A 57,671-nucleotide genomic window follows, 5' to 3' on the forward strand; every position below is an offset into this window, starting at 1 on the left:
GTCACTCATCACAACACGGACCTTTGGCGAGGAACCGCCCCGGTTGACGGTGCACAATGGGGCATCTGGCCAACTGGCGGCGCGTGGCTGTGCCAACATCTTTGGGAACACTACCGTTACACGGGCGACATCGAGTTTCTAAAACGCTCGTATCCGATCATCAAAGGGGCGACCGAGTTCTTCTTAGACACCCTCGTTGAAAACGAAGACGGCTATCTAATCACGTCGCCATCGATCTCGCCCGAGCACAGTCACGGTGGCGGAACGAAAGATGGACTCAGCGTCGGACGCAGTGGCACGTCACTTTGTGCGGGACCGACCATGGACCTTCAAGTCCTGAGTGATCTGTTCGCGAATTGCATCGATGCGTCGGAAATATTGAAGACCGACGACGCGTTCCGCACGCGAGTGTCCGGCATGCGTTCGCGCCTGCAGCCGATGCAAATCGGACGCACCGGACAACTGCAAGAATGGCTCGAAGACTGGGACAATCCTAACGACCAACACAGCCACGTTTCGCACATGTATGGACTGTTTCCGAGCAGTCAGATCAATTCGCGAGACACGCCAGATTTATTTCGCGCGGCCCATACTTCACTGATCCAACGCGGCGATAGCGGCGGATGGCCGGGTGGATGGCGTGTATGCCTGTGGGCTCGCTTGGGTGACGGTGATCATGCCCACGACGTTCTCCGCGGTCACGTTCTACCACGCTTCACCACCAACCTGCTCAACCAGGGAAGCGTCTATCAGATCGACGCCAATTTTGGGGCCGCAGCCGGTATCGCTGAAATGCTGTTGCAAAGCCACCTGAGCACGGACGATGGAAGTCAACTGCTGCATCTCCTGCCCGCCCTTCCTCCGGCTTGGCCCAACGGATCAATTCAGGGTCTACGCGCACGCGGCGGATTTGAAGTCGACATCGCCTGGGCAGACGGAAAACTGACAAACGCTTCTATCCGTTCGCTCAACGGGACACCGCTGGCAGTACGTTACGGCGACACCACCCAAACATCGCACCCCGCCAAAGGCAATCGCTTCTTATGGAACAACAATTAGCATCGAAGCATCAGTTAAGAGCGTGCCGACAACCGCTGAAAAAAAGGATCACCCATCGATAAGAACTTGATGCTCGTACCTCTGCAACTTTTCGTCGGCGGCGACCGACGAGGAGACATCACCAAACCGATTCGCTTGCGGAAGACTCCTTTTCCATTCTCAATCGTCCGAACGGAAAAAACCAATTGCGACGTCATCCGTGGCCACGTCCGCGACCACCTCATCAAAAGCACGCAAGTGAATGTGCGTCCGATTGGCGTTTCACTGGCAGCACGTTGGCCGTTTTAACTACAGGAGCGAGGCTCGCATGACACGGGCGAAATCCCAAACTCCTGTGGCGTAACGTTTGAGTTCGAGTTGCCTTCACGGCTTTCTCGATCCTTAAGCCCCGTTTCGCTTTCGCTTGCCGACTGTCTTGCCAGCGGCCCACATCGCATCGGCATCTAACAACTTATTGACGATCTGCTCGGGGGGAGTGTCCCTTTCGCATTTTGACCGAAAGCCCTTTCCCTAATCTTGACTGATGAGCTTTCATAACTCATGGATCTGGATCGGGGGAGAATCCCAGGCTGTGTCTCCGCCATTTTTCACACCAATCGCTTAATTACGTTTTAGATGTCAGAGCTGCCTGAACGGATTCTCTGGCCCTCGATCCGCAGGTGCCTGCACCTTGTCAATACCGACTGCACTGACCAACTAATCGTCTAGGCACAGTCCGATGTTGTTTGAATTGAATTGCATGCAAACCGGAGCTGCGCGATCTCGACATTTTTATGCGTGGAATTGGATTGATCTCAAACGTCAGGCGGAGGACCATACATCCGTAGCCTTTAACGGAACAAAGTGGGCCATCGTTCACTCAGCCAACACGCCGACAAGTTTTTGGGAAGCTCAAAAAATCGCATGCCCCAGCGAGAGTTCAGCCCCTCAAAGCTGACGCATCGGGTCTCCTGATCGTGTCACTTTCAAAGAACGTGGCGTTGTCCAACTACCTGCCCTTCCACCTGATGAGTTGTTTCATGAATCAACAACCCGATTTCAAAAGCACAACCGCAGTGAGTGCTCTCCGACAAGGGAGGCGCGACTTCGCATCTTTCGTCGCCCTGTTGTTGCCTGCAATCCTCACCTGCTTTGCTTGCACCGGCAAGGCATCCGCAAATGAGTCGGCCGAGATTCGGATCGACTGCGACCAATCAACCGTGAGCTTGAGTCCGCATCTGTATGGATTGTTTTTCGAGGACATCAACTATGCAGCCGATGGCGGGCTGTATGCGGAACTGATCCAGAATCGCTCCTTCGAATACTTTTCTCTGGAAGAAACTCACCGGGGCACTGGTTTCCATCCGTTGTACGCGTGGAACAGTGTTTCGCGATCGGGTGGTCGTGCCAAAATGTCCGTCATCAACACCAATCCGCTCAATGAGAACAACCGCCACTACCTGCAATTGCAAGTTGATCAAAGCGATATTGTCGGCGTTCGCAACAGCGGATTTGACGGCATCCATCTTGACGAAGGTGCACGCTACAACGTCTCGGTCTACGCTCGGCTGAACGATTGGACGGGCGACTCCAAGCTGACCATTCAATTCGAAACAGGCAACGAGTTCGATTGTGGTCGTGTCGTGCTAGATGGTGCCGATGGAACCTGGAAGAAATTCGAGGGAGTGATCATCGCAACCAAAACAACGGACAATGCTTCCTTGACCGTGACGACCGAAGGCAAAGGCACGTTGGACCTGGACATGGTTTCGCTATTTCCGCAGGACACGTTCAACGGACGTCGCAATGGACTGCGAAAAGACTTGGTGCAAGCGTTAGCAGACCTGAATCCCAAGTTCTTGCGATTTCCGGGCGGATGCATCGTGCATGGCAGCGGATTAGACAATATCTATCGCTGGAAGGACAGCGTTGGTGACGTTGCAGAGCGAAAACCGAATTGGAATCTGTGGGGGTACCACCAAACTTATGGCCTCGGCTATTTCGAGTACTTTCAACTTTGCGAAGACCTCAACATGGCAGCGCTGCCGGTTGTTCCCATCGGGGTCGGGTGTGGTTTTCGGTGTACCGAGTTTGTCCCGATCGACGAACTGGGACCGCACATTCAAGACGCGATCGATTTGATCGAATTTGCCAATGGCCCGGTAAGCAGCACATGGGGCAAGGTGCGTGCATCAATGGGCCACCCGGAACCGTTCAACCTAAAACACATCTGCTTGGGCAACGAGGAACACGACACTCCGGACATGCGGCAACGTTTCCCACTGTTCTCAAAGGCGATACGTGAAGCCTATCCGGACATCAAGATAATCGGCACTTCGGGGCTTGGCCCGGAAATTCCGATCTATGACCTGATGACGCGAGACAAGGTCTACAGTTCGGACGAGCATTACTACATGCCACCAAATTGGTTCATTGCGAACGAAGATCGGTTTGACGATTTCGATCGCAACAAGCCGCTAATTTTCGTAGGCGAGTATGCAGCCCACGATACCGATCGCAGGAACACGCTCTATTCCGCATTGTCGGAGGCGGTGTTTCTCAATGGCATCGAACGCAACGCAGATCTCGTAGACATGACCTGTTATGCACCGCTGTTCGGTCACAAGAATCATTCTCAGTGGAACCCGGACCTCATCTATTTCGACAAACGCAATGTCATTCGCACAACAAATTACTTCGTGCAAAAACTCTACGGACAAAACAAAGGTGACGTTTATCTGCGCAGTCACGTGGACGTAAAAGAATCGACTCATGCACCAACGGTTTCCGGTCACGTTGGTATCGGCTCCTGGAACACGACAATTGAAGTCGACAAGTTCACGGTGAATGGTCGTGAATCCGATATGGCGAATTGGAAGGTGACCGGCGGCGAGTATTCGACACAAGACGGGCACTACATCCAGTCAGACGGTCAGGCCACTCCGGCAATGAGCATCAACAATGAATCGTTGTCAGCGGAAAACGTGACGATTGAAGTTCGCGCTCGCAAAACAGGCGGGTCAGAAGGCTTCCTGATTCGATTTGGTGCGGACGAAAATGGCGACGGTGGGTATTGGTGGAATGTGGCGGGTTGGAACAACACACGTCACGGCTTAGAGAACTTTTCGGAAGGAAATGGGACGATGCCCAGCGTCGAGGGCTCGATCGTGAATGACCGGTGGTACGACATGAAGGTCGAACTGACCCCCGGAAAGATTCGCTGCTATCTCGATGGAGACTTGATTCACGAGTACGAAATCAAGCAAGCTGGCGTTAGCATTTCCTCCAGCTACGATCATCGGGCGGGAGAAGTGATTCTAAAAATTGTCAATCCGAATGCGGTTCCGGTCGACGCACGCATCAAGCTTGCCGGTGCCCGCAAGGTTGCTTCCGAAGCAAAACTCATCTCGCTATCGGGTGCCAAGGATGCCACGAACACGTTTGATCAGCCGACGAATGTTGTCCCCTTGGAAAGCACGATCCCCGCTGGTCCCGAAATGACGCACAAAGTCCCGGCGTTCGCTGTCGAGATCATCCGCGTACCGGCAACGCTTTAATTGAAATGGTATTGCGTTCACAGGTCCGACAGCGGCCGGCTAAAGTCGGTACTCCAACATGCGTCGTTTCGCCGCTGTCAGGCAGCATTGCCAAACCTCTCTAGTGGATGACGCGAGGAGTCACTCGCCTCTTTTTGAGGATGGTGATTCGTTGCCTCGTCCACCACCCAAAATCAAAAATTGATGGACTGCCCGAAACTCCTATGACAACTATTCACCTTCTCGTCATTGCTCGCTCATTGCTGCTTTCCAGTCTGTGTGCGTTGCCAGCCATGGCTCAAACAACGCCCAGTCATTGGCAATTTGCTCCGACACCGCCGATGGGTTGGAACAGTTGGGACACCTTTGGCACTTCGATTACCGAAGCGCAAGCGAAGGCGCAGGTCGATGCGATGGCGGAGTATTTGCTGCCATCGGGATACGATGTCTTCACCGTGGACATTCAGTGGTATCAACCAACTGCCAATAGCCACCACTACGATGTGAACGCGATTTACAACCTCAGCATGGATGAATATGGGCGTTTAACTCCCGCAGTGAATCGATTTCCGTCTGCAACCGGTGACTTGGGATTCAAGCTTCTGGCGGACTATGTGCATTCTAAAGGACTGCGATTTGGCATCCACATTATGCGAGGGATACCCAAGCAAGCGGTCAAGCAGAACACGCCGGTGCTGGGCACGGACCTGCGAGCCAAGGACATTGCTCTCACCAGCTCCACCTGCCCGTGGAACCCGGATATGTATGGCGTGGACGCCACTAAACCCGAAGGCCAAGCCTACTACGATTCGATCGTCAGCATGTATGCCTCTTGGGGTGTGGACTACATCAAGTGCGATGACATCTCGCGACCTTATGACAATGTTCAAAAAGCCGAGATCGAGGCGCTGCGCAAAGCCATCGACAAAACCGACCGTCCGATCGTACTGAGTCTTTCCCCTGGCGCGACTCCGCTGTCGTCTGGCGAGCATGTGATGAACCATGCCAATTTATGGCGAATCACTGATGACTTTTGGGATCGCTGGGGATTGCTGCGCGAAATGTTTGAACGCGTGCATGCGTGGCAACCGTATCGCCACCCCGGTGCATGGCCGGATGCGGATATGATTCCGATCGGAATAGTGGATTTCGGTCGCCCGACCAAATTCACGCCTGACGAGCAAGTCACGTTGATGAGTTTGTGGAGCATCGCCCGCTCGCCACTGATTTTTGGAGGCGATATGACCAAGCTTGATGACTTCACTCTCGGCCTTTTGACGAATCGTGAAGTGATCTCGGTGAATCAAGCTAGCACCAACAACCGGCAAGTATCTCGCAAAAACAACCTGATTGTCTGGGCAGCTGATGTGCTCAATAGCGGCGATCAATATGTGGCTTTGTTCAACGCCCAAAGCTCCGGTGACAACACTGACTTTGCGTTTGCGGACTACGCAAGCCCGGTCATTGCTGGCGAAGGCAACTCACAGGAGATCAGTGTTTCCGTCAAGGGCGGAAAGAGGTTGGTGCTGTTCGTCAAAAATGGAGGCAACGGCTTTGAGCATGACCATGCCGTTTGGGTCAATCCGGTATTGCGTGGGCCGCAAGGCGAACGCAGTCTAACAAGCCTCAAATGGACGCATGCTGACTCCGGTTGGGGTTCGCCTCGCGTGAATCGAACGTGCGAAGATCAACCGCTGTTAGTGAACGGTGAATCGGTGACCGGCATCGGCACTCATGCGGATTCGACCATCATCTATGAGTTACCCGAAGGCTATGAAACTTTCACGACGAAGGGTGTAGTGTCCCGCAATGGCTCGGTGGTGTTCGGCGTATTGGTCGACCGTGGCGAACAAGAGATCACGGATCAAAGTGACGTGTCGGTAAATCTCGCAGACCTTGGGATCAGCGGCAACGTGACGGTCCACGACCTTTGGTCGGGCAAGAACTTGGGAATGTTTAAAGACCGTTTCAGTCGTGAATTGCCGTTACATGGTGCGGGGCTGTATCGCCTTACACCGCAAAGCAGTCAGGGCACCGCAAGATAGCAAGAGTGCAGAGTAGTTGAGTCACTTGTCGTCCCCGTACAAGAAGGACAGATCATGAACAAATATCAGTTGATCCGTTTAGTCTGTGTGTGTGCCTGCGTTCTAGCGAATGTCGCCGCGTCCGCGCAGCCCGCGAAGAATCCAATCATCTGGGCCGATGTACCAGACGTAGCGGTAATCCGCGTCGACGATTGCTACTATATGAGTAGCACGACGATGCACATGAGTCCTGGACTGCCGATCATGAAGTCCCAGGATCTCGTAAGCTGGCAACTCGTCGGATATGCCTACGACACGCTTGCGGAAAACGATGCCCTGACGTTGAAAAACGGTCAAGACGCATACGGAGCAGGTTCATGGGCGAGCAGTCTGAACTATCACAACGGAAAGTTCTATGCATCCACGTTCTCCGCGACGACTGGCAAAACGCACGTCTTCGTGACGGAAGACATCGAAAACGGCCCCTGGCGGGAACACTCTTTCTCGCCGGCATTACATGACCACTCGCTGTTCTTCGACGACGACGGACGCGTCTACATGGTTTACGGTGGTGGTGATCTAAAGCTTGTCGAGTTGACAGCGGATGCTTCGGCAATCAAGCCCGGCGGCGTGGACCAAATCATCATTCCCAACGCCAGTCATGTGGCTGGCCCGAATGTCGGATTGGCGGCCGAGGGTTCGCAACTGAGGAAGATCAATGGAAAGTACTATGTCATGAATATCACCTGGCCTCGCGATGGGATGCGTACGCAAATCATTCACCGGGCCGATCAGATCACGGGCCCTTACGAAGGCCGAGTGATCCTGCAAGACCGCGGGGTTGCTCAAGGTGGGTTGATCGATTCGCCGCAAGGTGACTGGTACGCGATGATGTTTCAGGACCACGGCGCGGTTGGTCGGACCCCGTATCTCGTGCCAATGAAATGGCGAGACGGTTGGCCCGTCCTGGGCGATGAAGGCAAACTCCCAGACCACCTGCCAATCCCCATCAACAGCGACAGTGTCTCAGCGATCGTGGCGTCCGATGAATTTGAAAGAAAGCCGGACGAACCCGAACTTCCTCTTCAGTGGCAGTGGAACCATAACCCGGACCATGAACATTGGTCGGTAACCGACCGTCCAGGTTGGCTGCGTTTAACCACGGGCCAGACCACGACGGACCTTCTGCATGCGCGTAACACACTCACGCAACGAACCTTCGGCCCCGTAAGTACTGCGACAACGACCATTGATGTAGCCAACATGCAAGACGGTGACGTCACCGGACTGGCCGTGCTGCAACGAAAGTACGGCTTTGTCGGCGTCAAAGCCGAAGGACAAAGCAAGAAATCAATCGTGATGGTCAGTACGGAGAGCGACTCGCCGGTGGAACACGAATGCATCCCTCTGACTCAAGAAACCGTGTTCTTTAAGGTGCACTGTGATTTCAGAGACGGCGAGGATAAAGCGTACTTTTTCTTCAGTCTCGATGCGAAACAGTGGACCAAAATCGGCGATCCAGTCCAAATGGTTTATACGCTGCCACACTTCATGGGCTACCGCTTCGCACTGTTCAACTTCGCCACCAAAAACACTGGTGGATCGGTCGACTTCAATCGCTTTCGGGTGAGCGGTCGACAATCAACGCAGCACCATTCGTCACTGAAAAAGGCGGTGGGAGGAAGATTCAAAATCGGCGTCGGCACCGATTTCGATGTCTTGCGCCGCTCAGATGACCTTGCTTTGATCAAGCGAAATTTCCAAATACTGACGCCCGAGAACAGCATGAAACCGAATGTCGTCCAAGCTTCAGAGGGCGAGTTCGACTTTGCCAATGCTGACGCGCTGATGGACATCGCCGAAGCCAATGAGCTTGAAGTCGCTGGGCACTGCTTGGTCTGGTCGCGACCGGGGACGACCCCGGCGTGGTTCTTTCGAGATGGGAATCAAGAGGCATCAAAGGATCTTGTACTGAGCCGGCTCAAGACGCACATTGCCAACGTGGTTGGACGCTACCGAGGCCGGATCGACATGTGGGATGTCGTCAACGAAGCACTCGCGGATTCGGACGACGAATACCTGCGAGACATCGAGTGGTCGCGTATTACGGGCGAGGAATTCATCGTGAAAGCCTTCCAATACGCGCGCGAGGCTGACCCTGACGCATTGCTGGTTTACAACGATTACAACTGCACCCAACCCGGCAAATTGAAGAAACTGGTTCGTCTCGTTAAGTCTGTCAAAGCCCAAGGCGGCCCCATCGACGCGATTGGCCTGCAAGCTCACTACGAGTACGGAAAGATCCCCTACGAGGGAATCGAGGCGGCACTCATCGCGATGCGCCAAATCGGCGTCAAGGTCATCTTTTCGGAGCTTGACATGGACGTGGTTACTCGAGCCCGATGGTATGCCGATGACGGAGTGCACCGAGCGGAATTGGCGGCATCGAATCCCTATCCCCACCATAGCCCGCCGGATGTACTAGAAAGGCAGGCTGAACAATACGCCAAGCTGTTCGACGTAATCGAACACTATTCGGATGTGGTCGTGCGGGTCACTTTTTGGAATCTCCACGATGGCCAGAGTTGGCTGAACGAATGGCCCTGGCAACGTACGAATCACCCGCTTCTGTTCGACCGCGATCTCAATCCCAAACCCGCCTACCACGCGGTCATCGAGACATTAATCCGGTCCGATTCCTCTCCATCACATCCGTCGCCGTGAAGGCAAAGTGAAGAGTGGATTTCTGGTGAAATCAACTTCGAAAAACGATTTCCGTGAAACGAAAACGAGAGACATGCATGATGGCGAAATGGATAATGGGATTGATGATCGCGAGTTTGGCTTCGCTGGCGCATGCGCAGGATACTCGCCAGCATTTTGCGGTTGCCCCGACACAACCCGCGGAACTGTTTCCGCTCTCCGCGGTTCGCTTGCTCAGTGAAAGCCAACTCAGTGCTGCGGTGAACGCGAATCGAGAGTATTTGCTCGCCCTTGAACCCGATCGATTGCTGGCTCCGTTTCTTCGCGAGGCAGGCCTCGAGCCGAAAGCGGAATCCTATGGCAATTGGGAGAGTAGCGGGCTTGATGGGCACACGGGCGGTCACTACTTATCCGCCCTGTCATTGATGGTGGCTGCCGGTGCCGACACCAGCGATGGGGAGCTAAACCGTCGTTTGGACTACATGCTCGATGAATTGGAACGTTGCCAGAACGCCGATGGCGGCGGCTATATCGGTGGGGTGCCGGGAAGTCGAGAATTGTGGACGAAGGTGGCAGCGGGTGATACAGGTGCGGTCTGGAACAAATGGGTCCCCTGGTACAACGTTCACAAATCGTTTGCTGGTCTACGTGACGCTTATCTTGTTGCGAACAAGGAAAAAGGACGCAAGTTGCTGGTGCGTCTCGGTGACTGGTGTGTCCGCGTCACCGCCGATCTGTCTGACGACCAGATGCAAAGCATGCTCAACAACGAGTACGGCGGAATGAATGAAGTGATGGCTGATATCTATTCCATCACCGGTGATAAAAAATACTTGAAGACTGCCGCACGATTCAACCATCGGGCGGTCTTCGATCCGCTGATAGCTCACCAAGACCGGCTGACCGGTCTGCATGCGAATACGCAAATCCCTAAAATCATCGGCATGGAACGCATCGCCGCGCTGATCGGCGATCCGCGGGAACATGACGGAGCCCGCTTCTTCTGGGACACGGTATCAAAGAACCGATGTGTGGCGTTCGGTGGCAACAGCGTACGAGAACATTTTCACCCGTCCGACAATTTCATCGAATTGCTGAAGGACCGGGAAGGTCCGGAGACCTGCAACACATACAACATGCTGCGTCTGACGGAGCAGCTATTCACGGCCGACCCGAAGGCTGTCTATGCCGACTTCTACGAGCGAGCGTTCTTCAACCACATCATCTCGGCGATCAATCTTGATAAGCCGGGCTACGTTTACTTCACGCCGATCCGTCCTCAACATTACCGCGTTTATTCGCAGCCCGAGAACTGTTTCTGGTGTTGTGTCGGCACTGGAATGGAAAACCCCGGTCGCTACGGGCAGTTCATCTACGCAAAAGCGAACGACGGCGTTTATGTGAATCTGTTCATTGCTTCCGAACTGCAAGTGAATGACCGTTTCGCAATTCGTCAACAGACAGCGTTTCCGTACGAATCGGTGACACGGCTAGAAATGAAGCTGAAACAACCTCAGGAGCTGACGCTCTATCTTCGACATCCCGAGTGGGTCAAGACGCGACAACTGACCGTCAAAGTCAACGGCCAACCTGTCGCCGTGGAATCGACGCCTTCGTCGTATGCCGCAGTGCGTCGCTTGTGGAAACAGGGAGATGTCGTGGAGGTCGAATTGCCGATGCACACCCGCGTCGAGCGTCTCCCGGACGGATCCGATTGGGTAGCGTTGTTGCATGGCCCGATTGTGTTGGCGAGCCCGACCGGAACAAAGGACTTGCCCGGTTCGTTTGCCGATGGAGCTCGGATGGGCCATGTGGCAAACGGGCCGATGGTTCCGCTCGATGAAGTACCAGTATTCTTCGCGACGGACCAAGAACTTCCCCGTCACGTTGTGCGGGATCCTTCGGGCAAACCGCTGCATTTTCGTGTTAAAGACGTCGTGTCTCCGGACTCGCCGGGCGGGATCTCGCTGAAGCCGTTTCTCAGTCTGCATGAGCAGCGATACCAGATGTATTTTGAACTCACGTCGCCCGAAAAAATGTCAGCATTGAAGGAGCAACGTGCAGAAGAAGATCGAACGCGTGCGACTCGCGAAGCCGCCACAATCGATCAAATCACAATTGGTGAACAGCAACCGGAAGTGGAGCATGATTTCAAAGGTGAGGACACCGAAACCGGAATGCACGAAGGCCGTAAATGGCGGCATGGATCCATAATACAGTACACGTTGAACACTCGCGGTGAAAAAGCAGCGGAACTGGAGGTAACCTACTGGGGCGGTGATAGCGGTCGGGCATTTGACATCTTTGCCGGTGGAACCAAGATTGCGTCGCAAGAATTAACCGGCGACCAACCTGGAAAGTTCATTTCGATAAGGTATCCAATTCCGGCAATGGCGTTTGCGGATGCAAAAGACCATACGCTGACCGTGAAGTTCATCGCTACCAAGTGGCTTGCAGGTGGCCTGTACGATGTCCGTCTGATGAAACCAACTCGATAACCGATCAGTCCCATAGCACCGGCCCCAAACGCCGCAGGATCTCCGAAGAAAAGATCAACCAGATTCGCAACCTCCTCACCAAAGACAACGTCAGCATGCGAGCGATCGCCCATCAGATCGGTGTGACCCACTGGACGGTTCGCCACGAGGCTAAGGAGCTGTTCGGAAATAACTTCGGGATTTCATGCTGGTAGCAATAGTTGAATTGACCGAGAGTTTCATCACGCTCTGTCGGTTCGTTTTGACGAAATTCGGCTGCTGTTTTGATGCCGGTTTGATAAGTTTTGCGAGCTAATTCGCAAATGACTCGGAGTCCGGTTCGCGTGCTGACTTTGGAGAACAGCAACTGCATCCAGGAAAGTGACTCGACCAAGCGACCGCTGATCGCCTGTGTCAGATGACAGAACAGGCGGTGATCAATCGGATTGTATTTGCTGCAGTACGGCGGGAGGTGAGCGACTCGGATTGGAATGCCCAGCAGCTGGGCCACTCGATGAAGTCGTTCTCGATACAGTGGAACTCGGTATCCGTTGCTGCCACCACAATCAGCCAGTGCTAAAATCCCCCCGCCCCCAGAGTAGCGTGACTGTCCCATTCGATACCAGTAACGACGAACTGCGTCCGCAGCCAACTCGCCCGTATCTGCTCCAGTAGGTACGTCGTTCAGGACTAGCTCAAGGCTTGGTCTTTCGTGGCATCTGGGGATCCTTGAGTTCCTTTCAGTTTAAGGACTCACGTGGCCCCCGAAACCCAGGCCACCTCACTGTCCCCAGCAAGCCTCGCAATTGAGTTGCTAGGTCTCCGGCGGTGGTTTGTCGATCGGGATAGTCCTTGGACAGCGTTTGCACGCAAATGCTGTCCAAATCCATCGGCAGATTCGGCACCAGTTGCCGCGGTGGCTGTGGATCGTCCTCACGGATCTGACGTTTCAGTTCGGCAGCGTCGTCGCAGTGAAAAGGCAATCGACCTGTCAGCATTCGATACAGGACGACGCCAAGCGAATAGATATCCGTTCTTCCGTCGAGCCGATGCCCTTCGCCGATAACTTGCTCGGGCGACATGTAGGCCAGCGTTCCGGCAAAGTCCCCTTTCAAATTTTCAGCCCCCGAGGTTTCGTCGACCGCCAGATCAAAGTCGACCAATACCGGTCGATCGGGCTCTACCAAGATGATATTGGCTGGCTTGATATCCCGGCGGATCACACGATGAGCATGGGCGTGTGACAGTGCCTCCGCGACGGCGATTACGATCCTGACCGATTGAATCCAATCGAACGACGGTGACTGCAACGCGGTCTCGAGATTGGGACCGGTTGTGTATTCAGATACCAAGTAATGAAGATCGCCGTCGCTGCCTACCTCAAGCATGGAAACAATTCCAGGATGATTAAGTTGAATCAACGAACGTCCCTCGGCAAGCACTCTTCGGTCGTTGGCGTGGTGGGCGATCTTGATCGCAACGGGATCGCTTGATTCGGTATTTCTTGCCAGATAGACGCGACCGAACGCACCGTGGCCGAGTTCTCGAATCACCTCATAGGGACCAATTCGCTTCATCGTGCATTCTGCGGGTTCAAAGACATCTTGAGTGTGCGCAACAGGTTGAGATGGCTTGGGAACTACCCCGCCAAAGACGTAACCAGCTGGCTTGGCAATTCTCCAGACGTAGCGAACAAGCACTACGCCATGACGATGCAGACGAGCTTCGACCGAGCTGTCATCGAAGGCGTCAAGATGCCGAGTGCGGCGACGGCGACCGTAGCAGAACCGAAATCAGCCTCCCATCACGTTATGGATGACGAAGAAAAGGCAGCTGAGCTGGAACCACAAAAAACACCACAAAATCCACCACCGACGGTGCAGGACAATGGCAGACATTCCGGGCCAAAGAAAAAAGCCGATTCAGAAAAACCCGTAAATAACTGGGTTTGTCTTGCATCGGCTTTGAATGTCTTACCTCTAGATGCCCCCACTAGGACTCGAACCTAGGACCCAATGATTAAGAGTCATTTGCTCTACCAACTGAGCTATAGGGGCGGTTGTGGTGGAAGCCACATTGGTGTTTTCGCGCAGTTGAGAAAGATACCCGTGGGCCGCTCTCTCGTCGCGAATCACCAATTTTGCAATCTCCCCATCGATTGGTCAATCGGTGGGGGATCACAAGAGTCGGCGGTCGGATCCGAACCTTTTAATCGGGGAGTTGTGATCTGCTCCCTGCAGGCTGAAACCACGACGCGTCCTCTTTTGAGCCGGGAATTGTAGCGTTTTCGAAAAACAGTGAAAGCCCCGATTCGCCTAATTTGGACACTGGATCCCACCTCGCCGCTCGTGATTTGCATGACGGTTGATTCTAAAAAACGCCGTATCTCGGCATTCAGGATCCATTCAGGTCAGCAACGAAAGAAGCGATGGCACTTTCGGATGAAAAACGCAAACGAACTTTGGAGTGGGAGCGCGAACCCGGAAAAACCGTGGGGAGACAGTTGCTGACCGGCGAAAAGCGTAAGAACCTCACCGTGATCGAGGATAGAACCATCGAAACGGGCAATCGGAGCACAACCATGCCGATCAATGAAACCCGTTGAAGTCGCCTCGAAAATTTAGCCCCCTACGACGGTCCCGATCGCTGCATGGGGTCCACCAAAAATGAGCCGATGAGAACAACAACGATCAACCGATCGCCCCTCTAACCAATTGGGCAAACAGCCAATTTTGTAACCGTACGCGACTCTCCGATTTCCGCCGGATATATGTCGTCAGCGATGTCGCCGTTTTCTCCCACTCGCTGAATGGATACTCTGCTATGAAACCGCACTCAGCCCACACGCGAAAACCGAAATCGTCTACGCGAGAGCCAACTCGGCTACAGCATTTCCAGCGATGATGTGCCCGTTCACCGTAGCTGGACTCAACCGAACTCAGCCTCCAACACTCAGCGACGTTTCTTGACAACGCTCGTAGGTTCAAACGCGGAGGCAAAGACCTTCAGAATTTGGTCAACCCAGAAATCCAAACCGAATACGTACGCAGAGCGACAACGTGCAACCGGAGAGATCGGCGCACACCATTCGTCAATGATGACCATCTCTAATTCAATTCTTGACGGAACGTATTGGGAGGAATTCCCGTCAGCCGTTTGAAGAAGACCGTCATGTATTCGGTATGTTCAAATCCGGTCAGGCTGGCTATTTCCGCAAGTGGCAATTCGGTGGTGCGGAGTAGCGTTTTGATTCGCCGCAATTGGGTAACGCGGATTTCCTGCTGGGGACTATGACCAACGACCTGCCGAAACCTCCGTTCCAATGTGCTTCGTGAGACGCCAAGCCGTTTGACTAAGTCTTGTACCGAAATTCCCAGACAAGCTAAATCTCGGATCAGAACAATCGCTTCGACAACCAGGTCATCATCAATCCCAAGCGCATCAGTCGACGCCCGCACGACAACTTCGATGGGTTCGATTAGCCGGAGTTGTTCCGAACAGGTTTGTCCTGACATGAGACGATCCAACAACTCCGCAGATTCAAACCCGATACGCTGTGGATTGGGCCGAACACTGGAAAGTGGTGGATCACTGAAACTGCACAACAGCTGATTATTGTCGACTCCGATCACAGCCACTTGCTCCGGGACATAGATCTCCGATGCCAGGCATGCATTCAAAATCTGCTGTCCACGCACATCGTTGCACGCCATCAGTCCAAGTGGTTTGGGAAGAGACTGTAACCAGTCGGTTAACTGCCTCTGGTCAACGTCCCAAATCGGCGCGGACTTGCCACGCCACACCGACCGGTAGACCGCTGCATCAAAACCAAGGTCCAACAAATGATTCCGAAATCCTTCGCAGCGTTGATCCGACCAAGTCTCGTGGTGGAATCCACAGAACGCAAAATTGCGAAATCCGCGTTCGTATAAATGTGCGGCTGCAAGGCGTCCAATGGCTCGCATATCAGATTGGATGCGTGGCAGTCCCAAATCATCGTAGAGGTCATTTAGATCGACCGTGGGAATCTGTTTCGCCAAAATCTGAGCCGCCAACTCCGGAGTCGTTGTCCGGCAGATAACCCCATCCCAATCTCGATCGAGCAGCCACTTCGGTGGCGCCGCACCGAGTTCTCGCTCATCAGTGAAGGTCGACCAGCGGGCTCGGGTGCTCTGGTATCGAGCAATGCCCTCCAAAATCTCGCGGCCGTAGGTTGTCGCGGTCTCCACCAACAGGGCCACTCGAAGCTTCCGTTTCACCATGGGAACCCCCTGTGGCATCTGACGCAAAAACTCTCCTGCCGGCACGCTACAGACAGCTGACGGAGCAAGGGCATTTCCGGATGCGGCCTTAAAGCTCCTGCAATAGCTTGCTCTTGGTGCCTGGGCAGGTCAATCTCCAACTTTCCCGTGTGACAAAAAAACTCATGCGAGACACAACGTTCTCATGGTCATGGAGTGACATCCAATCCAGAATCTCTAGCCTCAAGTTCGCACATCCCCCTGCAACTCCCGAAGAACGAAGATGCTACTCCCACACCGACCTTTGATTGGATATTTAGTCGCGGCGATTTTGATTACGACGTGCGCCGAAGGATTCTCACAAGATGTCGTGCTGCACGTGGATGCCCAGCAACGGTTGAAATCGGTGTCACCCTGGTTAACAGGGGCATGCATCGAAGATGTCAATCACGAGATCTACGGGGGGATCTACAGCCAAATGATTTTTGGCGAAAGCTTTCAAGAACCGGGCGACGTGAGTCCGCTACAGGGCTTCAGCGGTTACGGAGGTCAATGGCAGTTGACGACCGGAGGCGTGTTGGTCGGTTCACCAGGAGATGGCCCCAAGTTGATTTGCGATGGGCCATCCATTCATCGGGGCGAAGTCAGTGTCGAAGTCAGATTTGCCGACGACAGGGAAGGCAACGGTGGTCTGCTTGTCGCTACCAATCACGCGAAGGTAGGAGCAGACAATTTTGCCGGCTATGAAATCTCGCTCGACAGCAGGAATGACCGCTTAGTCGTCGGCCGACACGACCGAAACTTCGAACTGCTTGCGCACCAACCGGTCTCGGTTCCGACAAATCAATGGTGTCGCCTGCGTGTGCAACTCAAGGAAGATCACTTTGTAGTCTTTGTCAACGGCGAACGCATCGCAGAAGTCCACGATCCGAATCCGCTGCCCACCGGAAACGTTGGACTGCGGCAATGGCATAAGGCGACAGAGTACCGCGATCTCAAAATCATCAACGGCGAAAAAGAACAAACGGTCGAATTTACGAGAAGAGATACAAGCCTCGAAGTCAGCGGAATGTGGGATGCACTCAGTGCACCCACGGCGGTTGGGAATTTCGATCTCGTCTCCACGGATCCGTTTATTGGCAATCAAAGTCAGCGTGTCTCGTTTGTTCAAGGATCCGGTTACGTCGGCATCGCGAACCGCGGCCTCAATCGTCGCGGCATGCACTTTCGCAAGTCAAAACCGTATGAAGCCCGCCTATGGTTGCGCACTGCGAAGGCAACAGAAATCATGGTGTCGTTAGAGGATTCTGAGCGCAATGCTTGTTTAGCGGAAACGACATTGACGACGGGGCCAAGCCAAGAATGGCAAGTTCACGATTTTGAGATCACTCCAGACGGCGAGACCGAGCAAGGGCGTTTTGTCGTGCGACTCACCCAACCTGGACAAGTCGAGGTGGGATACGCATTTTTGCAACCGGGATCCTGGGGACGCTACCAGGAACTGCCCGTTCGCCGCGATGTGGTCGAAGGACTGATGGACCAGGGAATCACGGTCTTGCGTTACGGCGGCTCGATGGTCGACAACCCGCCCAATTATCGGTGGAAAAACATGATCGGGCCGCGTGATTTTCGGCAACCCTATGACGGCCATTGGTATGACTTCTCAACCAATGGCTGGGGGATTATCGATTTCCTCAACCTTTGCGACGCAACAGGATTTCAAGGAGTCCCCTGTTTTAGTATCGATGAATCACCACAGGACATGGTCGACTTCCTCGAATACGCCAATGGAAGTGAAAACTCTTCTTGGGGAGCTAAGAGAGTGGCAGACGGTCACGCATCAGCCTATGGAATCAGATATCTCCAACTCGGCAACGAAGAGTCTGTCGACCAAGCCTACTGGGAACGCTTCGAGCCGATTGCTAGAGCGTTGTGGAATCGAGACCCGAACCTGATTCTCATCGTCGGTGACTTTCAATATGACGAACCGATCCTTGATCTCTACTCAATCTCCGGTGCAGCGGGCGGAATCCACTCGCTCAAAACGCACCAGCAAATCCTTCAGCTTGCCAGAGAGCTCGGGACAGAAGTTTGGTTCGACGTTCACATGTGGACCGATGGTCCTGAACCTACCAATTCCATGAATGCGTTTTTCACTTTTGTCGATGCTCTGGAAAAATTAGCTGACGGCGCCGCACATCGGGTCGTCGTCTTCGAATTCAACGCAAACAATCACCGACACCGTCGCGCGTTGAGTAACGCCGAGATGATTGGTCGGATCATGCGAGATGGCCGAGTCCCGATGGCATTGTCCGCGAACTGCTTGCAGCCTGACGGACAAAACGACAACGGCTGGGATCAAGGTCTCCTTTTTCTCAATCAGTCCAAGGTTTGGTTACAGCCACCTGGCTATGTGACCCAAATGATCTCCGAGGCATACCAGCCATGGCTGTTAAAGTCCAACGCAACCGCGACCAACGGCAACGATCCCCCGGACACACTGGACATCGTTGCCACCGGCAATGAAAAGACCGATACGGTTGTCATTCAATTGGTCAACCGAAGCGCTCATTCGCAGACAGTTTCTCTGCATATCGACGGGATGAATCCACAAAACCAGGCTGCCGAAATTGTTTCACTAGCGGCTTCCCTGGATGCAGGCAACACGGCCCGCAACCCTGGCTCGGTTCGCCCCGAAACAACGCAAGTACCGCTTCAACATCCCGAGTGTTCGGCCAACGTTGAGCTAAAACCGTTCTCATTCACCACCATTAGCGTCAAATGAGAACGGCGTCTTTTACAGCCTGTTGATCTTCGGCAGTCGTTACCCCCAAGAGACTTCGTTTGCTCCACAAAAGCGAGGTTGTGAAACGCTGCTGACGCGGGTCGAAAAGCCCGCTTTGAAACCAACAGGCAGCTAGCATCGCATTGACTCATTGACCCGCAACCCTTTGCAGTAAAAGTAGAACCTATCGATGGACATACGACTTCACAACAAAGTTGCAATCGTAACAGGGGCAGCGGGCGGTATTGGGCTCGCAACGGTCTTGCAGTTCTTGGAATCAGGGATCGCTGGAGTGATCGCGGTGGATATCGCGGAGCACTGCCCACCGAAACTGCAATCTCATTGCGATGGCGAAACGGGACGCGTGACTTACATTCAGGGAGATGTCGCAAGAACCCAAACAGCAGAACGATTTACATCGGCGGCCATGCAACGGTTTGGAAAGATTGACTTATTGTTCAACAATGCAGGCACCAGTGCCGTCAAACCCATTCACGAACATTCTGAAGACGAATGGGATCGGATTATGGACACAAACGTCAAAGCACTTTTCCAAGCAGCTCGGCAAGTCATCCCCGTCATGATCCGACAGGGAAACGGATTGATCTTAAATTCCGGATCGATCTCGGGACTCGTGGGCATCCGGGGCCAGGGTGCGTACGCAGCTTCCAAAGGTGCGGTGCATCAGATCACTCGTCAAATGGCCATTGAATACGCGGGACAAGGCATTCGCGTCAACACGCTCGCACTCGGCACGGTCGCAACCCCGATCCTAGAAGAATCTGCTCGACAAACCAAAGACCCCGCGGGTTTCATTGATGAATTACGCAACCAGCATCCTATCGGTCGCATTGCAACGGCCGAGGAAGTGGGAAAGTTTGTGACTTTCCTCGCTAGCGATTCGGCCACATTCTTCACCGGGGCGACTTTGTCTTTAGACGGTGGTTTCACAGCCTGGTAAAGGAGTTCAAACATGGATTTACGATTGAGTGGGCACTCCGCATTAATCACTGGAGGTGCCAGCGGTATCGGCTTGGCTACAGCTCGGCTGTTCTGTGATGAGGGCTGTTCGGTTGAACTCTGGGATGTCTCACCCGGTGTAGAGGGGATCGCTCAAGAGTTGCGAACCTTGGGAGCGAGAGTCACGACACAGATCGTCGACATTGTCGATTGCGACCGAGTTGAGCAGGCGACCGACGCTTGCCTGGCCACACATGGAAGCATCAACCATGTGGTGCACTGCGCGGCAATTGGTTCTGGAAAGTTTGGGTTTCCGTTTACGGAACTCGCTCCGCGTGATTGGCAGCGGACAATTGAGGTGAACGTCCTCGGAATGGCAAACGTGGCCCATGCGTTGACGCCGCCGCTACTCAATCAACGCTTTGGCACCTTTGTATTCCTTGCGTCCATTGCCGGCCAGATTGGCTCGCAGACCGACCCGCCCTACAGCGCTAGCAAAGCCGCCAACATTAATTTTGCCCAATGCATGGCGAAAGACTTGGCACCCTACAACGTGCGCGTCAACTCAGTCTGCCCCGGCATGGTCAAGACACCACTGAACCGCTCTGTCTGGCAAGCATGGTTTGACCGCACGCCGCCGAAGCACCAACTCTCTTACGAAGATTGGGCGGAGCAAAAGATAAAGAGCGTGATCCCACTAGGACGCTGGCAGACGTGCGATGACGTCGCCTCCATGATCGTTTTTCTTTCTTCCGACCGGACCAAAGAGGTCACCGGTCAGACGATCAATGTTGATGGTGGTTGTGTGATGCATTGCTAAACAACCACTTGGAACTTTGCTGTTTATCAAATTTGCTGGCCCACGTTCTGCCAACCGAAATACGCAATCTAAGCTTACATAACTCTAGGACCACATCGCTTTCATCATGCTACAGCCAACTCTCAATTCATCCCGGGCAACCCGCAGTTCATTCTCGGCAGTTCTCCCCGACAAGTGGAATACACTCCAACGAAAAACCTGCTCGCCGGATCTGATTCGGTCACTGCCGATCCTACTGGCACTGTTTCTGATTGCATTGGTTGCTACGCCAGCAAGTGCCCAAACCGGCGCGTTGCCAGTACCGCTCAACCGGGTTTCGGTCGACGACGCATTCTGGTCACCTAAGAGGCAGGTTTGGCAAACGGTCACCATTGTTGACTGCCTCGACAAATTCGAACGTGATGGTGCGTTTCGCAACTTCAGAAAGATCATTGAGGGACGTGGAGGAACGCATGAAGGTGAACCCTGGTTTGATGGTTTGGTCTTAGAGGTGATTCGCGGTGCGAGTGATTTTCTCATAAGCCATCCGGACGCAGCACTCCAGCAGCGCATCGATGGATACGTCGACTTGATTTGCACTGCCGCCAAAGCTGACCCGCATTGCTTTCTCAGCACCTACACACAATTAGAAAGCCCCAACCAACGCTGGGGACGCAACGGTGGCGACCTGCGTTTGCAACATGACATTTATAACGCAGGTTGCATGTTCGAAACTGCGGTGCACTACTATCGCGCCACGGGAAAAAGGAACTTGCTGGAGGTCGCGGTCCGCCTCGCAGATCACATGGCCAATCTGTTTGGGCCAGCACCCAAAATGAATGTTGTTCCGGGGCACGCGTTGCCCGAAGAAGCGCTCATCAAGCTTTATGGACTTCTGAAACAAGAAGCTGATTTAGCGGAGCAAATCGCCGCAGGAATCGATGTCGAAAAACTACTGGCACTTGCGGAATTCATGGTTCAGGGCCGTGGTCACTTCCAGGGACGCGAATCACTCGGCGAGTACGCACAAGATGGCGTCCCCGTTTTCGAGCAGCAAAAGATTAGTGGTCACGCAGTGCGAGCAACCTTGCTGTGCGTGGGACTCGCTGCGATTGCCACGGAACGTCCAGCCGAACCGTATTATGAAGTCGCAGAGAGATTGTGGCGAAATATGACCGAGCGCCGCATGTATCTCACCGGGGGCGTCGGTGCGATCAAGCACGACGAGAAGTTCGGAGCCGATTTTGAGTTGCCTCACGACGGGTATCAAGAGATCTGTGCTGCCGTCGGCGCGGGTTTCTTTCACCTCAACATGCACCGAGCATCCGCCCAAGGTAGGTATATCGATGAATTCGAACGAACCTTGTACAACGCCGCACTTTCAGGGGTTTCTTTGCGAGGCAACCAGTATCTCTATGAGAGTCCGCTGACTTCGTCGAGTCACGCGGAACGGTGGGACTGGCATCCTTGCCCCTGCTGTCCGCCCATGTTTCTCAAACTGATGGGAGCTCTCCCTCAGCACATCTACTCTGAGTCTGACGATGCGATTTATGTCAATCTATTTATCGGTAGTCACGCAACCCTGCACACGGCAGAGGGAAAGATCGATGTGACTCAGTCCACGGACTATCCGTTCGGTGAGAACATTCAAATCAGGATCGATCCCGAACCGGAACTGGTAGCAGAAACGACGCTGAAACTGCGAATCCCTGGCTGGTGCTCCGGCGTGACACTTCGACTCAATGGCCAACCGCTGGCGTCACCGACGGTCAACCATGGATACGCGGTCGTCTCTAGGAAATGGAACGCAGGCGATGTGATCACACTCAACCTGCCAATGCCAGTCACTGCGTTGACCGCGAACCCTCGGGTTCAAGCCGCTGCGGGCCAGGTCGCCTTCCAGAAAGGCCCGATCGTCTTCTGCTTTGAAGACATTGACAATTCCAGTCAACTTGATGCCGCCTTTGTCACGAACTTCAACGACGTTCAGGTCGTGGACCGGCCAGACCTGTTCGATGGCGTGCAGACGATTGTCGTTCCCGCACATCGACGAAAGCCTCGCAATCCTGATGACAAACTTTACCAACCGCAGAAGTCGTCCAACACGATCGATCACGTCAACCTGACCGCCATCCCCTTTTTCGCTCACTCCAATCGAGCAGCAACCGCACGGAAGGTTTGGTTGCCGACCTCACTCTTGATGGCAACAGAACCGACGGTGCCGACGATCGCGAGCCGTGGCAACTGGACGGCTTCGTTCAACGGCGACGGCACCGTCCAAGCAATCTTTGATCAAGCAGAGACAAACGGATCCGACGACGAGACGATCCCTCGTTTCACCTGGTGGGACCATCGTGGCACCTTGGAATGGATTCAGTGTGACTTCGCCGAGCCCGCGGAGATTAGCGAAGTGAGTGTTTACTGGTGGGACGAGCGACGCATCCATCGGCATTGCCGCGTTCCGACCCAGTGGCGAGTCCTGCAGTCGTCGGGCGATGAGTGGATTCCGATCCCTGAACAATCTTCGGGCCCCACCGAGATTGACCAATTCAATACCATCCGATTTCCAACGACGACGATTGACCACCTCCGTATTGAAGTCGAATTGCAAACCGATTGGTCCGGTGGTGTCCTTGAAGCAACGATTCGCTAGCTGTGAATTTAAAAAAGTGGTGTCATTCTTGAATTGATGCCAAGTGCCCGAGCCTCGTTTATCGGTTCCTGATTCGGTTGATTCATGCTCGAAAACACAGTCGCCCGCGCAGACAAGAGTGACGTGCGAGCGGCTTTCGATGGCTGCAATTTGCTGTAGTCGAATTGGCGAGAGGGAGCAGCGACGCGGCACTGCTCCGCCAACACGCCGTCAACGGCCGCGATGTTTTCTCCTTGATTGCCGCAGGTGCGATCCACTGGGCTCCCCGCCTGCGGTTCAGTCACCGTGACGCCGTTTTTCGCTTGATGGATTTCGGCGTGGCCGAGAAATTTCAGACGCAGGTCGCGACGACGTCTGAAAACGGCATTTGGCGGCCGCCCGTCCGATACTCGGCAGCGCGCCGATCAGATTCCTGAATCGAAGTTTTCGATCCATGGGGGGCCGAGGTAGAAATCGCGGTCGCTGAGGGTCACCAGGGCTGGTCCGGAAGGCCAGTGCTTTCGGTGCTTTGGGACAGCTCGAGAGAGTTTGGGCACGGTAACGCTTTGCCGTTAAAACCCAAAACGGTATTTACCGTTTTGCGCTTCGAAGAAAACGCCGCGCTGCCAGAACTCGGCAAGTCACCCGGAGGTGTTTCGGCAATAAAGAAAACCCGCCTATTTGAAAGAGGCGACGGTGGGATTCGAACCCACGAATAAAGGATTTGCAATCCTTCGCCTTAGCCACTTGGCCACGTCGCCTTCCTGAACCGTTGACCCTCCTCCGGTTGGGAGAAGTCTCGTGTGAGAAAAACGTTTTCGAAGAGAACGTTTGGGTCAACGACAAACTTTGCAGAAATTGTTCCGTTTAGGAAGACCGGGTTGCCCCGTTTTTTTCCTTCATCGTCTCAATCTCGGTGATAACCGTCTATTCGACACTTTCATGCCAGAGCTTGAATTCCCTCGCACGAAAATTTCGAATCAGACCGACGAGATCGCTTGCTGGAGGGCAGCCTTCGGGCGAATCCCGACGAAACTTTCGGAGACTTCGCCGTTCTTGAACAACAACAGCGTTGGGATGCTGTTGATGCCGAACTTTTGCGCGACGCCTGGGTTCTCGTCGATGTTGACTTTGCCGATCGACACACCGGGGTTTTCGTCAGCCAATTCGTCGATCATCGGAGCGATCTGACGGCAAGGGCCGCACCAAGGGGCCCAAAAGTCGACGAGGACAGCCGAATCGCTGCTGAGGACTTCGGAGTCGAAATTTGCATCGGTGAATTCTTTTACGGCTTCTGACGCCATGATTGGATCCTGTAGATGTAGTTGAGAGTTGGAGAGAATTGTCCAGTGATGTCAAACGTGGTTCACAAAGATGTCGTTCCGAGTCCACGCATGTGATTCCGAGCCGAGGTCTCAGAAGACACAATTTACCGTCTCAATGTTCGCACACCAGAGGCGTCCGCCGACGGAAGCGTCTCGGCCAGCCAAGTTGGCAGGGTCGGAGGCCGATCGAGACGAGCCCGACGTGGCAGCAAACACTGGGCCAACTGATCCAGGATCACCGCAGTGGCCCCCCAGATCCGGAGCGATTGGTATTCAAACGCGGGGGCACTGAACCGAATTTGGGCGACTTCTAAGGCAGGATTCGACGCGGCGTGGACTGACCTTCGGTGCCACATGAGACGAACCCGCGATTGCTCGAGGACGGCCGCCAACGGCAAATGGATCACTTCGTCGACTTCGCCGGGATCTGGATTCCAAGGCTGGTCGGGCAGGCGCAGGACGCAAACCACTGGGGTTACCTCGTTGTCGCTGGCGTAGACAAACTGCAGTGGCAAATTGCCGCACACCCGGTGCACGTCGGCAGGAAGGCCGAGTTCTTCTTCGAATTCGCGAAGCGCCGCTTCGGCGGGAGTTTCGCCACGTTCGATGCGTCCACCAGGAAAACAGATCTGTCCCCCGTGATGCCGCAGGGTGTTGGGACGCCGGGTCAACGGAAAAATCCAGCCGTGTTGGGGATCGTAAAATATCCCCACCGCCACTGCGGCACGTCTGGATTTCAAACGCGAGGGACCTCGGTGTCGTCCGTAGGCGAGCTGCGGGGTCATGTTCCAATCAAGCGAGTCGGACGTCGTGGAGTCCTCGATCCGCTGCAAACGTTCGGCGAGAGTCTCGGCCATTTGTACCGCAAGACGCTCCACCGTTTGATCCGTTGAAGCACGTTTCAGCTGACTCAGCGGGCGGCCTGCTGACGCGTTTGCGGGACCATTTTCGGCTGTCACAGCCGAATCGCGTGCGGGCGTGTTCCCCGACTGTTTTGTCGGGTGCTCGGCGGTCTGGAATTCTTTGCCGACCTGCAATTCTCCGGCTACCTGAGACGCTTCGAGCCGGTTGCTCCTCGCCCCCGTGCGACGGTTCCCGGCAACGACACCGTGGGGGAGAGAAGCGTCGCGGGGGAGGGAAGCGTTGTTCGGCTGGGGCGTGTTGAGGTTCACCGGAGTGCTAAATCAAAGATTCGAGCAGGCGACGCAGTTTGCGAAGCTCGACACGATGGTCGTGATCATCCATCGGCACCATGTCGACGGTCAAAGCACGATTATATTTCTCGCGTTCCAACTGGGTGACGATTTTTCCATAATCGATTTCGCCTTGCCCGACGCTGACTTGGAATTTGTCTTTGCTGGTGTCACGCAATTGCACGTTGGTGACAAATTTGAGCAACTGATCGAAACCTTTGCCGACGGCCATCGCTTTGGCCACGGCGGGGTTTTCGGCCGAGGCGATCAACGCGACGCTGGGGTCGAGCGAGATGCCGAGCCCGTCGATATTGTTACACAGCACGAGCAGCGTATCGGGGTCTTCGCTGAGGCATCCGAGCATGCATCGCACACTCAAACGCACACCTTCGCCTTCGGCGATCGCGACGAGTTTTTTCAGGTGTTCGACTTCTTCGTTGAACGGGGTTCCCTTTTCCGCGGACGGCACCGAAATATTCACCACTTTGGTGGCCTTTGCGATTCGGCACATCATGTGGAATTGTTCGTAGTGCTCGTCGCCGGTGCTGGCGAGTTCGAGGCGGTATCCGCTGATATCCATCCGGTGTGTGTATCGGAGGAGTTGAATCGCGCGGTCCTCATCGACCAGTATTTCGCTGGGTTTTGCGGGTCCGATGGATTCCTGGACGGCGATTTCGACGGCGGTGAAGTCGAGATCCTGAAGCAGCTCGATCGCAGCCTGAAGTTCCAGATCGGGCCAACATAGAGTCGAGGCGGCAACAAACACGCGGTGCGTCCTTTCGAGTGAGCAAGCAGTTAAATCAGTGATGCCGGGCTTGACCTAAATTGCCTAGCCCAGAGGCTTTCACTCTACCGTGACTCTGCCTCGCAAGTCCAGCCGAGTCGGGGGAATCTCAAAAGCGACTCTCGGGCGAGTAATCTGATTGCGGCCGGGGCTCGACGGACGCCCTACTATTTTCACGTCAATCTATTCATTGCGATGATTCGAGCAAAACATGTTTTCGGAAACTGACGGCAGCCGGAAGGCGATCGGCGATGTCGATGTGCTCTACCACGATGGGCTGTACCACCTCTTTCATTTGGTCCTTCCCAATCACGACTTTATCGCCCACGCGGTGAGCACGGACGCGTTGAATTGGCGGCGAGTCCGAAATGCCCTCTTCATCGGCGACCCCGGCAGTTGGGACGATTTGATGCTGTGGACAATGCACGTGTCGCCGGATCCGCACCAATCGGGACGGTGGCGGATGTTCTACACGGGATTGTCGCGGCGCGACCAAGGCAACTACCAACGGATCGGCATGGCGGTCAGCGACGACCTGATGCATTGGCACAAATCGCCGGTCCACTGGGTCGACCGTCGCGGCCCAAACGATCCACAACGAGTCAAAGAGGCACTGGAGCTCAGCCGCTCCCAAGTGACGCCTGCCGAGGACGCTCCGTTCGACGAGAACAGTTGCTTCCCACTGCAACCCGATCCCGCGTATTACGAGGCCTCACTCGACGAAGGACGTCAGTGGATCAGTTTTCGAGACCCGTATTACTACCACGACGGTAAAGACGGATGGTTAATGGCATCGGCTCGGGTTAATCACGGCCCGATCGTTCGCCGCGGCTGCGTGGCGTTGATGAAGGAGGTCGAGCCGAATCACTTCGAAGCGATGCCGCCGCTTCACCACCCGCGTCTGTACGACGACATCGAAGTCCCCAATCTGATTTGCTTTGACGAAGATCACTACCTCATCGGCAGCATTCGTGAAGACGCCAAGATTCGGTATTGGCATTCGGATCACCTGCGTGATCGATGGCAGAGCTATCACGACAACGTGTTGCTGGCACAGGGCAACTACGCAGGCCGCGTTTGCCGCGACGACAAAGGATGGCTGTTGTGGAATTTCTATTCGATGAGTACGGCCGACCGCCTTTCCAACAATATCATGCCGCCGCCGAAACGCTTGTGCCGTTCCAAAGACGGGCTGCTGCGAGCGGTCACCTTTGAAGGGATTGAAGCCTACGCACGCGAGTCAATCGATGCCGACTGCGTTCACGGCCTGATCGAAGATCTTGATGACGCCGGAGACCATTGCCTGCTTGGTGACCGTCAACTGGAAGTCGCCTGCGAGAGTGGTTTCCAAGCGTTCGTGTTTGACGGCGAGATGGAACACTTTCGGTTTTCCGCGAATCTGTGTTTGCAGGGACTCGGCAAGTGCGGATTGGTGTTTCGAATCGATCCGGAAACGCGGGATGGGTACTACTTGTCACTCGATCTCTACAAAGGCGTGGCGCAGCTTCGCGGATGGGGCACCGACGACCAGAGCAGCGGTGAACACATGATGCAGTTCGACTCGTTGCAGTCGGGATTTTGGCATGGCAAGTCTCGCGGCCGAGCGGACGTGACTCTGATCGCATTCGGCAGTTACATCGAATTGTCTATTGACGGACGCGTTGTCCTTTCCCTCGCGGACCACCGGTTTTCACGCGGGCATCTCGGCATATATCTCGAAACTGCGGTCGTGCGGCTCTCTGATATTGAGATCATCCGACTCGCGTCGCCGAGCCAGACGGACGAACACCTGACCAGCGGTTAATGAAGAACGACAAAAAAGAAACAGCACGCCACCGATTGGCCACCCAATTCATGCGGAGGTGGACCGAGTGAAACCCCGGCGGCGGTGGATGATTGCGTGGGTCCCAACGGACTAGTAACTTGAGCGGCGGGGACTACGATACGCTCGTGGCTCCCGGCCGATCCGTAGCCGCGACGTGTTACGATAACCGTGACATCCCGCCGGTGCGCAACCTCTGCACCGCCCTCACCTTTCAAAATCCTACCTCAATCGTTTGCTGGAGTCGTCGATGATTCGTGAAGCTTCCCTTGCCACTTTGTTGATCCTTTGTGCCAGTGTCCCGAGTTGGGCGGATTCGCCCGCGGCGTCTACCGATTCGCAAATGAAGACCATCTTCAATGGCGAAAACCTCGAGGGATGGAGCGGTGACCCACGACTATGGTCAGTTCGCGACGGCGTCATTCACGGCGAAACCACGCCTGAAAATGCGGCCAAGGGGAACACGTTTCTGATCTGGCAGGACGGGAATACTGCTGATTTCGAATTGACGTTGTCGTTTCGCTGCAACGCGACCAACAACTCCGGCATCCAATATCGGTCCGAACACAACACGGCAGCCAACGCACCGAACAAATGGTCGCTCAAGGGTTACCAGCACGAAGTTCGCAACGAAGAAGGTTTCCCCAACATCTCTGGGTTCATCTATGGCGAACGCCTCAACCGCGGACGCATCTGCCTGGTCGGCGAAAAGGCAGTCCAGGAAGGTGACAAGAAAAAAGTCCTGGAGACATTGATCACGCCTGAAGAGTTTAAAGAGTTGTTTCGCCTGGACGATTGGAACGATGTCCGAATCGTTGCCAAGGGTCGTAACGTCCAGCACTATCTCAACGGTCGGTTGATTCTCGATTTCACCGATTCGCCTGAGCAAGCCCGTCTCGATGGGGTCCTCGGCTTGCAACTGCACGCAGGCAAACCGATGTGGGCGGAGTTTAAAGACATTCACTTCCGTTCGCTGTAATTCTTTGCCAATAGGGCGACTGACACTTCTCTACGAGATGACGGGTTCGTTGACGGCCGGTTATGATTTTGGCGTGCGAGTAGTCCCCATCATCCAAAGCCGGCCCGTTGAAACATCGCAGTACCCGAGAAGTTGTCGAAGACCTCCGTCGTGGCCAACGTTTAATCGAGGTCACTGATGAGGTCGACCCGCATTTGGAGATCGCGGAAATCCAGCGCCGGGTGTACGCAAACGGCGGGCCGGGACTGTTGTTTTCGAACGTTCGTGGCTGCCGTTTTCCGATGGCGTCGAACCTGTTCGCGTCGCTCGAGCAAGCCCGCTATCTGTTTCGCGATACGCTCGAATCGGTCCGCCGCCTGATCGAAATCAAGCTAGATCCGTCGGCGTTGCCGAAACATCCGGTGCGGTACGCGGGCGTGCCATTGACCGCGATGACCATGTTGCCGCGAAGGGTCCGCCGCGGTCCGGTGATGGCGAATGCGTGCCCCCTTTCCGACCTGCCGCAGTTAAAATGCTGGCCTGACGACGGCGGTGCGTTCGTGACACTGCCCCAGGTGCTCAGCGCCGATCCGTTGGCACCGGACAACCTGATGCGAGTGAACCTCGGCATGTACCGGGTGCAATTATCAGGCAACCAATACGATCCTCAATCACAAGTCGGCCTCCACTACCAAATCCATCGTGGCATTGGAGTGCATCACCGAACCGCAATGGACCGCGGTGAAGAACTGCGAGTCGCGATCACGGCGGGCGGCTCTCCTGCGATGAGCCTGGCGGCGGTGATGCCGCTCCCCGAAGGTCTGACTGAACTGACATTCGCCGGGGCGCTGGCGGGACGCCGGACTCGCATGATCCGTGGGGATCACGCGCCGGTCTATGCGGATGCGGACTTCGCGATCGTCGGTCGGATTGACCCAACCGCGACGATGCCCGAAGGTCCGTTCGGAGACCATCTCGGTTACTACTCGCTCGAACACCCGTTTCCGTTCATGCGGGTCGAAAAGGTTTGGCACCGTGACGACGCGGTGTGGCCGTTCACCGTGGTCGGTCGACCTCCTCAAGAGGACACGACATTCGGACAATTAATCCATGAGCTGACCGACCCGATTATCCCGAGCGTGATTCCGGGAGTCAAAGCCGTGCATGCGGTCGATGCAGCAGGGGTCCACCCATTGTTGTTGGCGATCGGCAGCGAACGATACATGCCGACCCTCGACGCGGCTGAACCTCAAGAGTTGCTCACACAAGCCAACGCGATCTTGGGCAACGGGCAATTGTCGCTCGCGAAGTACTTATGGATTACCGACGACCCTGAAAACAAACTCAAAATCCATGACGTCGAGCGATTCATCCGCCACATTCTGGAACGTGTCGATTGGCGTCGAGACCTTCACTTTCACACGCGGACCACGATCGACACGCTGGATTACTCCGGCACGGGGTTGAACCAAGGATCGAAAGTCGTGATCGCCGCGCGCGGTTCGGCGTGTCGCGAGCTTCCGCATGAAGTGCCGACGGATTTATCGCTCCCGCACGGTTTCGAAAATGCTCGGGTGGTGATGCCCGGTGTGCTCGCGATTGGGGCGCCGAAATACAGCGCAGACGCAGGAGCCCACGAAGCAAACGAACTCGCAAGTGCATTATCTTCACATGAAGCCGCTAAATCGTTTCCGCTAATCACGATTTGCGATGATGCGGACTTTGCATCCGCGAACGCAAACAATTGGTTGTGGCTGACGTTCACCCGCAGTAACCCCGCAACAGACATTTGCGGTGTGGATGAATTTGTCCTGGACAAACACTGGGGATGCCGGGGTCCGCTGCTGATTGACGCACGCGTGAAACCTCACCACGCGCCGCCATTGATTGAGGACCGCGAAACATTGGCGAAGGTCGACGCCCGGGCGGCACGCGGCGGACCACTGGCGGCATATCTCTAGCCTCAGAACAATCCAACAGCCCGTTCAACGATGAATGCGGCGGCTGCACCGCGTTCTCTCTCTGCGCCGCTTTGAGGACACCCGGTGCTGTTGCCTTTCCTGAGTGTCTGCCACAATGCAGAGCGTGTGGATGGTTGATCGACATGCCCGCCTCGCCAGCAAGAGAATCCGATGTGCCCCCATGCGATTCAACTTGCATTCGTCGTTTGGCGGAGGTGATATCGACTCAGTCCACACCCCGCGTGCCGAATACTACTCATCGCTGACACAGATGCGTCCATGGATGAAATCCTTTATTACGACCGATACGCCAAGGAAACTCGCACCGAGAAGGTGTACGGAGACAAGGCGTTGCGTTGGACGTACGGAACGATCGCGGGAAAGATTTCGCTAAACGCGTTGGTGAAGCGTGCCGCGTTTTCGCATTGGTACGGATGGCGAATGGATCGTCCGTCAACGCGTGAAAAGATCGCACCTTTTATCCAAGAGTACGAACTAGACTCGTCGGAATTTGTGCGTGATGTCGATGAGTTTGCAAACTTCAACGAGTTCTTTTATCGCGAACTCAAACCGGACGCTCGCCCGATCGATTCGAATCCAAATTCGGTGGTTTTTCCCGCCGATGGTCGCCACCTGTGTGTGCCCGACTTGTCTCAGTGTGATGGATTGTTCGTGAAGGGCGAAATGTTCGATCTGGACACTTTGCTCGACGATCACTCGCTAACAAATCGATACGCCGCGGGCAGCCTGCTGCTGTCACGATTGTGCCCAGTCGATTATCACCGTTTTCACTTTCCCGCCGCCGGAGTTCCGGGACCAACGAAACTGATCAACGGGCCGTTGTACTCAGTAAACCCGATCGCGCTTTGCCAGAACATTCAAATTCTCGCGACGAACAAACGATGCGTCACTGAGTTAAGAACGGAGAAGTTTGGGAATATTTTGCTGCTGGAAATCGGTGCGACGTGTGTGGGTAGCATTTGCCAAACCTATGCGGACGGACAGCCCGTCGAGAAGGGTGCGGAGAAGGGGTATTTCCGCTTTGGCGGTTCCTCCACGATCACGATTTTCGAACCCGGTCGCATCCGTTTTGATCGCGACCTGATCGAGAATTCCCAGAATCAGCGAGAACTCTACGGGCGGGTCGGCGACCGCATGGGCGTGCTCTGCGAGTAAGCGGCATTCCCGCTCGACCATCGCGATAGCAGGCGTACCAAAGTTATCGCACCGTGGAGCGGCAGCACGCCCCCCGGGCGGAAATCGGTTTTGTCAAAGTTTTCCGATTGGCGTGTCGATAACGCTTCCATGGCTGCGTTTTCATCTAACGTTAGCGTGGTTCCCCGCGCGCCGAATATCGCCTCCCATGAGATGGTACTGACTATCCCTGGCTTCCTTGCCGGCCGCGGCAGCATGGAGCGTGTGGGTGATTCGCTGCGCCAGGCGGGTTTCCGGTGGCGGCACTGGGACTACGCGAGCTTGCGTGGCTCGTTGATCGAGCATGCTCACCGGCTCAGTCGCGATCTTCACGAACTGGCGGAATGCACCAAAATTTCACGGATCCACTTCGTCACGCACAGCATGGGCAGCGTCATCGCTCGCGCGGCGATTCATGAGTCGCAGTTAGAAACACGCTTCTCACCGAAGTGCGGCCGCATCGTGATGATGGCGCCGCCGAACGCGGGATCGAAACTGACACGCATTCCGTTAGGGCCATTTGCACCGTGGTTCCCACAACTGCGTGAACTATCGGAATCTCCGGACAGCTACGTACGTCGACTCCCGCCGTTACAACTCATGCCGGTGGGCGTGATTGCGGCGGAGCAGGATTTTGTCGTTGCCCCCGAAGCCACGCACTTATCGGGCGAACAAGACCATGCCACGTTGCCGACCACGCACCAAGCATTGATTTCGGCTCCCGAAGCGATCGAAATGTCGATTCGCTTTCTACGGTCCGAACGGCTAACGGCGGCCCCGGCAACGATCCGTTTCCCACACGTCGCTCAGCGTCGCCCGGTCCATTCAGCAGCGGCATAGCGTTGCTGACGGATTCGTTTACTCGCGGTCAGTTCACTGTCGGTGAGATCGCCCGATTGCCAATCGATCCCCATTGCGGTGCCGACCTTTGCGGCGATGGACGCTTCGATTTCGTGCGGCTCGATCGCGACGGACGACAACTCGTTGATTCCGGGTAACGAAGGTGCGTGCCGAGACACGCGAAGCAGCAAACTGCCGTGCTGCAGAACACCGCCGCGAACCCGACGCTGGGCACTGCCGGCGATTTTATATCCGCCGCAAATCAGATCTTCGTCCGTTCGCCGTTGAAAACAAAGGAACGGTTCATCGCGTTTGGAACGCAGCCCTGTGTTTGAATCCGAAACGGCGTCACGCGACAGTTTCTCTGCCGCAGCAGTGGTATCTCGATAGGGCATCGCGGCGACGCCGACATCGGCCAACGATTCGATCACGCACTGATGCACGGTTTGATAAACACATTCGCGTGCACCGGGTCCGGTATCACTGAGCGGCAGCGACAACGAATACGTCAATTCAAAATGATGCAGAATTGCTCCGCCGCCGGTTGAGCGACGAACAATGTCCACACGGCCATCGTCAACGATACCACTCAACGTGCCATCTGCTTTGGATGCGACACAACCGGTCGGATCGGACCAAGGCGTGGCATCGTTGAGAGATTGAAAATACCCCAACGACAACGTGGGTCGGGACCATCCGTAAAACCGCAGCGTCGGAGCAACATCCTTCAGGGCGACCGCTTCGGCGATCGCCTCGTCGGTTGCCATATTCGCGGCAGCATCGTGCAACGCGAACGGCAACAGCCGGCCACGTGTCGGAGAAGCGGCTTGAGTCATCGCGTGGCCAACCCACATGCGTGATGCAACGAATCGCATTGAGAGAGGTCAGGCCGAACGATCACGACGGGGTCATGCCCGTCGTTAGCAAACAGAGTCAGCAACTTGATTTAGCCTGCTTCCGAACACTGTTTTTCGTACGCGGCGTAATCCATCAACGTGTCGGGCAAATCGCCATCCAGTTTGACTTTAACGATCCAACCAAAATCGTAAGGATCGTCGTTGAGGCCTTCGAGATTGTCGGGCAAGTCCGAATGAACCTCGACAACTTCACCTGACACGGGACTGTACAGAGGGCTGACCGCTTTGACGGATTCGACTTCGCCAAACTCGTCACCGACCTTGAGAGTCCGGCCGACTTCGGGAAGGTCCATGTAAACGAGATCGTTCAACGCTTCGATTGCGAATTTCGAAATGCCGATGGTTGCGATTCCGTCGTCTTGGGTGACATCGACCCATTCATGAGTTTCGGCGTATCGCAGTTTGGTGGTGTCGCGTGACATGGATTCTCTCTCGAGGGGAACAAGACAAATAATGAAAGCTCGACGCGCCGGATATTCTACTCCAGAAGAGCGGCAACGTTCAGGCGTCGAAACCGAGCGACCTAAGAAACAGCTCGTCGATAGAACGGCAATTTAGTCGGCTTCGCGACCGTTGTCCGCCCGCGGATGTCGACCTGGAATTCTGAATCACCGGCATGCTTGGCGTCGACCATTGCCATGGCGATCGGCACTCCCAGCGTCGGCGATGGCCCACCACTGGTGATCTCACCGATCTTTTCTCCGTTTTGATCGAGCACACCACAACCTTCACGAGCGGGACGTTTCCCTTCGGGAAGCAAACCGATGCGGACGCGAGCGGGACCTTGCTGCTTAATCTGCTGCAACGCTTCGCTGCCGATGAATTGACGGTTGGGCAAATTAACAGCGAAGTTCAAACCGGCCGAAATCGGATCGACCGTTTCGTCGAGCTCATGACCATAGAGAGGCATCCCGGCTTCCATTCGCAAGGTATCGCGTGCACCGAGCCCGGCGGCGGTGAAGCCTGCGTCACGCCCCGCCAACAGAATGTTTTCCCAAACTCGCGTGGCCTCTTCGGCACGAACGATGAGTTCCAATCCGTCTTCGCCGGTGTACCCGGTACGGCTGACGATGACGGGTTTCGCGAATTGATCCGTGATCCGAGCCTGATAGTTTTTTAGTCGTGACGGATCGAACGAAAACAGTTTTTTACAAACCTCCATCGCCAACGGGCCTTGGACCGCAATCATCGCAGTCAATTCGGTCCGGTCGGACATGGTGACGGTGGGAAAATCCGCGAGGTGAGGTTCAATCCACTTTAGAATCTTCGCACGGTTGGACGCGTTGACGACCAACAGATGAAACCGGCGTTCCGAAGGCGTCTCGAGATGCGAGACAAGAACATCGTCGAGCACTCCGCCTTCGGCGTTGCACACCATCGAGTATCGCACTCCGCCGACGGGCAGATCGGTCACACGACGCGTCAGGATATGGTCCAGGAATTCCGCGGCACCATCGCCATCGAATCGCAAACGGCCCATGTGCGAAACATCAAACAGGGCGGCTTTGTTTCGACACGCGTGATGCTCAGCAACAATGCCTCCGACCGGTTTCGCGACGCCAGTTGACGCTCCGTCAACATCCGCACTGCCGGTGGATTCGGGAGTCGCGTACTGGATCGGCATCTCATAACCCGCGAAGGGAACCATTTTCCCGCCCATGCGGCGGTGCCATTGGTCGAGCGGAGTCTTTGCGAGACTGTCGGTTACCGCTGGCTCGTGCGATGCGGATGCGGAAGAATCGGTCATGGGCGGATTCATTTGCGCACACCCCGCCCGAAAAAATGCCAACGGGTCGAGGCAGCAAGGAGACGTTCGAGATGAAAAAGATCTGTGCATCACCAGTCGGCACACGAATCCAAGATTCGGACTCAGCGGGTGAGCGAGCACGAGTTTACCAAGTCAATACGAGGCAACTACCCCTCGTGCGAATGTTGTTTGTCGAAAACCGCCTACGTCGATGACAGCGCATAACATGGCTCACTTTGGCCGAGTTATTCCCGTCTCAACAATTGAGACGCGCCAACGATCGCGATTGTTGCGGCGATGTTGGCAGTCAATGCGAACGCACCTCAGTGCGGCGAGTCATCGGGAACTCAATGAACGACAAAATCCATCCATAGCGTAGAATGTTCCGATCGGGTTCAATAATTGACACCATGACCGATCCCCAATCCGAATCTTCTCCAATCAACGACGGCGATCCGCCTTCCGAAACGGAAGGTACGGAGTCGATCGCCCATCGCAACGAGTTGATTTCGACGGCACACCATGAGGCGGGCCATGCCGTGATGGCCGTTTCTCTCGGACGAACCATCCACAAAGTCAGTATCGCGCCAGGCAAACCGCAATTCGGTGCCGCGAGATTGGGGCATTGCGAAATCAAAAAAGGCGGTTCGAAAGGTTCGCACGACCGACTCGAAGACGACGTGTTGATCTTGTTGGCCGGCATGGTAGCCGAGGCCCAACTGACCGGACGATATTGCCAACGCGGTGCCGCCCGTGACCTGAAGGACGTCGCAAACTTGCTATGCACCCGTGCGGCCTCGCCGCGACAACACGAAACGTTACAACGCCGCATGTTGTCAAAAACGGAACATATCCTCAGTGACGCCGCTCACGTCGAAGCGATCAAAACGATTGCAAACGAATTGCTAACCAAAACAACAATTAGCGGCCGATTGGTTCGACATCATTTCCAACAAGCTCAACAACGAAAACGTTAAATTATGGCTACCCCTAACGCCACTGATCCCCAGATCATTGACGCCATCTCGCGCGAGTTGAACTTACCCGTCAAGCAAGTGACCGCTGTGGTGGAACTACTCGCGGCAGGCAACACAATTCCGTTTATCGCTCGCTATCGTAAAGAGGTGACCGGCGGCCTTGACGAGATCGCGTTGCGTGCGATCGAAGACGGATTGGAAAAAGCGACCGCCCTCGCGGCACGAAAAGCAACTGTGCTGAAAACGATCGAGGAACAGGGCCTACTGACCGACCTATTGCGACGACAGATTGAAGCCTGCACGGATCTTCGATCACTCGAAGCGATCTACTTACCTTACAAACCCAAACGCCGCACCCGCGCGACGATCGCTCGCGAACGCGGCCTGCAACCGCTCGCCGATGTGCTGCTGAGTCAATCCAAACTCGATCGATCAAAGCAAGCGATTCTCGAATCCTTTGTCAACAAAGAACTCGACGTTCCCGATACCGAAACCGCGATTGCGGGCGCCATCGATATCATCGCCGAACAATGGAGCGAGGACGCGGAGGTGCGTCAGTGGATGGTGGAGAAAGGTTCCAAGTTCGGACAAATCACGTCCCAGGTGAAACGAGGCAAGAAAGACGAAGCGGCCAAGTTCGAACAGTACATGGACCGTCAAGAATCCGCGGCACGAATCCCCGGACACCGATTGCTCGCGATGTTGCGCGGCGAATCCGAAGGCGTACTTAAAGTGGGCCTCGCAATGGAAGAGGACCGAGCGATCTCGCACGTGAAGTCCAGGTTCATCAAGAACCCTTCGTTCGAATTCAATCGCGAACTGCATACCGCGGCAGAAGAGTGTTTCAATCGACTGCTCCAACCGGCAACTCAATCAACGGTACTGCAGATGTTGAAAGAACGGGCCGACGAAGAAGCGATCAGCGTGTTCGGTAAAAACCTGCACGAATTGTTGATGGCGGCACCGGCAGGCCCGCGAACGACGATCGGGATCGACCCAGGTTTCCGAACCGGATGCAAAGTCGCGGTGGTCGACGGAACGGGCAAATTCCTAGCCAACACTACAATTTACCCGACGCCGCCCAAGAGTGATGTCGCGGGAGCGGGGAAGAGTTTGTTGGCGTTGATCAAAAAACACAACGTCGAACTGATTGCGATTGGGAACGGCACCGCGTCGAGGGAGACCGATTCCTTCGTCGGGGAGTTGATCGCGGAACACAAACTCGACGTGACCAAGGTCATGGTCAGTGAGTCGGGAGCCTCGATCTACTCGGCCAGCGAATTGGGGGGCAAGGAATTCCCGGATCTCGACATCACGGTTCGCGGCGCCATCAGTATCGCTCGTCGCCTGCAAGATCCGCTCGCCGAATTAGTCAAAACCGACCCAAAGTCAATTGGCGTTGGACAGTACCAGCACGACGTCAACCAGACGCAACTACGCAAGTGCCTCGATCGCACTGTGGAATCGTGTGTCAACCGGGTCGGAGTCGACCTAAACATGGCGAGTGTCCCCTTACTGGCACACGTCGCTGGCATCGGCCCGAAGCTCGCCGAGAACATTGTGCTCTACCGAGACGCCAACGGACGTTTCGAAAGCCGCATGGAACTGACGAAAGTTCCCAAGCTCGGCAAGAAAGCGTTTGAGCAAGCCGCAGGGTTCCTGAGGATCCGAGGCGGCAAAGAACCGCTGGACAACTCCGCCGTCCACCCCGAAAGCTACTCTGTTGTCGGCCGCATGGCGAAAGAATTGAAAGCGGATGCGAAAACGTTGGTCGGCAATTCGACCCTGAGTCAGAAACTAAAACCGGAACAGTTCGTCGACAGCCGCTTCGGTCTGCCGACGGTCCAGGACATCATTGCCGAACTCGCCAAACCGGGACGCGACCCGCGTAGCGAATTCAAGGTCGCGCAATTTGATTCTTCGGTCAACTCGATGGAAGACCTCGCCATCGGCATGGTGCTCGAAGGCGTGATCACGAACGTCACACACTTCGGCGCGTTCATCGATCTCGGCGTTCACCAAGATGGCCTGATTCACATCTCACAATTGGCCAACACCTTCGTCAGCGATCCGAATGAAATTGTTTCAGTTGGCGATGTGGTGAAAGTGAAAGTGCTCGAAGTGGATCTGGACCGGAAACGGATCGCGGTGACGCGAAAGTTCTGACGCGTGAGTGTTTCGCCGAACCAAAACGTTGAGCCACTCAAATCGGCCCGTTCGAGCCTGAACACTCGATGACACGGCATCATCTTTAAGAACGCAATGCTTTTGCGAGCGGGCAAAACTGCATCGCGTTTGCCGCACCGCTGCGATACTTCTCGAGCAGTTTGCGTGACTGCGCGGCGAGTTGCCGGCGGACCTCGCGTCGTTCACCTTTCACGCGAGCGATCGCCATGTTGTCGTAGGCGGTTGTTTGGTGCCGCATCCACGCGATCACTGCAGATTCGGCGCGACGTTCAATCGGAATGCGCTGAGTTCTCGCGACTGTGCCACTGCCCACGGGCGTTGCATGCTCGGTGACTGCGGACGCTAACCGTTTTCCGATCGCTGCGTAGTCGGAATGAAAATTCAAGAATGCGACCACGGCCGCGTGGAAGTCTTCCACATACTCTTCCTGCTTTTCCTCGCGTCGCACCTTCGCGGCGGCTTTTGCTTTCGCGTACTGCGGGGTACTGCGAGTCGACTCCATTGCCTCTTTCGCGGAGTGGATTTGCGCGGCATCCGCCCACAAGCCTTTGGAAAACTCGCGGCGTCCTTTCCGCTCCTTCATGGTCCACGTCGGACCGGCGGCCTTCACTCGTCGTGTCACCCCTGCGTCACCAGGCGGCAACAGCGACCAAGCATCCGGAACAGCGACGACATCACCCGACGGCAAACACACGGTGCGGTCGCTTGGCCCTGGACCAACGACGAGTGTTTGCTGCGGCAGCGGCAGATTGGGATCCGGGTCGGGATGCTTTGTCGCACCGGGACGTTTTGCCTGGCCGGACCGTTTTGCAGGATTGGGTCGTTTTGCCGAGTTGGGGCGGGCTGGTTGCGCAGACGTTTTTTTTCTTGGCATCGTTTCTATATTTGAGCCCGTGGTTTCAGCGCGAGAGCAATGCGTTGATTGCGATCGACACATTACGCGATCAGCGTTGATGACAAAACCGTTTTCATCTGTTAGCTGGGAGACTCGCGCGAAACGAGGGTTTAGACAGACCGCAGGTTGAGAGATGCAGCGAACCGGGAATACAGTTATGCCCTAACGTACCGTGATCTCCGCACGCGGCAGCGGCCACTCCTCCGAAAAGGAGGACCGATTCATTCCCGCAGACGCAACGATCGCCTACGCGATCCGCTGCGAAACTGGACCGTAACGATCGATCGCAAGATAGACTACGCAGCGCGACGTGTGGCGCGGTCTTGTTCGATACGGCGACGAGGAATGGCATTGGCCCCGACTTCGTCTTGGTTTGGGAACGCGTACCAGGCACGTTGATCGATCGCTTGTAGAATCGATTCCGCAACGGCGACGGCACGTGCACCGGCGGATCCGTCGACAACGGGCACGCCACCACACTGAACACTGATAACAAAATCGTGCAGCTCGTCGAGGATCGCGTTTCGCGGCTCGAGTTCACGAACTTCGCATTGCAGGTGCTCTGCGAAAAGCGTGTCGGCATACTTCAACGGGTTGTCGGTATCGGTACCGAGGTCGAACTCGCGTCTGGTCAACGAATCGCTCGCACGAACGGTAGCCAAAGCGGGTTTACCGAAATCGATTTGAGCAAAACCCGCAGGACTGTAGAGAACCATATCTCGCGCCGGCAGCGGGCTCACTCGAGAAGCTTTAAGGTTGGCGACCAACCCGCACTCGAATTCCAAACGAGCTTCAGCGATATCTTCATGATTCGAAACGACCGATATGCCGCTCGCGGCGATCGACCGGACGGGAGCACTCGTCAGGGACAGAACCAAATCCAGATCATGAATCATCAAATCCATCACGACACCGACATCGAGGCAACGCCCCGGAAATCGCGATGCCCGAGTGGCTTCGACGTATTTTACGTCCACACCGAATTCTTCCAACGCGGTGAACGCGGGGTTGAATCGTTCGACGTGCCCAACTTGCAGGACGAGGCCGCGAGTTGAGGCCTGCAACGCCAACCGGCGCGCATCGTCGGATTCGTGGGTGAGAGGTTTTTCAACAAAGAGGTGCTTACCGGCTTTGATGAGAGCCGTCGCGATGTCAGCATGACACTGCGTTGGCGCCGCAATCACGGCGGCGTCGAAGGAGTCGATCGCGTCACGATAGTTTGCGTGAGCGGCAACCGGCGAGTCGTCCGAATGATGCGTTGCGGCGATCGCTTCGGCCGCCTGCAGATCCGGATCGCAGACCGCGGTCAACGTAGCGCCGTCGACCTGGGTGAGTAATTTTGCGTGGATTCGTCCGAGATGTCCGCCGCCGATAACGGCGACGCGTAGTTCACGGCTCATGCTGCTTTCTTTCGGCGGTCCCGGCCTCGTCCGGCCCGACCACCACATGTGGTTTCTAAACAATCAAACAAGTGTCGGAGTACGGGACGAATCGGTCCCGTTTTGAACATCTCAACGCGAGAAGGCTCGATACCGATGCGTTGGCGGTACAACAAGCGGAACGCCTGCGTCAGCACCGCGATGTCGTCTTCGGTGTAGTCGTGTCGTTTCAGCCCGACGGTGTTGATGCACCGTGGCTTGGCGTCGTATCCCTCGATAATCACGTAAGGAGGAACGTCTTGCAGGATGCGGCTCATCGCACCAACAAACGCGAGCGTTCCGACGGAAACAAATTGATGGATCCCGGCACCGCCCGCGATCGTTACGTCGTCGTGAACGTGTGCGTGACCAGCGATCATGCAATTGTTCGCCATCACGATCCGGTTTCCGATGTTGCAATCGTGTGCGATGTGCGTTCCGGTCATCAGATAGTTCTGATTGCCGACGCGAGTGACGCCGTCTTCCTTCTCACTCGCACGATTGATCGTGACCTGTTCGCGGAAGACGTTGCCGTCGCCGATTTCGACGCGGGTCGGAGTGGCACGATAGCTCACGTCCTGCGGATGCGATCCGATAGAGCAGTGCGAGAACACCTGATTGTCGTTGCCCAACCGAGTGACACCGGTGACGGTCACATGGTCTTCGATACGGCAACGGTCACCAATGGTGACATCGGGTCCGATCACGCAAAAATGACCGACGCGAACGTCTTTTCCCAATTTGGCTTTGGGGTCGACCACGGCGGTGGGAGCGATCACGACACTCATCGGGGAGTCCTTAGTGAAAGAGCTATCATTCGAGGCGGGATTATTAGTGTGTTTTGATGTGTCTTAAGCGACACGACGAATGTTCGGGGTCGACTCGCGTTGATCGGCGAGTTGAATCGGGTTCGCGTTTTGGGCGACCATTTGTGCGAGTTCCTGAGCGAGCATTCCGTTGAGGCGATGCCCTCCACGCTCGGACACAAACTGTCCTATCAAATCGACGCCCACGAGTGAAAGATCACCAATGAGGTCGAGTGTCTTATGTCGGGCGCATTCGTTGCGAAATCGGAATGCATTCTCGACGGGCCCGTCAGGACCGATCACCAGCAATTCCTGGTTCGAAACGTGCTGTGCGACACCGTTGGCTCGCAGTTGCTGTGCTTGCTCGAGGGTCACGAATGTTCTTGCTGCGGCAACTTGCCGCGTGAATTGGCGAGGCGTCAAATCAAACCGGAATGCTTGGCTCGAGACGACACTGTCGGGTCCGTAGTCGAGCCGGTATCCGTAGTGGGAACGATTGCCGTCACACGGAAAGACTTCGATACTGGCGTCGCCTTGGCGAACGCGTAGCGGTTGCTCGATCACCAACTGCTGCTTCAACGCAGCTTGGATGACCAACCCTGCGGACTGCAGAACGCGAACGCACTCTTGGCTACTGCCATCGAGTCCAGGCATCTCTTCGGCGTCGGCTTCGACAACGCAGTTATCGATTTCGAGTCCCGCGAGCGCGGCCATGATGTGTTCGACCATGGCGAAACTCGCGTCGCCGTTTTGCAAATTCGTCCGGAACTGGACACTGTCGGCAAACTCAATGCGGGCCGGGCATTGGGGGTGTCCGGGCAAATCGGTGCGTACAAAGACGATGCCGGTGCCAGCCGAAGCAGGTAGAAAACGGAGGCTGACAGATTGTCCGCTCCAGTACCCGCGGCCGGCGACCATGCAGGTCGACGCAATGGTATGTTCGTTTCGATATCCGATCACGGCGTGGGCCTCCTTGCCGCGCCAGGGACCGCCACTTCAGGTGGCACCCCGCTCCACGATTAACTAGGTTCGACGATGCGACGAACCGATTTAACAATTTGATATGTCGGTGAACACATCAACGACAACGGCCTCATGCCGTTGCCGTAACTTGGTCATGCTCAATCGCCGAATCAGCGATCGAAGCGAATGAACTACTGACGTGCAGCGCCTGCTTTGCCTGCAACGAGAACCTTGTCGAGGTACTGCATCACGCCGGGTGTCATGTCGAGAGCTTCGTCGTGATAGACGATGTTCTTCATGACGCCACGAATGACGGACTCACCTTTTTCGAGGTCCATGTCTTCGCTGTTGTAACGAAGCACCAAGTTGATCTTGTAGTGCTGGGCCAGAACTTTGACACCGGCAGCGATGTGCTGATAGTTGTCGTAGTAGATTTTGGCTTCGCGATCAGCGAGTTCTTTGCGTTTGCGAGCCATGTCGAGACGGAGTTTGGATTCCATCGATGCGACACGCTCTTCTTGAGCGGTGTACTCAGGCGAACCGGGTTGGTACGTCTTGAGTTTTTCGGCGGCTGCCTTCAGCTCGTTTCGCTTGCCTTGCAGCTCAGCGTCAAACGACTTGAGGTTTTCCTCAACCTGTTTGACTTGGGATTTGATCCCTTCGTTGTTCTTGAAGATGTAGGCAACATCCACCACGGCGATCCGGTGTCCACTATCTTGAGCGGACGCGGCGGTCGGGGCGAGAACGGTGAGGGTGGTGATGGCCAGGGCTAAGGCCGAAAGAACAGATAGTCGCACGTCCGCTACTCCTTGCGTGGTGAATGCGAATTTCAAAACCGTGTAGTCGTTTAATCAAAGTCAGCGTCCTACGCCGATAATCAAACGTCTCCGAAAGGAATGACGTCAATCTGCGTCGGTAAAACGCACGCCATGCCAATGTGGTCTCGAATTGTGTCACTCGAGGGCGAATCGGGCAAGACTGATCTGTGCCGTTTTTCGCCCTGCCAAAAAATATTTCCAAAGTCTTCGAAAGCGATTTCCCAGGGAAATCCACCTATCGAGGACGTAACTTGATCTTCAACTGCAGCTCCTCGTCTCCTCGACGAACAATCAATGGCAATTGATCACCAGGCGCTCGGAGACGCAATTGATCCATGAACTGCTCGATAGTGGAGATGGGTGTTTTACCTACCTTGACCACTCGATCTCCAGCGAGCAAACCACCCTCTTGAGCCGGGCCAGATGCGAGAATTGACGAGAGTACCACCTCGGACGGTTGCTGAGACAGTGTCACCCCCATGACGACCGTCAATTGCCGACGGATTTGGACGTTTGCTTCTGTCTTCACGTAAACCGGACGCTCAGGCACTGTCGCCAATCGCTCGCTGACCTGAGAGATCATATCGGTTATTCGATCCATACCGTCCAGGTTTAGTTTGTCAAAATCATCGCTTGGACGGTGATAGTCCGCATGCAACCCGGTAAAGAAAAATAGCACCGGAATCCCTGCCTCGTAGAACGACGCATGATCGCTCGGCCCGTATCCGCTGGGCACCTCGACAATGCGAAAACGTGTCGTTTGGTTGGCCTGCTCGAGCAGTCCGGGAAAACTCGCCGCCGAACCCGTTCCATAGACGGTCAATTCGTTGTCATTGAGGCGCCCGACCATGTCCATGTTGATCATGGCCACCGTCGACGAAAGCGGATAGCGAGGATGCTGCACATAGTGCTTGCTGCCCAACAGCCCGCGTTCTTCCCCCGTGAACGCGATGAACACGATACGTCGATGATTGGCGGGTCGCTGCGGCCCCGACAAAGCCTGTGACAATTCGCCGGCCACTCGCAACAACGCCGACGTGCCGCTGGCGTTATCGTCGGCACCGTTATGGATTGCGATGGTATCTGGCGCCAGCGATCCGAACTCTCCCATACCGACATGATCGAAATGGGCGCCAATCACGAGGGTTTCCTCCGCGAGCGCGCCACGACCGGGCAACACCGCGACGACGTTGGGGCTCGGCACCTTCGACGGTGAAATCTCCACACCGAGTCGCACATTGGCGCCCGACAACGGAAAACTGCGTGGCTGGTAATTGGAATCGATTTCGGCTTCGATCTGTTCGATCGGTGTGGGCATCCAACGTCCCGCCAATTCTCGCGAGATGCTTAAGACGGGAATCGGTGGACGGGTGGTTGTCTCCCCGGTCGCGGGATCGACGATCTTTTCGACACCGCCTCGGGGGCTCAATCCGGCGCCGCCGATGTTGAGCAGCCCACGCCGGGCGACTTCGATTTGCCCCCCTATTTCACCGAGCATCGCTTCGATCCGGGCGATCTGGCTGCTCAACTTTTCGCGAGAGTTGACTGCATCTTCGGGCAACGCGTGCCAGCGTTCCTGGATTTTGGCCAATCGTTTTTGTTCGGCGTCACGACGTTCCCGAACATCATGAACCATCCGTTCAATACTATCGGGATCATTGACGATGAGGACTGCCGCAGCCCCCTGATCGATCGCCGTACTGACTTTGGTATCGAAGTAGGCGTGCCGCGAATTTTCGATTCCGTCGAAAGGACTGGTGGGATCGCTCACCCCGGGTTCTTTTCGCAGCATCATGACGACCTTCCCCTTAACGTCGACACCCTCATAGTCGTCGTAGCGGTGTTCGGGAGCACGGATCCCGTAACCCACCCAAACCAAGTCGCCCTGAGCCGTGCCCGAACTGGCACCAACGGCCAATGGGGTAAAGTCGCGTTGGAGACGAAAATCAACCGACGACGTCTCATCGGCCGCGGCCTTCGGTTCATCCGTGCTAACGGGCCGCCCGGATGCTGCGATTCGAAGGTAGTTTTCCTCCGTCGACGTGACCTTGGGACCGACGGAGATCTCTACCGTCTGGAGCGCTGATTCGTCGAAAACGTTGGTCTCAAGCCCCATCGCGTGGAAACGCTCACTCAGGTATTCAGCGGCTTGGAAGATCGTTGGATCGACGCTGCTCCGTCCTTTCAGTTCCTCGCTGGTCAGAAATTTCAAATCCTCAATCATCGAGGCGCGGAGGTCGTCGTTGGCGCGGACGTTTGCCGTCAGTGCGGACAATTCACTCGGTTCGGCGGAATCCCCCGGAGTTGCAAGTCCCCCCGCAATGGCCAGCGACCAGATCACCACCCATGCCGTTGCAAACGTCCGCGGAAGACGCCGACGTTGAGCAGCGGTTTGCTTCGTGCGCGGTCGTGGCAGATGCCGGTCATCCGAACCGGCACTCGACTCGTCACCCACTCTTTGGGAGGGCGGTGAACAGCAAAGTGAGGACAATCGCAAACAGCCTCGTCGCAGGAGTCCGGTCAAACGACCGATGTTGAAGATTCGGAGCGAGCAGAAAAGCGGTCGGATGAATCCAGTCTGAACAGGCATTCGCGGCTCAACAGAGTAGGCGTGAAAGAGCGGAGGAGAAATGTCCGCCAAGTGACGATATTATTGAATACTGGTGAAGGGTGCTGTGTCCAGCCGAGCGTCCAATCATAACACCGAGACGGGCGCGACAACGCTCTGGCGGGGTGACGTATCCTCGACTATTCTGGACAACATGACGCAGTCACTCACCGGTGGCCGAAAACATTGATTCGGCCACCGGCGCGGGACTGAAGCTTGGCGGATGAAATTTCGTCTCTTCAATCTACCCATGGTTTTCCCTTGCCCTCTTCCGATTCTGACCCGGCATCTTCGGATGCTAAGACCGCCCCTACCGTTTCGCACCCACCGACGTCTGACTCAGACCTCGCGGGACCGGGACAATTTGTGGCCGACCAACGCACCAAACACCCGGGTTCGATCCACCTCGTCGACGCTTCGGCTGCCGACCAGCCTTATGCGGACTCGGACGCGAAACTGAAACGTTGCCAGGAAATTCTGGACTACGAATTCAATGACCAATCGCTTCTTAAAGCCGCATTAACTCACGCTTCGGGCGCGGCCAATCGGCTATCGAGTAACGAGCGTTTGGAATTCCTCGGCGACGCCGTATTGGGGATGACCGTCTGCCAGTGGTTGTTTGAAGAGTATCCCGAATACAGCGAAGGGGATTTGACGAAGATCAAATCCGCCGTTGTCAGTCGCCGGGCCTGCGGTCGAACGGCAACCCAACTCGGGTTGGACGAATGTCTTATCGTAGGACGTGGTGTCACACGTAACCGCAGCTACCCACGTTCGTTGGTCAGCGACGTGTTTGAATCTGTGATCGCAGCACTGTATCTCGATGGCGGTGCCGAAATCGTTCGCGATCGATTGAAGCAATGGCTCGCCGAAGAAGTCCGTTTGGCCGTCGACACACAAGGATCGGGTAACCATAAGTCTGTACTGCAACAGTACGCACAGCGTGAACTCTCATCGACGCCGGTCTATAAACTGATTCGCGAGAGCGGCCCCGATCATCGCAAGACCTTCTTAATCGGCGCGGTCGTCGACCAGAGAGCGTTCCCGCCGGCGTGGGGAAACAACAAAAAGGACGCCGAACAGCGTGCCGCCGCGAATGCCCTCGCCGAACTGCACCAACAACCGATTCCCCACCGTTGTGAGGAATTGAACGATACGGCGTCAGACAACAAAACGGCGTCTCCCTAGCCGCCAACGCGGCTGTCCCGTCTGGCCGCGACGCTGTGCATCTCTTTGCCCCGTGCCAGCATAATTCAGCAACTCCCGCAACGTGCCGAGAGCCGACTCTCTCACCTTTGAAACCCGACCGTGGCGTCGCCACCGCCACCCTCGCGACGATGGGTCGCCCTAGCAGCGTGGCAAATCTGGGAATCTCTTCCCTGCCAATCGTTACAGGTTGTCTATCCGGACGTTCACCTGTCTTCTGCAGCAGGTTTCTATCGCGGCAACGGACGTCGTCGTGAATGTTGATGACCTAGGCTTGATCGAGTCTCTCCTCCGGCGTGCTGCGCCGATGGCGATGGTCGCCACTTACATCAAGTTCAGATTGCAACCTATTCCGAACACCTGATTACCTACCGAGTTTGCGGATGTTCGCACGCACCACTTCCTTCCTGCATCGGTTCACGCAGCGACGCGAGAATCGTTACCGCCCTGCCCAAGCCAATCGTTCACACTGCCGTCGTGCCCGACGCGGAATTGCCGTAACCGAACTCGCCGTCGGACTGCCCGTTGTACTGTTCGTTGCGATGGGCACGATGGAGATGTGTACCGTCATCCGCCTTCGTCAAAAGCTCAAGATGATTGCGTACGAAGGCGCCCGTGTCGGGGTCTTGCCGGATGCGGGAGCGGAGAACGTGGATTGGCAATGTACCACGCTGTGTACCGATCAATCGATCGAAGAGACAACGATAGAGATGACGCCATCGGATCCCTCAAGCCTCGAATCGGGAGACTGGTTTCAAGTCAGTGTTGCGGCGCCGTTTACCGCCAATTCACTCACCGGTGCCTGGATGATCGACTCCTTCGTGCTCAACGAATCCGTCACGTTACAGAAGCCATAATCGTTGTCCCGTTCGTCATCCACGTCGAACGCATGCTGCGACTGAAAAGACGTTCGCCCCGAAAACCTCGAGCCCAGCCCCACTTGAGACACTAATGCCATCTACCAATCCCATCGCACTTTTGCCGCGACAAGCACGCGCCGGCTCGGTGACTGTTTTGCTGGTCGTGTTGCTTCCCGTGCTATTCATGCTTTCATCCTACGCGATCAACATCGCCTACGTTGAAGCCGTGCATGCGGATGTTCAGATAACGACCGACGCGGCGGTGCAGGCAGCGGGGCGTGCCTACATTCAGAGCGGCGATGAAAATGCCGCGTTGCTGGCCGCTCAAGACGCGGCGGCACGAAACCCCGTTTCAGGCAAAACGATACCGATTGTGGCGTCAGATCTCGAATTTGGATCGAGCTTACGTACATCCATGTCGACCGGCTATGACTTCACACCGGTATCCGGCGAGGAGGAAGGCAATGCCGTGCGATTGACGACCAACAATCTTCGCAACGCCACCACGCCAATATTCTCGCCGGTCTTTCCCACGATGGGCGTCGACTTGCAAATCCGGCCTCACCGCACCGCGGTAAGTACGCAGAGCACGATGGACGTTGCCTTGGTACTCGACCGAAGTGGCTCGATGGCATTCGCCAGCGACGAGGTCGCCGATCCCTACACAACTCCCGCCGCAGCGCCTGCCGATTGGTGGTTCGGCGACCCGGCACCACCGAACTCTCGTTGGCTCGATGTGATCGCGTCGGTCCAATCATTCAAAAACTATCTCGAAGCGTCACCTCAGAAAGAAAAGCTATCGGTGTCGACCTATTCCGACACCACCTCAACCGAACAAATTCTAACCTTCGATTATCAACACATTCTCGACGGCTTGGGGCAGCACACCGGCCAGTTCAATGGCGGGGGAACCGCCATCGGAAAAGGACTGCAAGAAGGCCTCGCCGCGATCACCGACGCCTCCGTCGCCCGGCCCTATGCGGTCAAGGTGATGATTCTGCTGACCGATGGGATCCACAATACGGGAACGAGCCCCGAATCGGTTTCATGGAGTCTAAAAAATGCAGGTGTCACCCTTTTCACGATCACCTTCAGCAACGAGGCCGGACAGAATCGGATGAAGAACCTCGCCGAGAATTGTGGCGGGCTGCACTTCCACGCGGTCGACGCGACTCAACTCACTACCGCGTTTGAAGACATTGCTCGGCGACTCCCATCACTCATGACACAATGACCATGATCCCACTCTCAATAAATCGTCGCCGATCTGATTGCAACGTGGGGAATTCACGCATGGGCAATCGTGTCGGTGCAGCCGCCGTTGAAATGGCAATCGTGTCGGTCGTTCTATTTGCCGTCATCATCAGCAGCATCGAGATGTCTCGAATGTCGATGCTGCGTCATTCGGCAGACTACTCCGCCTACCTCGGCGCCCGCGTCGGGATCATCACCGGCGCCAACACATCGGATATCGAAGCCCGAGTTGACGATCACCTTTCGAAGATCGGTGTTAAAAATGCGGTCGTCACGGTCACTCCCGCAACGATCACCGAGGCAACCACTCAGGTCAAAGTTGAAGTCGCGATCCCGGCGACCGGAAATAGCTGGATCACACCGAAACACTTCACCGGTTCGGTGGTGGGACGTTGCACACTGCTCACCGAACGGTCGGCAATGGTGATGAGCCAATCGATGCCAACACCCCCTCCGCCACCACCGGAACCCGAGCCAGAGCCGGAACCAACGCCTGATCCCGAACCGACTCCCGATCCGGAACCCACTCCCGATCCGGAACCGACACCTACCCCCGATCCTCCGGCACCGGATCCGGAACCCGAACCAGATCCGGAACCACCGCCACCGATGCTGTAGTGCAGCCGTTACGCCTCCGCGGACAGAATCCTGTCCGCGGAGGCCGTCCCAGACAAAACGTCGAACGCGAATGCATGATCTCGCGAGACGATTCCGTTACGCGAGGTGACGGGTTGTTGAACTCAACCGCCGAACATGGCAATGGCACTATCGACCTCTTCGATCGTCAGGCTGGATTGTCGGCGTGACTCGGGATCAACGCAGGTGTCTCGCAGAAGCGGTGTGTCGAGACTGCCCAAACCGCGGTGGCGAATTTTCTGAAAACCAGTGACGCCGTGTCTCCGCAGCGTCTCTTCAATCCCATTAGCGTGCTCGGGACTCGATGCGACAGGCCACTGTGAGGGATCACGCTCAACATCGCCGGGCAAACGGAACACAAACATCGGTGGACGGACCACATGCACGCGTCCCGATCGAATCAAGTCGGGAGAAAACTTTCGAAAGAAAGCCATCATCAGAACACCACAGTGGATGCCGTCGGCATCAGGATCCATCAACAGAATGATGCGTTCATAGACGCACTGCTGCGACGACGCCAACTTCGACCTTGCGTCGTCCGCACCCTGAGCATCGGCCGGGCGGAAACCGAGTAGCGTTTCAAAGATTCGTGTGAAGACTTCGTTTTTCGATACCGCCTCACGTCCCGCCTTGAGTGCATTGAGCGGTTTGCCTTGCAGCGCGAGGATCGATTGAAAACGATCGTCACGAACTTGGTCGACTGATTTCGCAGCACTATCGCCTTCGACGATCAGGCATTCGGTCCCCGCAACGGTGGTACGGATACCAGGTGAGGCGGCCGAACCGACCGCCCCAACAGCCCCGCACGGGTAGTGGGTCGGCTGTCTTCCATACGCGATCAAATCAGTTCCCGAAGATCCGCGAGCAAATCCCGCATTGACTGATATCGCTTTTCAGGACGCTTTTGAAGCGCTCGTGCCACGATGTCATCAATCGCTTTGGGGATATTGTACTGGGGCGACCTCTCACTCGGCGGTTCGATCTCACGATGCCGGATGTTTTCGAACGTTTCGTCGATCGTTTTGCCTCGAAACGGTTCACGAATCGCCATGACTTCGTACAAGACGACACCGACGCTGAAAATATCCGTCCGTTCGTCAATCGTCCGGTTGCCGACGATTTGTTCGGGCGACATGTACAACGGCGTGCCCGGTCGTTGCCCACCGCCGGTCAGGGTTTGCAGTTGCGGCGTGTCGATTTCCGGTCGCAGTTCGAGCGAGCTTTCACGGATCGGCTCGTTATCGTCGGCATGTCCCCATACTTTGGCGACACCCCAATCGAGCAAAATCACCTCACCAAAGTTCCCAACCCAGATGTTCTCGGGTTTCACATCGCGGTGGATCACGCCTCGAGCGTGGGCATAGGCCAATGCCTGGCATGCCGCCCCGACAATTTCGATCCGGCGTGAAATCGGGAACGCCTCGATCGCCTGTTCGTCGCCACGAGCGATCCGTTTCAAGATTTCGAAAAGGTTCTCGCCTGAAATCCTTTTCATGACGAAGTAGACACCATCGATGTCATCTTCGCCGATGTCGTATACTGGGACCGTGTTAGGATGCTGCAATTGAGCCGTCACACGGGCTTCCCGCAACAGTCGACGCCGTTCACGACGGTCGAATTTTGTTTCGGGCAGCAGCTTCTTGATTGCGACCGTACGTCCCGTCACCGGGTCGAACGCGGACTGCAAGACTCCGGTACCTCCCCGCGCCATTTCTCGCGGCCCCGTGTATCGTTTTAGCCCGCGAGGCACATCCTTCGGCAAATCGGGATCGGTTCCCGACAGAATGATGGTGGGTTCGTTCATGGTACTGGTATTGTATCGTGTCGCTCGCCCGCATGGGTGAGCACAACAATCTCGGTTTGAAAATTAGAACTCAAAAGAACTCAACGATGAACATGCCCGCCGATGACAACGACGAACAGCTCGACGATGCCAATTTAGTGACCGTCGCGGAGCGTGCCAACGAGATCTCTGCGGGCGTCTTAGTGAATATTCTGGCCGACGAGGGAATCCGGGCGATCTCTGTCGGAGGCTTTACTGCCGGTTTTCGTGCCGAAGCACCGGGTTGGGTGCAAGTGAAAGTGTTCGAGCGGGATGCCAAACGGGCTAAAAAAATTATTGAAGAAATTAAACCTGAGCATGAGTGAGTCGGTCCCCAAGCTAGCGATCACGATGGGCGATAGCGGTGGCGTCGGCCCCGAATTGGCCTTGCGTGTTTGGCAACACCCCGCAGTCCGAGAAGCAGGCATCCCGTTGTTGATGGGAGACGCTCGACTGTTCGCGCGTGTCGCCAAAACTTGTCGCATCCCACTCCCCGAGACGATCACTCTTTCGCAAATTGTTGATCTCCCATCGGATTCCGAAGGTTGCATCGTTGATGTCGGTCATTTAGAAGCCGAAACCGTGACGCCGGGGTTCTACTCGGCTGAAACCGGCCGCGCTTCTTATGAAACCATGTGCGTGGCAATCGATGCGGCCATTGCAGGCACAGTCGACGCGGTTGTCACCGGACCGATTCAAAAGGAAGCATGGATGCAAGCCGGCATTCCCTTCCCCGGTCACACGGAACTACTCGCTCATCGTGTCGGCGAGGCAAACGGAACGGGTCCCATCGACGTGCGCATGATGCTGGCCAGTGAAACGATTGCATGCGTTCTGGAAACGATTCATGTCCCCCTGGCCGATGTGCCTGGAATGCTGAATTCGGAATCTCTCGCCCACACGATCGAAATGGCGGGCAGAGCGATGCAGCGTCGCAACCGCCGCCGAGGCAGCCTGTTGCCACCACGGATCGGCGTCTGCGGGCTGAACCCACACGCCGGTGAGCACGGCATGTTCAGTCACGGTGAAGAAGAACGCATCGTCGCCCCCGCAATCGAAACGGCCCGCCGAGGCGGATGGGATGTGCTCGGCCCGCTACCCCCGGACACCGCATTCACGCCCGTCATGCGTGACCGCATCGACGTCTACGTTTGCCTGTATCACGACCAGGGGCTGATCCCCTTGAAAGCTCTTTCGTTTGATGACGCGGTCAACGTGACACTCGGTTTGCCGATCGTGCGAACAAGCGTCGATCACGGCACGGCGATGGACCTCGCATGGAAATCAATGGCCTCGGAGAAAAGCCTCATCGCCGCCATTCGATTGGCCTCTGAATTGGTCGAGTCGACGCCATGAGGAAGCATCCCGAGCGATGGATTGGCTGGGCGGTGCTCGTCGGGTTGTTCTTTGTTTACGCGGGCGACGCACCACCGGGCGTCAACGAAGCCCACTATCTCGCCAAGGCGAAGAACTTTTGGGATCCGAGTTGGTGCGCCAATGATTTATTCGTTGCCTCCGGAAAAGCACATTGGCTGTACTACTGGGTCTTCGGTTGGCCGACGCTGTTCTTTTCGCTTTCGACGACCGCCTGGATCGGACGCCTGATCGGATGGGGCTTTTTGGCAGCGGGCGTAACACGGCTGTGTCGCGAACTGCGTCTGCCCCCTTTTTATACCCTGATCATTTCGATCATTTGGATCGCAGGAATTCAAGAAGGTAACCTCGCCGGTGAGTGGGTTGTCGGAGGGATCGAAGCCAAGGTTCCCGCCTACGGACTCGTCCTGTTTGGACTCTCCGAACTTCTGCGACGCAACTGGAATGGCGTTTGGTTGTACTTTGGCAGCGCCGCGGCGTTCCACGTACTGACAGGTGGTTGGTCCGTCGTCGCCGGCGGAATCGCGTTTGTTTATCTCGAGCGAATTCGCCCTCGCAATCGGGACACTCCCCAACGTTTTTTCACGCCCGCGTTATTCGCCGGAGGTGCAATCTCCTTGGTCGGGCTTTTGCCAGCCGCAGCGATGTCCGCGGGGGCCACTTCCGCTGAAGCGACGTCGGCGGCAAGGGTATACGCGTATTTTCGAATTTCGCACCACCTGCTGCCATCCGCTTTTCATCTGGACTGGTACGTTCGTCACGCGCTACTGACGCTCCTCACGATAACGCTACTGAGAGCTGATTGGCGTCTGGCCGTCCCTCGTCGACGTCGGCGGATTGCCGCGATGGCAGCTTTCTTCGTGGGAGCCCTCACGATCAGCCTGTGCGGTTTAATCGTCGGAACGGTACCAGCCCTTGCACCGGACTGGGGCGCGAAGTTACTGAGGTTCTATTGGTTTCGGCTCGCCGACGCGATCACTCCGTTGGCCCTCGCATGCAGCGTTGCGGGTGTGCTGTCGGGACTCGCACGACATTGCGAGAGCGCGACTCCCACATCGATCGGAAAACGTCTGCGAGAGTCGATTCATTGGAACTCAACGGGAATGGCTCGTGTCGCCAGCCTCATGGTGCTCGCCGCGGCAACGTGGTGTGTGGGCCGCTCGACATGGCAACGGATCTACGACAACGTGCCGATTTCACACAGCAACCGATTGCTGGGGTTGCATAGCAACGCCGCCTACTGGGAGCAACGTCGCACCATGTCGGATTGGATCGACGTCTGCCGGTTTGTCCGAGCGAACACATCGAATGATGCGATTCTGTTAACTCCACGCCATCAGCAATCGTTCAAGTGGTATTCTCATCGCGCCGAAGTGGTCAATTGGAAAGACATCCCGCAGGACGTCGAGCATCTTCGTAAATGGGCTCGCCGTTTTATCGAAGTCTATCCCGTGGAACTTTCGACGATGCGTGTCACGATTCGATACGATCGTCTGAGAGAGTTCCGATCGAAGTACGGTGTTGATTGGATGGTGGTTGATCGCCGGGTCGTTGGGCCACATCTTCCGCTCGTGCAGGTCTACCCAATTGGGGACGAACGCAACGCCACGTACGCGATTTACCGTTTACCGTCTGTTCGTCCGTCGCCGACCGAAAACTAACCAGCACTGCATCCAGGATCCCCACCGATGATCTCTTCGCAATCTCGGACGGTTTGCCCCCAGTGCTACGCCGTTCTCGAAATCGGCCGCCCGGCGGACTCCGTCGCGATTAGATGTGGTGCCTGTGACGCTGCGTTCGAATCGACGGCGGCCGATCGCACCTCGCAACGCCTGCTCAATCAAGCGGCACCTCACCTTTCGGTGATGCGGTCTCTCGACGTAGACACATCGCTGGATTCGCTGTTTGTTAGTGCCATCGCTTGCTTGCATAAGCACTGGTTACTGTTGTTGATGACATCGATTGTTGTGAACTTAGTTTGGTTTGCAACAATCGGATTTCCAATCGATGCGTTGGTCGGAGGATGGCGTCAATTGACCAGCGGCACCGCCGACTCCGGTGCGATCACAGCCACACTCGCCGGCACGGTTTTGGTCAGCGTCTTGGCTACTCCCGTTTCCGCCTATTGCATGATCGTGCTCGTCCGTTTGACGCTCGCGATCACACGGCACGGCAAATCACCTCAAGGCCGAGGCGTGTTGGCGAACGTGATGGCGTCGCTGCGAGTGCCCTTTTGGTCGGTACTTCGGCTGTCAGGACTCTTTCTCATCGTAGGCATCTCAATGGGTGCCCTGTTCGGCATAGGAATCATTGCGATCGTGGGTCTCTCGTTCACCATGGCCCCGCAGACGGCGATTTGGGTCGGCACGCTGAGCGTTGGCTCAGTGCTCATTGCCGCAGTATTCGTGCTGCAATGGCTGCTGTGGCCGGCAGTGTTCGTTATCTCGGACGGTCGCGCAGACTTAATGACGAGCCTGTCCTGGGGTGCCCGTCTCGCGATGCGTCACCGCAAGCTCACGCTGTCCCTAGTCACGGTCTACTTTGTGCTCGCAACCGCCGGATCACTGTTGTTCTACGTCGGCCAAATCATCACCACACCGCTCGCGATGCTGCCCCTGGCGATTGGCTACCTTCGGATGACAGGTGGAGAAACAGAGCCACCGGCGCGTTCTAAGACGCCTGCGATACCAGATCCGAAATGAGCCCTTGCAGAACGTCTTCGTTGGCCGTGTAGGCGAGATCGATTTGCAGGTAACCGAGCGTGACGCCCGCGATTTGATCCACGTCGAGTTTGACCGCGTCTTTGTGAGTACACAGAATCAATTCAGGAACATTGTTCGCGTTCAGTTCGGTGACCCATCGCTGTAACTCCTGGCGTGCTTCCCGCTCGTACGGATCGTGGTCCGGTAACCTCCGATGCCCGACAACGGTCGCTCCACAATCGCGAATCGTTTGTTCGAACGCGTCGGGGTTGCCGATTGCAGACACCAGAGCGACACGTCGACCGGCGAGCGACTGGATCGACTCAGTGCGGCCTCGGTCCATCACGATACTCGCAGGTCGGTGGGTTGTTTCGATCAGCGGGCGTTGTCCGATGTAGTCTCTGATCCGATCGCGGATTGCACTCCGCGTCGACTCGTCTACTTGATCAGACCGCGTGACAATCACGGCGTCCGCACGACGCAGGCTGCTGACAGGCTCTCGCAGGTACCCACGGGGCAGAAGGTAACCGAAACCAAACGGGCAAGTCGCATCAACAACGACGAGATCGAGGTCACGGTGCAGTCGACGGTGCTGGAAACCGTCGTCCATCACCAGCACCTCCGCCTCGAGTTCGTCCACCGCGATGCGAGCCGCTTCCACACGGTCAGGATGCTGCACATGAGGAACGTCGGGCAATCGCTCTGCCAATTCCATGGCCTCGTCGTTGACGCCCGATTCTCCGGCCCCATAGCCGCGACTGATGATCGCGACGCGAATTCCGAGACCACGTAATCGAATGCAAAGATCGCAGACGATCGGTGTTTTCCCTGTTCCGCCGGTGGTCAAATTCCCAACGCTGACAACCGGCACGTCGGCATGTTCAATCGCTTTGCGTCCCGCGTCGTACTGATAGCGACGGACTCGCGCGGCGACACCATAGAGCACACTCGCCGCCCGCAATGAAAGACGCGCAGAGGCCGCAACGGGTCCGGTCTTATTTCCGCTGAGCAAGGCGCGGTGATCAAGATTCATGGGCGGCACGAAATGCAAACGGAAACGCGTTGCAGAAAACCCGCCGAGCCGAGTGAGGACGCGACGAATCGATCAAGCGGAATTCAGAAGCGGCACAAACAGGAAACATCGTTTGTCCGGAACACCCAAGGGCATCCCGGACAAACGAGTGAATCTCATACCACATCGATAACAGC

General features: G+C 55.8%; 43 protein-coding genes and 2 tRNA genes (1 of these 45 only partly in view). 25 read left to right on the forward strand and 20 right to left on the reverse strand.

The window, feature by feature from the left end; all coding sequences use genetic code 11:
• The 5 genes from FHS27_RS13610 to FHS27_RS13630 form a co-directional block, all read left to right on the forward strand.
• A protein-coding gene (locus FHS27_RS13610) for a glycoside hydrolase family 95 protein (protein WP_246419753.1) crosses the window boundary here: on the forward strand, window positions 1–1,059 show its 3' end. 1,266 nt of this gene lie to the left of the window's left edge; 1,059 of the gene's 2,325 nt are visible here — the last part of the coding sequence; its start codon lies beyond the left edge, outside the window; it ends in the stop codon at window positions 1,057–1,059.
• A gap of 1,019 nt (window positions 1,060–2,078) precedes the next feature.
• Window positions 2,079–4,595, forward strand: a complete 2,517-nt coding sequence (locus tag FHS27_RS13615) for an alpha-L-arabinofuranosidase C-terminal domain-containing protein (protein ID WP_184305478.1) — start codon at window positions 2,079–2,081, stop codon at window positions 4,593–4,595.
• Window positions 4,596–4,798: 203 nt separating this feature from the next.
• On the forward strand, window positions 4,799–6,619 hold the full coding sequence (locus FHS27_RS13620) for an NPCBM/NEW2 domain-containing protein (RefSeq protein WP_184305479.1): 1,821 nt from the start codon (window positions 4,799–4,801) through the stop codon (window positions 6,617–6,619).
• Between the two features lie 54 nt (window positions 6,620–6,673).
• Complete coding sequence (locus FHS27_RS13625) at window positions 6,674–9,322, forward strand: endo-1,4-beta-xylanase (protein WP_184305480.1); 2,649 nt, start codon at window positions 6,674–6,676, stop codon at window positions 9,320–9,322.
• A 53-nt stretch (window positions 9,323–9,375) separates the two neighbouring features.
• Window positions 9,376–11,799 carry a glycoside hydrolase family 127 protein gene (locus tag FHS27_RS13630; RefSeq protein ID WP_221225099.1) on the forward strand — a complete coding sequence of 808 codons (2,424 nt, stop codon included), beginning with the start codon at window positions 9,376–9,378 and terminating at the stop codon, window positions 11,797–11,799.
• A gap of 112 nt (window positions 11,800–11,911) precedes the next feature.
• On the opposite strand, the gene FHS27_RS13635 is transcribed toward FHS27_RS13630, so the two are convergent.
• Together FHS27_RS13635 and FHS27_RS13640 are read right to left on the reverse strand one after the other, a co-directional pair.
• On the reverse strand, window positions 11,912–12,505 hold the full coding sequence (locus FHS27_RS13635) for an ISAzo13-like element transposase-related protein (protein ID WP_315854569.1): 594 nt from the start codon (window positions 12,503–12,505) through the stop codon (window positions 11,912–11,914).
• A 13-nt stretch (window positions 12,506–12,518) separates the two neighbouring features.
• The gene (locus FHS27_RS13640) at window positions 12,519–13,355 is read right to left on the reverse strand and encodes a serine/threonine-protein kinase (protein WP_184305482.1); all 837 of its coding nucleotides are present in this window, start codon (window positions 13,353–13,355) and stop codon (window positions 12,519–12,521) included.
• Between the two features lie 129 nt (window positions 13,356–13,484).
• On the opposite strand from FHS27_RS13640, the gene FHS27_RS13645 reads away from it, so the two are divergent.
• The gene (locus FHS27_RS13645) at window positions 13,485–13,787 is read left to right on the forward strand and encodes a hypothetical protein (protein ID WP_184305483.1); all 303 of its coding nucleotides are present in this window, start codon (window positions 13,485–13,487) and stop codon (window positions 13,785–13,787) included.
• Here the strand turns inward: FHS27_RS13645 and FHS27_RS13650 are convergent.
• Window positions 13,763–13,835 (reverse strand) — tRNA-Lys (locus tag FHS27_RS13650). The genes FHS27_RS13645 and FHS27_RS13650 overlap by 25 nt on opposite strands.
• A gap of 1,050 nt (window positions 13,836–14,885) precedes the next feature.
• Window positions 14,886–16,040 carry a XylR family transcriptional regulator gene (locus FHS27_RS13655; protein ID WP_184305484.1) on the reverse strand — a complete coding sequence of 385 codons (1,155 nt, stop codon included), beginning with the start codon at window positions 16,038–16,040 and terminating at the stop codon, window positions 14,886–14,888.
• 262 nt (window positions 16,041–16,302) lie between these two features.
• On the opposite strand from FHS27_RS13655, the gene FHS27_RS13660 reads away from it, so the two are divergent.
• From FHS27_RS13660 to FHS27_RS13675, 4 genes are all read left to right on the forward strand, one after another.
• Window positions 16,303–18,804, forward strand: a complete 2,502-nt coding sequence (locus FHS27_RS13660; RefSeq protein ID WP_184305485.1) for a family 16 glycoside hydrolase — start codon at window positions 16,303–16,305, stop codon at window positions 18,802–18,804.
• A 190-nt stretch (window positions 18,805–18,994) separates the two neighbouring features.
• Window positions 18,995–19,765 (forward strand): SDR family NAD(P)-dependent oxidoreductase, encoded by a 771-nt coding sequence (locus FHS27_RS13665; RefSeq protein ID WP_184305486.1) that lies wholly within the window; start codon window positions 18,995–18,997, stop codon window positions 19,763–19,765.
• A gap of 12 nt (window positions 19,766–19,777) precedes the next feature.
• Window positions 19,778–20,584, forward strand: a complete 807-nt coding sequence (locus tag FHS27_RS13670; RefSeq protein ID WP_184305487.1) for an SDR family NAD(P)-dependent oxidoreductase — start codon at window positions 19,778–19,780, stop codon at window positions 20,582–20,584.
• A 106-nt stretch (window positions 20,585–20,690) separates the two neighbouring features.
• Window positions 20,691–23,216 carry a glycoside hydrolase family 127 protein gene (locus FHS27_RS13675; protein ID WP_184305488.1) on the forward strand — a complete coding sequence of 842 codons (2,526 nt, stop codon included), beginning with the start codon at window positions 20,691–20,693 and terminating at the stop codon, window positions 23,214–23,216.
• A 667-nt stretch (window positions 23,217–23,883) separates the two neighbouring features.
• Here FHS27_RS13675 and FHS27_RS13685 read toward each other — a convergent pair.
• From FHS27_RS13685 to FHS27_RS13700, 4 genes are all read right to left on the reverse strand, one after another.
• A tRNA-Cys gene (locus tag FHS27_RS13685) sits at window positions 23,884–23,956 on the reverse strand.
• 219 nt (window positions 23,957–24,175) lie between these two features.
• Window positions 24,176–24,499 carry a thioredoxin gene (gene trxA / locus FHS27_RS13690; RefSeq protein WP_009096459.1) on the reverse strand — a complete coding sequence of 108 codons (324 nt, stop codon included), beginning with the start codon at window positions 24,497–24,499 and terminating at the stop codon, window positions 24,176–24,178.
• 125 nt (window positions 24,500–24,624) lie between these two features.
• Window positions 24,625–25,692: an NUDIX hydrolase gene (locus FHS27_RS31550; protein WP_315854562.1), complete on the reverse strand. Its 1,068-nt coding sequence runs from the start codon at window positions 25,690–25,692 to the stop codon at window positions 24,625–24,627.
• A gap of 7 nt (window positions 25,693–25,699) precedes the next feature.
• Entirely contained in the window at window positions 25,700–26,479 is a 780-nt protein-coding gene (locus FHS27_RS13700) for a sugar phosphate isomerase/epimerase family protein (protein ID WP_184305490.1), read from the reverse strand.
• A 229-nt stretch (window positions 26,480–26,708) separates the two neighbouring features.
• Here FHS27_RS13700 and FHS27_RS13705 point away from each other — a divergent pair, with 229 nt between their 5' ends.
• From FHS27_RS13705 to FHS27_RS13725, 5 genes are all read left to right on the forward strand, one after another.
• Window positions 26,709–28,301, forward strand: a complete 1,593-nt coding sequence (locus FHS27_RS13705) for a glycosyl hydrolase (RefSeq protein ID WP_184305491.1) — start codon at window positions 26,709–26,711, stop codon at window positions 28,299–28,301.
• A gap of 268 nt (window positions 28,302–28,569) precedes the next feature.
• Window positions 28,570–29,298, forward strand: coding sequence for a 3-keto-disaccharide hydrolase (locus FHS27_RS13710; protein WP_184305492.1), 729 nt, complete (start codon window positions 28,570–28,572; stop codon window positions 29,296–29,298).
• A gap of 107 nt (window positions 29,299–29,405) precedes the next feature.
• Window positions 29,406–31,238, forward strand: coding sequence for a UbiD family decarboxylase (locus FHS27_RS13715; RefSeq protein WP_184305493.1), 1,833 nt, complete (start codon window positions 29,406–29,408; stop codon window positions 31,236–31,238).
• Window positions 31,239–31,517: 279 nt separating this feature from the next.
• A complete protein-coding gene (locus tag FHS27_RS13720; RefSeq protein WP_184305494.1) occupies window positions 31,518–32,414 on the forward strand; it encodes a phosphatidylserine decarboxylase in 897 nt (298 codons plus the stop codon).
• A 90-nt stretch (window positions 32,415–32,504) separates the two neighbouring features.
• Window positions 32,505–33,272: an esterase/lipase family protein gene (locus tag FHS27_RS13725; protein ID WP_184305495.1), complete on the forward strand. Its 768-nt coding sequence runs from the start codon at window positions 32,505–32,507 to the stop codon at window positions 33,270–33,272.
• Here the strand turns inward: FHS27_RS13725 and FHS27_RS13730 are convergent.
• The 3 genes from FHS27_RS13730 to gcvT form a co-directional block, all read right to left on the reverse strand.
• Complete coding sequence (locus FHS27_RS13730) at window positions 33,239–34,147, reverse strand: lipoate--protein ligase family protein (RefSeq protein ID WP_246419754.1); 909 nt, start codon at window positions 34,145–34,147, stop codon at window positions 33,239–33,241. The two genes, FHS27_RS13725 and FHS27_RS13730, sit on opposite strands and share 34 nt — an antisense overlap.
• 71 nt (window positions 34,148–34,218) lie before the next feature.
• Complete coding sequence (gcvH, locus tag FHS27_RS13735) at window positions 34,219–34,611, reverse strand: glycine cleavage system protein GcvH (protein WP_184305496.1); 393 nt, start codon at window positions 34,609–34,611, stop codon at window positions 34,219–34,221.
• 101 nt (window positions 34,612–34,712) lie between these two features.
• Window positions 34,713–35,936 (reverse strand): glycine cleavage system aminomethyltransferase GcvT, encoded by a 1,224-nt coding sequence (gcvT, locus tag FHS27_RS13740; protein ID WP_184305497.1) that lies wholly within the window; start codon window positions 35,934–35,936, stop codon window positions 34,713–34,715.
• 410 nt (window positions 35,937–36,346) lie between these two features.
• Between gcvT and FHS27_RS13745 the strand changes: the two genes are divergently transcribed.
• On the forward strand, window positions 36,347–36,913 hold the full coding sequence (locus FHS27_RS13745; protein WP_184305498.1) for a cell division protein FtsH: 567 nt from the start codon (window positions 36,347–36,349) through the stop codon (window positions 36,911–36,913).
• Between the two features lie 3 nt (window positions 36,914–36,916).
• Entirely contained in the window at window positions 36,917–39,079 is a 2,163-nt protein-coding gene (locus FHS27_RS13750; RefSeq protein ID WP_221225100.1) for a Tex family protein, read from the forward strand.
• Window positions 39,080–39,164: 85 nt separating this feature from the next.
• On the opposite strand, the gene FHS27_RS13755 is transcribed toward FHS27_RS13750, so the two are convergent.
• The 6 genes from FHS27_RS13755 to FHS27_RS13780 all read right to left on the reverse strand — a co-directional run bounded on the left by FHS27_RS13755 (window position 39,165) and on the right by FHS27_RS13780 (window position 46,590).
• Window positions 39,165–39,974: a DUF2293 domain-containing protein gene (locus FHS27_RS13755; RefSeq protein WP_246419755.1), complete on the reverse strand. Its 810-nt coding sequence runs from the start codon at window positions 39,972–39,974 to the stop codon at window positions 39,165–39,167.
• A gap of 317 nt (window positions 39,975–40,291) precedes the next feature.
• Entirely contained in the window at window positions 40,292–41,395 is a 1,104-nt protein-coding gene (locus tag FHS27_RS13760; protein ID WP_184305499.1) for a Gfo/Idh/MocA family protein, read from the reverse strand.
• Window positions 41,392–42,201 (reverse strand): acyl-ACP--UDP-N-acetylglucosamine O-acyltransferase, encoded by an 810-nt coding sequence (gene lpxA / locus FHS27_RS13765; protein WP_009096434.1) that lies wholly within the window; start codon window positions 42,199–42,201, stop codon window positions 41,392–41,394. The genes FHS27_RS13760 and lpxA overlap by 4 nt, the downstream gene beginning before the upstream one ends.
• A gap of 63 nt (window positions 42,202–42,264) precedes the next feature.
• Window positions 42,265–43,179, reverse strand: a complete 915-nt coding sequence (lpxC, locus tag FHS27_RS13770) for a UDP-3-O-acyl-N-acetylglucosamine deacetylase (RefSeq protein WP_184305500.1) — start codon at window positions 43,177–43,179, stop codon at window positions 42,265–42,267.
• 194 nt (window positions 43,180–43,373) lie between these two features.
• Window positions 43,374–43,979 (reverse strand): OmpH family outer membrane protein, encoded by a 606-nt coding sequence (locus FHS27_RS13775; protein ID WP_315854563.1) that lies wholly within the window; start codon window positions 43,977–43,979, stop codon window positions 43,374–43,376.
• Window positions 43,980–44,235: 256 nt separating this feature from the next.
• On the reverse strand, window positions 44,236–46,590 hold the full coding sequence (locus FHS27_RS13780; RefSeq protein ID WP_246419756.1) for a M28 family peptidase: 2,355 nt from the start codon (window positions 46,588–46,590) through the stop codon (window positions 44,236–44,238).
• Between the two features lie 384 nt (window positions 46,591–46,974).
• Here FHS27_RS13780 and rnc point away from each other — a divergent pair, with 384 nt between their 5' ends.
• The 4 genes from rnc (at window position 46,975) to FHS27_RS13800 (ending at window position 50,546) form a co-directional block, all read left to right on the forward strand.
• On the forward strand, window positions 46,975–47,796 hold the full coding sequence (gene rnc / locus FHS27_RS13785) for a ribonuclease III (RefSeq protein WP_184305631.1): 822 nt from the start codon (window positions 46,975–46,977) through the stop codon (window positions 47,794–47,796).
• A 401-nt stretch (window positions 47,797–48,197) separates the two neighbouring features.
• Entirely contained in the window at window positions 48,198–48,671 is a 474-nt protein-coding gene (locus tag FHS27_RS13790; protein WP_184305502.1) for a TadE/TadG family type IV pilus assembly protein, read from the forward strand.
• A 94-nt stretch (window positions 48,672–48,765) separates the two neighbouring features.
• Window positions 48,766–49,908 (forward strand): vWA domain-containing protein, encoded by a 1,143-nt coding sequence (locus FHS27_RS13795; RefSeq protein WP_184305503.1) that lies wholly within the window; start codon window positions 48,766–48,768, stop codon window positions 49,906–49,908.
• A 59-nt stretch (window positions 49,909–49,967) separates the two neighbouring features.
• Window positions 49,968–50,546, forward strand: coding sequence for a TadE family protein (locus FHS27_RS13800; protein WP_184305504.1), 579 nt, complete (start codon window positions 49,968–49,970; stop codon window positions 50,544–50,546).
• A 122-nt stretch (window positions 50,547–50,668) separates the two neighbouring features.
• Here the strand turns inward: FHS27_RS13800 and FHS27_RS13805 are convergent, their stop codons facing one another.
• Window positions 50,669–51,406, reverse strand: coding sequence for a toprim domain-containing protein (locus tag FHS27_RS13805; protein WP_184305505.1), 738 nt, complete (start codon window positions 51,404–51,406; stop codon window positions 50,669–50,671).
• On the reverse strand, window positions 51,403–52,368 hold the full coding sequence (locus FHS27_RS13810; protein ID WP_184305506.1) for a serine/threonine-protein kinase: 966 nt from the start codon (window positions 52,366–52,368) through the stop codon (window positions 51,403–51,405). The genes FHS27_RS13805 and FHS27_RS13810 overlap by 4 nt, the downstream gene beginning before the upstream one ends.
• Before the next feature lie 86 nt (window positions 52,369–52,454).
• On the opposite strand from FHS27_RS13810, the gene FHS27_RS13815 reads away from it, so the two are divergent.
• From FHS27_RS13815 to FHS27_RS13830, 4 genes are read left to right on the forward strand one after another with little or no spacing between them, the layout of a single operon-like run.
• Window positions 52,455–52,712 (forward strand): putative signal transducing protein, encoded by a 258-nt coding sequence (locus FHS27_RS13815; protein WP_184305507.1) that lies wholly within the window; start codon window positions 52,455–52,457, stop codon window positions 52,710–52,712.
• Window positions 52,705–53,742: a 4-hydroxythreonine-4-phosphate dehydrogenase PdxA gene (pdxA, locus tag FHS27_RS13820; RefSeq protein ID WP_184305508.1), complete on the forward strand. Its 1,038-nt coding sequence runs from the start codon at window positions 52,705–52,707 to the stop codon at window positions 53,740–53,742. The genes FHS27_RS13815 and pdxA overlap by 8 nt, the downstream gene beginning before the upstream one ends.
• The gene (locus FHS27_RS13825; RefSeq protein ID WP_184305509.1) at window positions 53,739–55,421 is read left to right on the forward strand and encodes a DUF6798 domain-containing protein; all 1,683 of its coding nucleotides are present in this window, start codon (window positions 53,739–53,741) and stop codon (window positions 55,419–55,421) included. Before pdxA ends, FHS27_RS13825 begins: the two co-directional genes overlap by 4 nt.
• 27 nt (window positions 55,422–55,448) lie before the next feature.
• Window positions 55,449–56,462 (forward strand): hypothetical protein, encoded by a 1,014-nt coding sequence (locus FHS27_RS13830; RefSeq protein WP_184305510.1) that lies wholly within the window; start codon window positions 55,449–55,451, stop codon window positions 56,460–56,462.
• Here FHS27_RS13830 and lpxK read toward each other — a convergent pair.
• Window positions 56,431–57,495, reverse strand: coding sequence for a tetraacyldisaccharide 4'-kinase (lpxK, locus tag FHS27_RS13835; RefSeq protein WP_184305511.1), 1,065 nt, complete (start codon window positions 57,493–57,495; stop codon window positions 56,431–56,433). The two genes, FHS27_RS13830 and lpxK, sit on opposite strands and share 32 nt — an antisense overlap.
• Window positions 57,496–57,671: the final 176 nt, after the last annotated feature.

Source organism: Aporhodopirellula rubra (genome assembly GCF_014192335.1).
GTDB lineage: Bacteria > Planctomycetota > Planctomycetia > Pirellulales > Pirellulaceae > Rhodopirellula > Rhodopirellula rubra.

Bases quoted from the DNA above. Each gene is read 5' to 3' on its own strand.
- FHS27_RS13615 (WP_184305478.1), top strand. From the start codon at position 2,079: ATGAATCAACAACCCGATTTCAAAAGCACAACCGCAGTGAGTGCTCTC.
- FHS27_RS13620 (WP_184305479.1), top strand. From the start codon at position 4,799: ATGACAACTATTCACCTTCTCGTCATTGCTCGCTCATTGCTGCTTTCC.
- FHS27_RS13625 (WP_184305480.1), top strand. From the start codon at position 6,674: ATGAACAAATATCAGTTGATCCGTTTAGTCTGTGTGTGTGCCTGCGTT.
- FHS27_RS13640 (WP_184305482.1), bottom strand. From the start codon at position 13,355: ATGAAGCGAATTGGTCCCTATGAGGTGATTCGAGAACTCGGCCACGGT.
- FHS27_RS13645 (WP_184305483.1), top strand. From the start codon at position 13,485: ATGACGATGCAGACGAGCTTCGACCGAGCTGTCATCGAAGGCGTCAAG.
- FHS27_RS13655 (WP_184305484.1), bottom strand. From the start codon at position 16,040: ATGGTGAAACGGAAGCTTCGAGTGGCCCTGTTGGTGGAGACCGCGACA.
- FHS27_RS13660 (WP_184305485.1), top strand. From the start codon at position 16,303: ATGCTACTCCCACACCGACCTTTGATTGGATATTTAGTCGCGGCGATT.
- FHS27_RS13665 (WP_184305486.1), top strand. From the start codon at position 18,995: ATGGACATACGACTTCACAACAAAGTTGCAATCGTAACAGGGGCAGCG.
- FHS27_RS13670 (WP_184305487.1), top strand. From the start codon at position 19,778: ATGGATTTACGATTGAGTGGGCACTCCGCATTAATCACTGGAGGTGCC.
- FHS27_RS13675 (WP_184305488.1), top strand. From the start codon at position 20,691: ATGCTACAGCCAACTCTCAATTCATCCCGGGCAACCCGCAGTTCATTC.
- trxA (WP_009096459.1), bottom strand. From the start codon at position 24,499: ATGGCGTCAGAAGCCGTAAAAGAATTCACCGATGCAAATTTCGACTCC.
- FHS27_RS13705 (WP_184305491.1), top strand. From the start codon at position 26,709: ATGTTTTCGGAAACTGACGGCAGCCGGAAGGCGATCGGCGATGTCGAT.
- FHS27_RS13710 (WP_184305492.1), top strand. From the start codon at position 28,570: ATGATTCGTGAAGCTTCCCTTGCCACTTTGTTGATCCTTTGTGCCAGT.
- FHS27_RS13720 (WP_184305494.1), top strand. From the start codon at position 31,518: ATGGATGAAATCCTTTATTACGACCGATACGCCAAGGAAACTCGCACC.
- FHS27_RS13730 (WP_246419754.1), bottom strand. From the start codon at position 34,147: ATGCGATTCGTTGCATCACGCATGTGGGTTGGCCACGCGATGACTCAA.
- gcvH (WP_184305496.1), bottom strand. From the start codon at position 34,611: ATGTCACGCGACACCACCAAACTGCGATACGCCGAAACTCATGAATGG.
- gcvT (WP_184305497.1), bottom strand. From the start codon at position 35,936: ATGACCGATTCTTCCGCATCCGCATCGCACGAGCCAGCGGTAACCGAC.
- FHS27_RS13745 (WP_184305498.1), top strand. From the start codon at position 36,347: ATGACCGATCCCCAATCCGAATCTTCTCCAATCAACGACGGCGATCCG.
- FHS27_RS13750 (WP_221225100.1), top strand. From the start codon at position 36,917: ATGGCTACCCCTAACGCCACTGATCCCCAGATCATTGACGCCATCTCG.
- FHS27_RS13755 (WP_246419755.1), bottom strand. From the start codon at position 39,974: ATGCCAAGAAAAAAAACGTCTGCGCAACCAGCCCGCCCCAACTCGGCA.
- FHS27_RS13760 (WP_184305499.1), bottom strand. From the start codon at position 41,395: ATGAGCCGTGAACTACGCGTCGCCGTTATCGGCGGCGGACATCTCGGA.
- lpxA (WP_009096434.1), bottom strand. From the start codon at position 42,201: ATGAGTGTCGTGATCGCTCCCACCGCCGTGGTCGACCCCAAAGCCAAA.
- FHS27_RS13780 (WP_246419756.1), bottom strand. From the start codon at position 46,590: ATGCCTGTTCAGACTGGATTCATCCGACCGCTTTTCTGCTCGCTCCGA.
- FHS27_RS13790 (WP_184305502.1), top strand. From the start codon at position 48,198: ATGTTCGCACGCACCACTTCCTTCCTGCATCGGTTCACGCAGCGACGC.
- FHS27_RS13795 (WP_184305503.1), top strand. From the start codon at position 48,766: ATGCCATCTACCAATCCCATCGCACTTTTGCCGCGACAAGCACGCGCC.
- FHS27_RS13800 (WP_184305504.1), top strand. From the start codon at position 49,968: ATGGGCAATCGTGTCGGTGCAGCCGCCGTTGAAATGGCAATCGTGTCG.
- FHS27_RS13810 (WP_184305506.1), bottom strand. From the start codon at position 52,368: ATGAACGAACCCACCATCATTCTGTCGGGAACCGATCCCGATTTGCCG.
- FHS27_RS13815 (WP_184305507.1), top strand. From the start codon at position 52,455: ATGAACATGCCCGCCGATGACAACGACGAACAGCTCGACGATGCCAAT.
- pdxA (WP_184305508.1), top strand. From the start codon at position 52,705: ATGAGTGAGTCGGTCCCCAAGCTAGCGATCACGATGGGCGATAGCGGT.
- FHS27_RS13825 (WP_184305509.1), top strand. From the start codon at position 53,739: ATGAGGAAGCATCCCGAGCGATGGATTGGCTGGGCGGTGCTCGTCGGG.
- FHS27_RS13830 (WP_184305510.1), top strand. From the start codon at position 55,449: ATGATCTCTTCGCAATCTCGGACGGTTTGCCCCCAGTGCTACGCCGTT.
- lpxK (WP_184305511.1), bottom strand. From the start codon at position 57,495: ATGAATCTTGATCACCGCGCCTTGCTCAGCGGAAATAAGACCGGACCC.